This window comes from Vibrio sp. HS-50-1 (genome assembly GCF_024747315.1).
Lineage (GTDB): Bacteria > Pseudomonadota > Gammaproteobacteria > Enterobacterales > Vibrionaceae > Vibrio > Vibrio diabolicus.
Genome location: NZ_JAMPZF010000019.1, coordinates 1 through 55,850 on the forward strand (window position 1 = coordinate 1; position 55,850 = coordinate 55,850).

At 41.7% G+C, this 55,850-nt stretch carries 67 protein-coding genes; 52 read left to right on the forward strand and 15 right to left on the reverse strand.

Annotated features, from left to right (window positions below):
* Window positions 1-116 precede the first annotated feature (116 nt).
* The 7 genes from NDJ01_RS08530 to NDJ01_RS08560 all read left to right on the forward strand — a co-directional run bounded on the left by NDJ01_RS08530 (window position 117) and on the right by NDJ01_RS08560 (window position 7,011).
* On the forward strand, window positions 117-1,373 hold the full coding sequence (locus tag NDJ01_RS08530) for an O-antigen translocase (RefSeq protein ID WP_258586570.1): 1,257 nt from the start codon (window positions 117-119) through the stop codon (window positions 1,371-1,373).
* A gap of 15 nt (window positions 1,374-1,388) precedes the next feature.
* Complete coding sequence (locus NDJ01_RS08535; protein ID WP_164666549.1) at window positions 1,389-2,267, forward strand: glycosyltransferase; 879 nt, start codon at window positions 1,389-1,391, stop codon at window positions 2,265-2,267.
* Between the two features lie 146 nt (window positions 2,268-2,413).
* Entirely contained in the window at window positions 2,414-3,520 is a 1,107-nt protein-coding gene (locus NDJ01_RS08540; RefSeq protein WP_258586571.1) for an EpsG family protein, read from the forward strand.
* A 13-nt stretch (window positions 3,521-3,533) separates the two neighbouring features.
* On the forward strand, window positions 3,534-4,565 hold the full coding sequence (locus tag NDJ01_RS08545) for a polysaccharide pyruvyl transferase family protein (RefSeq protein WP_258586572.1): 1,032 nt from the start codon (window positions 3,534-3,536) through the stop codon (window positions 4,563-4,565).
* 15 nt (window positions 4,566-4,580) lie between these two features.
* On the forward strand, window positions 4,581-5,735 hold the full coding sequence (locus NDJ01_RS08550) for a glycosyltransferase family 4 protein (RefSeq protein WP_258586573.1): 1,155 nt from the start codon (window positions 4,581-4,583) through the stop codon (window positions 5,733-5,735).
* Window positions 5,736-5,744: 9 nt separating this feature from the next.
* The gene (locus NDJ01_RS08555; RefSeq protein WP_139059589.1) at window positions 5,745-6,254 is read left to right on the forward strand and encodes an acyltransferase; all 510 of its coding nucleotides are present in this window, start codon (window positions 5,745-5,747) and stop codon (window positions 6,252-6,254) included.
* 10 nt (window positions 6,255-6,264) lie between these two features.
* Complete coding sequence (locus NDJ01_RS08560) at window positions 6,265-7,011, forward strand: glycosyltransferase family 2 protein (RefSeq protein WP_258586618.1); 747 nt, start codon at window positions 6,265-6,267, stop codon at window positions 7,009-7,011.
* A 116-nt stretch (window positions 7,012-7,127) separates the two neighbouring features.
* On the opposite strand, the gene NDJ01_RS08565 is transcribed toward NDJ01_RS08560, so the two are convergent.
* Both NDJ01_RS08565 and NDJ01_RS08570 read right to left on the reverse strand, forming a co-directional pair.
* A complete protein-coding gene (locus NDJ01_RS08565; RefSeq protein ID WP_145533346.1) occupies window positions 7,128-8,135 on the reverse strand; it encodes a sugar transferase in 1,008 nt (335 codons plus the stop codon).
* Between the two features lie 239 nt (window positions 8,136-8,374).
* Complete coding sequence (locus tag NDJ01_RS08570) at window positions 8,375-9,691, reverse strand: MBL fold metallo-hydrolase (protein ID WP_258586574.1); 1,317 nt, start codon at window positions 9,689-9,691, stop codon at window positions 8,375-8,377.
* A gap of 1,146 nt (window positions 9,692-10,837) precedes the next feature.
* On the opposite strand from NDJ01_RS08570, the gene wecA reads away from it, so the two are divergent.
* From wecA to galU, 12 genes are all read left to right on the forward strand, one after another.
* Complete coding sequence (gene wecA / locus NDJ01_RS08575) at window positions 10,838-11,920, forward strand: UDP-N-acetylglucosamine--undecaprenyl-phosphate N-acetylglucosaminephosphotransferase (protein WP_258586575.1); 1,083 nt, start codon at window positions 10,838-10,840, stop codon at window positions 11,918-11,920.
* Between the two features lie 28 nt (window positions 11,921-11,948).
* A complete protein-coding gene (locus NDJ01_RS08580) occupies window positions 11,949-13,409 on the forward strand; it encodes an O-antigen polysaccharide polymerase Wzy family protein (protein WP_258586576.1) in 1,461 nt (486 codons plus the stop codon).
* Window positions 13,410-13,424: 15 nt separating this feature from the next.
* Window positions 13,425-13,958, forward strand: coding sequence for a DapH/DapD/GlmU-related protein (locus NDJ01_RS08585; RefSeq protein ID WP_258586577.1), 534 nt, complete (start codon window positions 13,425-13,427; stop codon window positions 13,956-13,958).
* Between the two features lies 1 nt (window position 13,959).
* Window positions 13,960-15,372 carry a lipopolysaccharide biosynthesis protein gene (locus NDJ01_RS08590; RefSeq protein WP_258586578.1) on the forward strand — a complete coding sequence of 471 codons (1,413 nt, stop codon included), beginning with the start codon at window positions 13,960-13,962 and terminating at the stop codon, window positions 15,370-15,372.
* Between the two features lie 45 nt (window positions 15,373-15,417).
* On the forward strand, window positions 15,418-16,509 hold the full coding sequence (locus NDJ01_RS08595) for a glycosyltransferase (protein ID WP_258586579.1): 1,092 nt from the start codon (window positions 15,418-15,420) through the stop codon (window positions 16,507-16,509).
* Between the two features lie 9 nt (window positions 16,510-16,518).
* A complete protein-coding gene (locus tag NDJ01_RS08600; RefSeq protein WP_258586580.1) occupies window positions 16,519-17,082 on the forward strand; it encodes an acyltransferase in 564 nt (187 codons plus the stop codon).
* 21 nt (window positions 17,083-17,103) lie between these two features.
* Window positions 17,104-18,228: a glycosyltransferase family 4 protein gene (locus NDJ01_RS08605; RefSeq protein ID WP_258586581.1), complete on the forward strand. Its 1,125-nt coding sequence runs from the start codon at window positions 17,104-17,106 to the stop codon at window positions 18,226-18,228.
* Between the two features lie 28 nt (window positions 18,229-18,256).
* Window positions 18,257-19,264 (forward strand): NAD-dependent epimerase, encoded by a 1,008-nt coding sequence (locus NDJ01_RS08610; RefSeq protein ID WP_005384851.1) that lies wholly within the window; start codon window positions 18,257-18,259, stop codon window positions 19,262-19,264.
* An 8-nt stretch (window positions 19,265-19,272) separates the two neighbouring features.
* Window positions 19,273-20,424, forward strand: a complete 1,152-nt coding sequence (locus NDJ01_RS08615; protein WP_258586582.1) for a glycosyltransferase family 4 protein — start codon at window positions 19,273-19,275, stop codon at window positions 20,422-20,424.
* A gap of 24 nt (window positions 20,425-20,448) precedes the next feature.
* Window positions 20,449-22,554: a YjbH domain-containing protein gene (locus NDJ01_RS08620; protein WP_258586583.1), complete on the forward strand. Its 2,106-nt coding sequence runs from the start codon at window positions 20,449-20,451 to the stop codon at window positions 22,552-22,554.
* A 97-nt stretch (window positions 22,555-22,651) separates the two neighbouring features.
* Entirely contained in the window at window positions 22,652-23,818 is a 1,167-nt protein-coding gene (locus NDJ01_RS08625) for a nucleotide sugar dehydrogenase (RefSeq protein WP_258586584.1), read from the forward strand.
* 68 nt (window positions 23,819-23,886) lie between these two features.
* A complete protein-coding gene (gene galU, locus NDJ01_RS08630; protein WP_005397961.1) occupies window positions 23,887-24,765 on the forward strand; it encodes a UTP--glucose-1-phosphate uridylyltransferase GalU in 879 nt (292 codons plus the stop codon).
* Between the two features lie 100 nt (window positions 24,766-24,865).
* Here the strand turns inward: galU and tpiA are convergent, their stop codons facing one another.
* On the reverse strand, window positions 24,866-25,636 hold the full coding sequence (gene tpiA, locus NDJ01_RS08635) for a triose-phosphate isomerase (RefSeq protein ID WP_031420070.1): 771 nt from the start codon (window positions 25,634-25,636) through the stop codon (window positions 24,866-24,868).
* Window positions 25,637-25,905: 269 nt separating this feature from the next.
* Here tpiA and NDJ01_RS08640 point away from each other — a divergent pair, with 269 nt between their 5' ends.
* The 3 genes from NDJ01_RS08640 to NDJ01_RS08650 all read left to right on the forward strand — a co-directional run bounded on the left by NDJ01_RS08640 (window position 25,906) and on the right by NDJ01_RS08650 (window position 27,727).
* Complete coding sequence (locus NDJ01_RS08640) at window positions 25,906-26,253, forward strand: 5-carboxymethyl-2-hydroxymuconate Delta-isomerase (protein WP_005397960.1); 348 nt, start codon at window positions 25,906-25,908, stop codon at window positions 26,251-26,253.
* Between the two features lie 216 nt (window positions 26,254-26,469).
* Window positions 26,470-26,892: a DUF805 domain-containing protein gene (locus NDJ01_RS08645; protein WP_258586585.1), complete on the forward strand. Its 423-nt coding sequence runs from the start codon at window positions 26,470-26,472 to the stop codon at window positions 26,890-26,892.
* Between the two features lie 568 nt (window positions 26,893-27,460).
* Window positions 27,461-27,727, forward strand: coding sequence for a GIY-YIG nuclease family protein (locus NDJ01_RS08650; protein WP_374044950.1), 267 nt, complete (start codon window positions 27,461-27,463; stop codon window positions 27,725-27,727).
* Here the strand turns inward: NDJ01_RS08650 and NDJ01_RS08655 are convergent.
* The 3 genes from NDJ01_RS08655 to glpX all read right to left on the reverse strand — a co-directional run bounded on the left by NDJ01_RS08655 (window position 27,721) and on the right by glpX (window position 30,246).
* Window positions 27,721-28,071 (reverse strand): DUF3135 domain-containing protein, encoded by a 351-nt coding sequence (locus NDJ01_RS08655; protein WP_048626578.1) that lies wholly within the window; start codon window positions 28,069-28,071, stop codon window positions 27,721-27,723. The two genes, NDJ01_RS08650 and NDJ01_RS08655, sit on opposite strands and share 7 nt — an antisense overlap.
* Before the next feature lie 160 nt (window positions 28,072-28,231).
* Window positions 28,232-28,852 carry a metalloregulator ArsR/SmtB family transcription factor gene (locus tag NDJ01_RS08660; protein ID WP_134647687.1) on the reverse strand — a complete coding sequence of 207 codons (621 nt, stop codon included), beginning with the start codon at window positions 28,850-28,852 and terminating at the stop codon, window positions 28,232-28,234.
* A gap of 386 nt (window positions 28,853-29,238) precedes the next feature.
* The gene (glpX, locus tag NDJ01_RS08665) at window positions 29,239-30,246 is read right to left on the reverse strand and encodes a class II fructose-bisphosphatase (RefSeq protein WP_005383180.1); all 1,008 of its coding nucleotides are present in this window, start codon (window positions 30,244-30,246) and stop codon (window positions 29,239-29,241) included.
* 347 nt (window positions 30,247-30,593) lie between these two features.
* Between glpX and zapB the strand changes: the two genes are divergently transcribed.
* Window positions 30,594-30,836 (forward strand): cell division protein ZapB, encoded by a 243-nt coding sequence (zapB, locus tag NDJ01_RS08670; protein WP_005379536.1) that lies wholly within the window; start codon window positions 30,594-30,596, stop codon window positions 30,834-30,836.
* Window positions 30,837-30,971: 135 nt separating this feature from the next.
* Here zapB and rraA read toward each other — a convergent pair whose 3' ends face one another.
* The 7 genes from rraA to priA form a co-directional block, all read right to left on the reverse strand.
* Window positions 30,972-31,478 carry a ribonuclease E activity regulator RraA gene (gene rraA, locus NDJ01_RS08675; RefSeq protein ID WP_258586586.1) on the reverse strand — a complete coding sequence of 169 codons (507 nt, stop codon included), beginning with the start codon at window positions 31,476-31,478 and terminating at the stop codon, window positions 30,972-30,974.
* A gap of 76 nt (window positions 31,479-31,554) precedes the next feature.
* On the reverse strand, window positions 31,555-32,472 hold the full coding sequence (locus NDJ01_RS08680; protein WP_005397953.1) for a 1,4-dihydroxy-2-naphthoate polyprenyltransferase: 918 nt from the start codon (window positions 32,470-32,472) through the stop codon (window positions 31,555-31,557).
* Window positions 32,473-33,275: 803 nt separating this feature from the next.
* Complete coding sequence (gene hslU / locus NDJ01_RS08685) at window positions 33,276-34,607, reverse strand: HslU--HslV peptidase ATPase subunit (RefSeq protein WP_006742475.1); 1,332 nt, start codon at window positions 34,605-34,607, stop codon at window positions 33,276-33,278.
* Between the two features lie 23 nt (window positions 34,608-34,630).
* Window positions 34,631-35,182, reverse strand: coding sequence for an ATP-dependent protease subunit HslV (gene hslV / locus NDJ01_RS08690; protein WP_033905999.1), 552 nt, complete (start codon window positions 35,180-35,182; stop codon window positions 34,631-34,633).
* Window positions 35,183-35,297: 115 nt separating this feature from the next.
* On the reverse strand, window positions 35,298-35,846 hold the full coding sequence (gene ftsN / locus NDJ01_RS08695) for a cell division protein FtsN (protein ID WP_258586587.1): 549 nt from the start codon (window positions 35,844-35,846) through the stop codon (window positions 35,298-35,300).
* Between the two features lie 224 nt (window positions 35,847-36,070).
* Complete coding sequence (gene cytR / locus NDJ01_RS08700) at window positions 36,071-37,099, reverse strand: DNA-binding transcriptional regulator CytR (RefSeq protein WP_254901949.1); 1,029 nt, start codon at window positions 37,097-37,099, stop codon at window positions 36,071-36,073.
* 304 nt (window positions 37,100-37,403) lie between these two features.
* Complete coding sequence (priA, locus tag NDJ01_RS08705) at window positions 37,404-39,605, reverse strand: primosomal protein N' (protein ID WP_258586588.1); 2,202 nt, start codon at window positions 39,603-39,605, stop codon at window positions 37,404-37,406.
* A 296-nt stretch (window positions 39,606-39,901) separates the two neighbouring features.
* On the opposite strand from priA, the gene rpmE reads away from it, so the two are divergent.
* From rpmE to rplQ, 29 genes are all read left to right on the forward strand, one after another.
* Window positions 39,902-40,123 carry a 50S ribosomal protein L31 gene (gene rpmE, locus NDJ01_RS08710; protein WP_005379546.1) on the forward strand — a complete coding sequence of 74 codons (222 nt, stop codon included), beginning with the start codon at window positions 39,902-39,904 and terminating at the stop codon, window positions 40,121-40,123.
* A gap of 455 nt (window positions 40,124-40,578) precedes the next feature.
* Entirely contained in the window at window positions 40,579-40,890 is a 312-nt protein-coding gene (rpsJ, locus tag NDJ01_RS08715) for a 30S ribosomal protein S10 (RefSeq protein ID WP_004410492.1), read from the forward strand.
* A 14-nt stretch (window positions 40,891-40,904) separates the two neighbouring features.
* Window positions 40,905-41,534 carry a 50S ribosomal protein L3 gene (gene rplC / locus NDJ01_RS08720; RefSeq protein ID WP_005379555.1) on the forward strand — a complete coding sequence of 210 codons (630 nt, stop codon included), beginning with the start codon at window positions 40,905-40,907 and terminating at the stop codon, window positions 41,532-41,534.
* A gap of 17 nt (window positions 41,535-41,551) precedes the next feature.
* Entirely contained in the window at window positions 41,552-42,154 is a 603-nt protein-coding gene (gene rplD / locus NDJ01_RS08725) for a 50S ribosomal protein L4 (RefSeq protein ID WP_005379556.1), read from the forward strand.
* A complete protein-coding gene (rplW, locus tag NDJ01_RS08730) occupies window positions 42,151-42,453 on the forward strand; it encodes a 50S ribosomal protein L23 (RefSeq protein WP_004398471.1) in 303 nt (100 codons plus the stop codon). Before rplD ends, rplW begins: the two co-directional genes overlap by 4 nt.
* 15 nt (window positions 42,454-42,468) lie before the next feature.
* Window positions 42,469-43,293 carry a 50S ribosomal protein L2 gene (gene rplB, locus NDJ01_RS08735; RefSeq protein WP_005383168.1) on the forward strand — a complete coding sequence of 275 codons (825 nt, stop codon included), beginning with the start codon at window positions 42,469-42,471 and terminating at the stop codon, window positions 43,291-43,293.
* 21 nt (window positions 43,294-43,314) lie between these two features.
* A complete protein-coding gene (gene rpsS / locus NDJ01_RS08740; protein WP_004394525.1) occupies window positions 43,315-43,593 on the forward strand; it encodes a 30S ribosomal protein S19 in 279 nt (92 codons plus the stop codon).
* A 10-nt stretch (window positions 43,594-43,603) separates the two neighbouring features.
* Window positions 43,604-43,936, forward strand: a complete 333-nt coding sequence (gene rplV / locus NDJ01_RS08745; protein ID WP_005383164.1) for a 50S ribosomal protein L22 — start codon at window positions 43,604-43,606, stop codon at window positions 43,934-43,936.
* A gap of 18 nt (window positions 43,937-43,954) precedes the next feature.
* Window positions 43,955-44,653, forward strand: a complete 699-nt coding sequence (rpsC, locus tag NDJ01_RS08750; protein ID WP_005383161.1) for a 30S ribosomal protein S3 — start codon at window positions 43,955-43,957, stop codon at window positions 44,651-44,653.
* A gap of 11 nt (window positions 44,654-44,664) precedes the next feature.
* Window positions 44,665-45,075, forward strand: a complete 411-nt coding sequence (rplP, locus tag NDJ01_RS08755; RefSeq protein WP_005379577.1) for a 50S ribosomal protein L16 — start codon at window positions 44,665-44,667, stop codon at window positions 45,073-45,075.
* Window positions 45,075-45,266: a 50S ribosomal protein L29 gene (gene rpmC / locus NDJ01_RS08760; protein WP_005379576.1), complete on the forward strand. Its 192-nt coding sequence runs from the start codon at window positions 45,075-45,077 to the stop codon at window positions 45,264-45,266. Before rplP ends, rpmC begins: the two co-directional genes overlap by 1 nt.
* Entirely contained in the window at window positions 45,266-45,520 is a 255-nt protein-coding gene (gene rpsQ / locus NDJ01_RS08765; RefSeq protein ID WP_005379575.1) for a 30S ribosomal protein S17, read from the forward strand. Before rpmC ends, rpsQ begins: the two co-directional genes overlap by 1 nt.
* A gap of 162 nt (window positions 45,521-45,682) precedes the next feature.
* A complete protein-coding gene (gene rplN, locus NDJ01_RS08770) occupies window positions 45,683-46,054 on the forward strand; it encodes a 50S ribosomal protein L14 (RefSeq protein ID WP_004410450.1) in 372 nt (123 codons plus the stop codon).
* A gap of 13 nt (window positions 46,055-46,067) precedes the next feature.
* Window positions 46,068-46,385: a 50S ribosomal protein L24 gene (rplX, locus tag NDJ01_RS08775; protein WP_005379574.1), complete on the forward strand. Its 318-nt coding sequence runs from the start codon at window positions 46,068-46,070 to the stop codon at window positions 46,383-46,385.
* 23 nt (window positions 46,386-46,408) lie between these two features.
* Window positions 46,409-46,948: a 50S ribosomal protein L5 gene (gene rplE / locus NDJ01_RS08780; protein ID WP_005379573.1), complete on the forward strand. Its 540-nt coding sequence runs from the start codon at window positions 46,409-46,411 to the stop codon at window positions 46,946-46,948.
* 17 nt (window positions 46,949-46,965) lie between these two features.
* On the forward strand, window positions 46,966-47,271 hold the full coding sequence (gene rpsN / locus NDJ01_RS08785; RefSeq protein WP_012841173.1) for a 30S ribosomal protein S14: 306 nt from the start codon (window positions 46,966-46,968) through the stop codon (window positions 47,269-47,271).
* Between the two features lie 29 nt (window positions 47,272-47,300).
* Window positions 47,301-47,693, forward strand: a complete 393-nt coding sequence (gene rpsH / locus NDJ01_RS08790) for a 30S ribosomal protein S8 (protein WP_005379572.1) — start codon at window positions 47,301-47,303, stop codon at window positions 47,691-47,693.
* 13 nt (window positions 47,694-47,706) lie between these two features.
* Window positions 47,707-48,240 (forward strand): 50S ribosomal protein L6, encoded by a 534-nt coding sequence (rplF, locus tag NDJ01_RS08795; protein ID WP_005392377.1) that lies wholly within the window; start codon window positions 47,707-47,709, stop codon window positions 48,238-48,240.
* A 9-nt stretch (window positions 48,241-48,249) separates the two neighbouring features.
* Entirely contained in the window at window positions 48,250-48,603 is a 354-nt protein-coding gene (gene rplR, locus NDJ01_RS08800; protein ID WP_005379568.1) for a 50S ribosomal protein L18, read from the forward strand.
* 14 nt (window positions 48,604-48,617) lie between these two features.
* Window positions 48,618-49,121, forward strand: coding sequence for a 30S ribosomal protein S5 (gene rpsE, locus NDJ01_RS08805; protein WP_004745894.1), 504 nt, complete (start codon window positions 48,618-48,620; stop codon window positions 49,119-49,121).
* 7 nt (window positions 49,122-49,128) lie between these two features.
* Window positions 49,129-49,305: a 50S ribosomal protein L30 gene (rpmD, locus tag NDJ01_RS08810; protein ID WP_005379565.1), complete on the forward strand. Its 177-nt coding sequence runs from the start codon at window positions 49,129-49,131 to the stop codon at window positions 49,303-49,305.
* A gap of 5 nt (window positions 49,306-49,310) precedes the next feature.
* On the forward strand, window positions 49,311-49,745 hold the full coding sequence (rplO, locus tag NDJ01_RS08815; protein WP_005383155.1) for a 50S ribosomal protein L15: 435 nt from the start codon (window positions 49,311-49,313) through the stop codon (window positions 49,743-49,745).
* A gap of 20 nt (window positions 49,746-49,765) precedes the next feature.
* A complete protein-coding gene (gene secY, locus NDJ01_RS08820) occupies window positions 49,766-51,100 on the forward strand; it encodes a preprotein translocase subunit SecY (RefSeq protein ID WP_005379562.1) in 1,335 nt (444 codons plus the stop codon).
* A 38-nt stretch (window positions 51,101-51,138) separates the two neighbouring features.
* Entirely contained in the window at window positions 51,139-51,252 is a 114-nt protein-coding gene (rpmJ, locus tag NDJ01_RS08825; RefSeq protein ID WP_000868186.1) for a 50S ribosomal protein L36, read from the forward strand.
* A 149-nt stretch (window positions 51,253-51,401) separates the two neighbouring features.
* Window positions 51,402-51,758, forward strand: coding sequence for a 30S ribosomal protein S13 (rpsM, locus tag NDJ01_RS08830; RefSeq protein ID WP_005383154.1), 357 nt, complete (start codon window positions 51,402-51,404; stop codon window positions 51,756-51,758).
* 18 nt (window positions 51,759-51,776) lie between these two features.
* Entirely contained in the window at window positions 51,777-52,166 is a 390-nt protein-coding gene (gene rpsK, locus NDJ01_RS08835; RefSeq protein ID WP_001118870.1) for a 30S ribosomal protein S11, read from the forward strand.
* A gap of 27 nt (window positions 52,167-52,193) precedes the next feature.
* Window positions 52,194-52,814, forward strand: coding sequence for a 30S ribosomal protein S4 (gene rpsD / locus NDJ01_RS08840; RefSeq protein ID WP_005383146.1), 621 nt, complete (start codon window positions 52,194-52,196; stop codon window positions 52,812-52,814).
* A gap of 24 nt (window positions 52,815-52,838) precedes the next feature.
* Window positions 52,839-53,831: a DNA-directed RNA polymerase subunit alpha gene (locus NDJ01_RS08845; protein WP_005383143.1), complete on the forward strand. Its 993-nt coding sequence runs from the start codon at window positions 52,839-52,841 to the stop codon at window positions 53,829-53,831.
* Window positions 53,832-53,857: 26 nt separating this feature from the next.
* The gene (gene rplQ / locus NDJ01_RS08850) at window positions 53,858-54,238 is read left to right on the forward strand and encodes a 50S ribosomal protein L17 (protein ID WP_005383141.1); all 381 of its coding nucleotides are present in this window, start codon (window positions 53,858-53,860) and stop codon (window positions 54,236-54,238) included.
* A gap of 135 nt (window positions 54,239-54,373) precedes the next feature.
* Here the strand turns inward: rplQ and NDJ01_RS08855 are convergent, their stop codons facing one another.
* Window positions 54,374-54,853: a DUF2780 domain-containing protein gene (locus NDJ01_RS08855; protein ID WP_012841172.1), complete on the reverse strand. Its 480-nt coding sequence runs from the start codon at window positions 54,851-54,853 to the stop codon at window positions 54,374-54,376.
* A gap of 153 nt (window positions 54,854-55,006) precedes the next feature.
* Entirely contained in the window at window positions 55,007-55,627 is a 621-nt protein-coding gene (locus NDJ01_RS08860) for an FKBP-type peptidyl-prolyl cis-trans isomerase (protein ID WP_005392370.1), read from the reverse strand.
* Window positions 55,628-55,850: the final 223 nt, after the last annotated feature.

Consider the following 55,850-nt stretch of genomic DNA (forward strand, 5'->3'; position numbering starts at 1 on the left):
CGGGCAGTCGTTGCCGCCATAAACTCTTTCTCTCTTTAAATTAATTATAAAACCAGGCCAACCTAGGGGGGGGGGCCTGGTTTTTGAGTTAAGAAAAACAAAAAATTAGGTTTTAAGTGAACTTACTCAAAACGTCTATGCTTAGCTTTCTTGCTACTGGCATAAAAATGCTCTCCGGCTTAGTTATCAACAAAGCTGTTTCTGTATTAATCGGGCCTTCCGGTCTGGCATTAATTGGCCAATTGCAGAATAGTCAAGGCTTGATCCGCGCTTTTGCGCAAGGGGGGATCAATTCAGGAGTAACTAAATATACTGCTGAATATGCAGACGATACAGACAATACAAAGGTGATTTGGAGCACTGCTCTTAAAATTACATTACTTTGTTCAATTATAACTAGCATACTAATGATGGCATTCTCTAGTGAAATGTCGAAGTATATTTTTGATACAGAAGAATATAGTTATGTTTTTTCTTTGTTTGCTATCACAATAACATTGTTTTCGCTAAATCAATTAGTACTATCCATACTAAATGGTTTGAAGGAAATTAGAACTTATATTTCCATAAATATTACACAAAGTATTGTTGGCTTAATTTTAACGCTAGTTCTGGTATATCTTTATGGATTGGATGGTGCTCTCATTGCATTGGTGACAAATCAATCTTTAGTAAGCTTTGTCTTATTAATTAAGTTAAGAAAGCACAAAAAAATTATAATAAAAAACTTCACGTCAAAGTTTGACAATAAAAGTAGTAGAAGGCTATTAAACTATACATTGATGACGCTTGCATCGACATTGGCAGTTCCAGTGTCTATGATATTCATTCGAAATTATGTAGGTGAAAATATATCTTGGGATGCCGCAGGCTATTGGCAAGCAATGAACTATATTTCTTCAACTTACTTATTAGTGATTACTACAGCCCTTGCTACTTATTATCTTCCAAGATTGTCTGAAATAAAATTAGAAAGTGAGTTGAAAAAAGAATTAAAGATAGGTTTCCTAGTAATATTCCCACTTGTTTCTATTATTTCAATTTTTGTTTATCTATTGAAAGACTTTATTATCTGGGCTCTTTTTACAAAAGACTTTTATCCTATGTTAGTGTTATTTAAGTGGCAGTTAATAGGTAACGTATTAAAAATGTCTTCATGGCTCATTTCATATTTGATGCTTTCTAAGTCAATGACGAAAGAGTTTGTTATCTCCGAAATAGTATTCTCTGCATCGTATACATTCTTGTGCTTTTATTTTGTGAACAATATGGGAATGGAGGGACTAAGCTTTGCTTACTTCCTAAACTACTTGATTTATTTCTTTATAATGATGTTTTGGATGAGTCGGATTGTCAGAACAAAATATAAATAGAACTAGGTATAAAATATGAAAAAGGTTTCTTTTGTTTTACTTGCTTACAACCAATCAGGTTTTATTGAGTCGGCTATAAGGTCTGCACTTGAACAAGATTATGAAAATATTGAATATATTTTTTCCGACGATTGTTCGAATGATGATACATTCGAAATTATTGAGAGAGTTTGTGCTCAATATCCACATAAAAACATCATTTTAAATAGAAATGAAAAAAATTCAGGCATTTCTCAACATGTAAATATTGCTTTGAGTAAGGCTACAGGAGAAATAATTGCTATCGCAGCGGGGGATGATTTGTCTTTACCATCAAGAGTCAGCCAAGCCGTAGAATGCTTTATTAGAAATGAACAAGTTTCGTTTTTATCTTTTAATGATGAGAAGATTGATGAGAGCGGAGAGAAGATTGGGCGCTTGAGCGATTTAGAGAGTGATCAGCGTTTTACGCTTGCAGACTACACTTCAGGCAAAAAAATCGTTACTAGTGGTGCATCAAGAGTGTTTAGACGAAGCATTATAGACTCATTTGATGCATTAGAGCCAACATGCCCTACGGAAGATACCCCCTTCTTGCTTAGAGGCTTATATTTGGGAGAGGGGATGATTATCAATCATCCTGGCATTTACTATCGAATTCATGATAGTTCATTATCGGCTCCCGCAAATTTAGTTAAAATGAAGCATGAAAGAATAAAAAAACAATATCTTCAAGATATGGAAAAAGCAATAAAGTTAGGCCTTATATCAGATACGGACACAAAGTTAGTGAATGAATGGATTGATTATATCAGTTTAGTAAAAGATAAAGCTGCAAGTAAAGGAATAGAAAAAATAGCCATATACTTTAAGCTGATAACGAATCGAGTTTTCTTAAACAAATTATTTCAGTGAAAATGACAGATAAGTTACTATTCCTATTCTATTGCTTACTACTAGTTGCAGTTTTTGCATTCTCGCCATTCTTTTCATTTTATTTGTCCGTTACTCTTCTTCTTATTCAGAGTTATAGCTTTAATGCTGAATTTAGGTCAATGCTAGTGAGTAGTGCGTTTGCGCTTCTAGGAATCATCGTAACAGCGATGAGTAATGAACACTTTGCTGTACGAGGCGATGACTTCACTACGTATTATAATAACTACTTGGAAATTTATAATGGTCATTACAGTGACGCAATATTTCAATTTTCAGGGGGGGGTGAGGTTGGTGTCCCATTATTGAACTTACTCATCTATAGTATTGTTGGAGAACCACTTCCCTATATATTTAAGTTGTTTCATATTGTTTTTATTCTTTCTTTATTAGTTGCGGTTTGCCTTAAAATTATCAACTATTATAATCTGAAGTCCAGAGATTTCTTCTTTATACTCGGTCTTTCCTTAATATTTTTCAAGCTTAACTATGTCTTTTTGATAATGAGGCAGGGGTATGCGAGTCTATTTATAGCATTAGCAATATTCTCTTTGGGGAAATTTAGGTATGTATTTCTGGTCATTGCATGTACATTTCATTTATCTAGTATAGCAATATTTCCATTGTCTATTTTTATAATTAAAAATAAAAGCTTCAATAAATTAAAATTGTTCATTCTTGCTAGTATATTTATGAGTGTTTTTATTTTGGTAAACGTAAAAATATTCACATCTATTAATTTTAATAATGTAATTTTGACAAAGCTTACATATGCTTTATCAGGGATGCTTGACTCTGGAATGATGTCTCAATCGATAATAACAAACATTAAAGGTCTTCTGTTCTTTTTGGTACCATTTGCAGTGTTGTTTGTTCGAAGAAAGCTAGATAAGACCTTCTACCCATTTTTAGCTATGACAGTCTTTGTTATGAGTACATCTTACCTACCAAGTCTATCTTTCCGTGTTACTATGCCTATCTATGCATTGTTAACTGGCTTTTTATACTTTAACTACTTGGGGCGAACTAAACTGTGTTTGGGGGTAGTTTTCCCTATACTCGTATTCAGTCTGTTCAACTCGACATATTTCTCCAAGTTAAACTATGAGAGATACGCAATGTTTGATACAAAGCCGTTTTACTTCATTCCGTCACTATTTGAAGACAGAGTTTTAAAGATAGATAGGTTCTCTTTACCTAAGATTTCAAATCAAGAAAATGAAAACAAATTATAAACAAGAGACAATAATGAAGAAAGTATTATTAGTTAACAGAGGTACTTGTAACAATTTGGGAGACCAAGCTATTAATGTTGCTTTTGAAAAATTTCTTAATAATGAAATTGGCTGTGATGTTGTGTGTGAAGACTATACTTCTAAGTCTCAAAATGTGAATACCATTAACGCTGGTCAAGATGTAAGTCCTTTAAAAGGATTTCTTAAAAAAATTCTTCCTCTCAACCTAATTTGGTTTTTTAGAAACTATAGTCGAATCAAGAAATGTATCGATAATAACTTACCTGACTTAATAGTCGTTGGCGGTGGACAGTTACTGCTTCATGGCAGATTCAGTGTTGCTGCTTTTACTTGGGTTTACCTTGCAAAGAAACTCAATAAGAAAATAGTTTTTTCTAATGTTGGCTATGGAGGGAATTATTCTTGGTTGGAAGGTAAGCTTATTAGTTGGGCTGTAAATCATGCAGATGGTATAAACTTCAGAGACAACAGGTCATCTAAGATGATAGATGATTTATATAGTGTTAAATCAGTGGTTTCTGGAGATGTCGTATTTACTGAAAAAACCTTAACATTTTGTCCTGAAAAACAGACTCTTATCGCCTTGGGTATTACAGCGCTCTCTGTATATAATATGTATAACTCCAAACTTGAACGGGATGAATATTACAATTTATGGTTGGAGTTTTTAAGGAAGAACAACATATCAATCTCCAATGTCGTGTTGACCTATACTACTCAAGAAGATAGCGTCGAATGTGAGCTTTTCAAAGAATATATAAAGAGAGTACATAATGTTGATCTTGATATTCTCTATAATAAAACTTTGGATGATTATAAGAGAAACTTAGAGTCGGTGTCTCTTGTTGTGTCTGGGCGTATGCATGGTTTGATTTTGGCTATAAATAGTGGCTGTAGAGTCATTACATTTCCTATTTCTAATAAACTTAAGTCTTTTGATGATATTATTATTTCCGAAGATCTTGTTGAATTTAGAGAACGAACTAAAAAAGAAACTAGAAAATTCATTAATAGTCATTTGTAATTATGTGAGGTTGATGTGAAATTAGGTATTTATGCCAACTGGAATATATTTCTCGCTGATGGTGGCTTTTATGTCGAAGGAATACATAAAAAGTATCTTGATCAGTTCGTTAAAAAAACAGAACAGGTTACATTGCTATGTTCCTCATCTAGGAATTCTGATATTCCAGAAAATTTTGAATTTGTTTCTACTCAGGACGTAAAACTAATACAGTTACCTGATTTTAATTCCTATTTAGGGGCCTTAAAAAAAAGCTATTCAATTTGGAATGGAATGAAAGAACTCCTTTCTGTTTCAGACTTTGTTTACTTAAGAACACCAGAACCATTTAGCTGGTTTGCAGCTGTACTGAAAAAAGATCAAGTTCTAAATTATCATTTTACTTCAAATCCTTTAGAGGTGCTTAGGGGTAGAATGAAAGATGATTTCATTAAAAATCTATTTAAAATATTAATTTTTTATCCAGAATATTTTCTTATTTCACTTAGTGCTTATTTTAATTTCTGCTCTGCTAATGGTAGCTCTGTACTAAAAAATGTTCCTTTTTTTATCAGAAAGAAAATTGATGTTTTGGTAGAAAGTAGTATTTTATCTACTGATGAATTCTCTTCACCTAACCTATTGCCCAATGAAAGCTTTAACTTTATTTGTGTTTCTCGTCTTCAAGAAGGTAAAGGTTTAGAGTTATTGATTGAGGCTTTCTCCGAATTAAAAAAGGAAAACGCAAGTAAGTCTTTTTCCTTGTCTATTGTTGGCAATGGTCCAACTTTAGAATCATTACTATGTTTGACTAAAAAATTGCATATTGAAGATGATGTTAAATTTCTAGGTTTTATTCCAAATGGTCCTAAACTTAACCAGGTGTATCAGGAGCATAACATTTTTGTAAATCCATCCATTTCCGAAACTGGACCTAGAACGTTAATTGAAGCCCTATATAACAATTTATATTGTATATCTACTGATGTTGGTTATGTCCGTGATGTGATCGATGGAAATGATTCGCTAGGGGTTTTAGTCGAGCCTAATTGTAAAAAAGCGCTGGAGGCTTCATTGAAGTCAGTGATTCAAAACTTCGACCTATCAGATATTAATAATACTAATAGACGAAACTTGATTGAAGGTTACACATTGGACTCATTTATTAGTAATGTTCTCAAGAAAGGCTAAGGGTTAAGTATGAAGAAAAGACTAAACTTTTTGTACAGTTGGTTTGTTTGGGGGGTGACTTTTTTCTTTCCTGATGCTCCTACTATAATGAGGTTCCGAGGGTGGTTATACTCTTTTTTCATGCCTAGTTGTGGTAAGAACTTTCAGGTTGCTTCTAGCGTCAGGATATTAGGCTTGGCGAATTTAAGTGTTGGAGAGAATGTCTTTCTAGCAACCGGCGTAGTTATAAATGCTCGCGAAAGAATAACTTTGCATGATGAAGTTCTAATAGGTATTAATACTTTGCTTGTTTCGTCAAACCATACTAAGAAGAACGGGTCTTACAGGTTCGGAAAACCGACAGGTTCCCCGATTATTATCGGCCAAGGAACTTGGATTGCTGGTAATGTTGTTATCGGTGCTGGAGCAACTATTCCCCATAGTAGCTTGATTGGAGCAAACTCATACGTTAACAAGAAGCTTACTGCAGTAGGTCTGTACGCAGGTAGTCCGGTTAGATTGATCAAAGAGGAACTCTAAATTGACTTTTATGGTTTCTATTATCATGCCAACTTACAACTCTGATCAAACAGTTGTAGAAAGCATTCAAAGTGTACTATCCCAAACATATAAAAACTGGGAGCTTATAATAGTAGATGACAGATCTACCGATAATACTTGGAAAGTCATTCAAACATACGCTGATAAGTACGACAATATTCATGCATATCAGAATAAAGAAAATCTAGGTGCAGGAGCGAGCCGAAATTTTGCGATAAAAAAAGCAAAAGGTCGCTTTATTGCATTTTTAGATTCTGATGACTTATGGATGGAAAACAAACTAGCAGAGCAGATCCCATTCATGCTTGAGAATAACTATCCACTCACATACACCCACTATAGCCGTTTTAATAATGAAGAAGAGCTAAGTGTTGTAACTGCACCCGAATATACAACGTATAAAAAACTTATCTACAGTAACGTTATCGGATGCCTAACTGCAGTTTATGACACACAGGCACTAGGTAAGCGCTATATGCCGCTTATTCGTAAACGTCAGGATATGGGATTGTGGTTAGATATACTGAAAGATACTCCCAAAGCTTACTGTCTACCTAAGCCATTAGCAAAGTATCGGATGGATAGTGGTATGACAGCTAACAAATTTAGCGTTTTGTCATATCAATGGAAGTTCTATAGAGACGTAGTAGGTTTGAGTTTGCCAAGAAGTCTATTTACATTTTCTGTCTATGCCGTTAAAGGTACGATGAAACACCGAACTAAGCGCAAGTCTTAGTCTCGCTAATCTTCGGTAGAACCTAGTAACACAAAATACGCATACAAAAAGAGCAGCTACCGTAAGGCGCTGCTCTTTTTTATACCTATGATCCGTTCGGTTGAATTCGCCGTTTTCTAGCGCCCCATCCCAAACAACACTGTTTTAATCGTAAGGAAAAGAATCTTCACTTCCATCATCCAGTTTTGGTGTTTGATGTAGTAGATATCGTATTTATGCTTCCAGATAGCGTCTTCTACCGATGCGCCATAAGGGTATTTTACTTGGGCTAGACCAGTTACCCCTGGTTTAACGGCGTGACGAAAGCGGTAGTAAGGAATGGCTTTTTCCAATTCAGAGATGAACACCTCGCGTTCTGGGCGTGGGCCAACCATCGACATCTCTCCCTTTAGTACATTGATTAACTGAGGGAGTTCATCTATGCGAGTTTTACGAATAAAACAGCCGACTTTCGTTACGCGAGCGTCGTTCTTGGTCGCCCATTGGGCACCGTTCTTTTCCGCATCGTTTCGCATCGAGCGAAACTTGATCACTTCAAACTCTTCATTATATTGGCCAGTACGACGCTGCTTAAAGAATACCGGACCTGGTGACTCAAGCTTAATGAGCAGTGCAGTAATAAGTCCTACTGGGATAGCAACCCACGACAGCATAAAAACAAACAAGAGATCGATGAAGCGCTTTTGCCAACTGTTCTTACGATTAGAGAGGATAGAAAAAGCTTTTTGGTGTAAGAAGTAACCGCTATGCAAGAGCTCAGTTTCAGTGTAGCCAAGTGAACGATCAAAGTAGCTCACTAAAGGCTCAACCCAAGCACCTAGTTCTGTCGCAGCTACAAGAAACGCTTGCTGCTCAGGGTTTAAATGTGAGCTTTTGAAGTGGCAAAGGGTTTTACTCTTGAAATCCCTAAGGGCATAGTTATTAACTTGTGCGTTAATCTCAGGATGTCTCTTAAGCACTTGAGCTATCTTTGCTTCGTCTTCTTTCGGACAGTAGATATAAAGGCAAGCGTCTGTTTCACTTGCGGATAACTCGTCCAATGCTGATGTTATGCTGATAGAATTATTTTTAGTTAATTCAGAAGCTTCTCGTTCTTGAAGCGTGTCGCTCATACTGTCTGTCATAGGAATGGAATAAGTTGTTTTCGACTAGCCAATTGCTTACAAGTCGGCGATTATAATTTAATTCGTATAGAAATTATATCCCTTAATCCAGAACATGCTTGTAACTTTGTTAATTTTCTTGAACCTGAGTCCTTACTTATGGCTTGTTTTTGAATCTTGACGTAACTATATCAATGAATTCGACAAACTATGTTTGCGATATATTATGTTGCCTCGAAATTAAATCATTATCTAATTCACTATATTACGCAGTTATATCCGAGGTTGATTAGTTTTTGATAAAGCGCTTTTTTCGAATCTTCCTCACCATGTATAAGGTGAACCTCTTTAGGAGGAGTAGGAATGGCAGTTACAAATTGTAGTAAGTCGTTCATATCGGCATGCGCAGAGTAGCCTGACATCGTATGAACTTGAGCTTTCACTTTCACGCGCTTACCTTCAATCAATAAACTTTCTTCTCCATCCTGGATACGCCGACCTAAAGTCCCTTCCGCTTGATAGCCAGCAAATAGAACATCATTTCTTTCATCAGACAGTAAAGCTTCCAAATAATTGACGACACGGCCACCTTCACACATTCCGGAGGCTGCAACCACGATAGCGGCTTCTGATGTACTTGCGAGACGGTTAACGAGCTGTAAATGGTCTGCGTGGCTTTCGATCGTAATGCATTGGTCAAACGCGAGCGGGTGTCGATGATGATCAAGTCGCTCTTTCGCTTCAGATCCCCAAAGTTTTTTAAAATGGCGATAGGTATTGGTCACCTTTTTAGCCAAAGGAGAGTCGAGAATAATAGGCAGTGAATCTTGCAAAGCGTGCTCATGTATAAGCTGCTCTATATCAAAGAGTAACTCTTGGGTTCTCCCGACACTAAAAGCTGGTATCACAATTACGCCACCATCCCTAAGTGCGTGCTCAATAATAGAAAGTAATCGCCTGCTGCGAGACTCTACATCCTCGTGAGTTTTATTGCCGTAAGTCGACTCGATAAACAGGTAGTCAGCTTTTTCCGGTGATAAGGGATCCGGTAGGAGAGGTGTGTTGCGAGGTCCCAAATCCCCGGAGAAAACAACAACCTCTTGGTTTGATAAATGAAATTCAACATATGCTGAGCCTAAAATGTGCCCAGCAGGTTGAAAGCGAAGAGAAGTACTCTCTTCTATTTCTACCCACACTGAGTAAGGACAAGGACGAATAAGCGCTCGAATAAAATCGAGCACTTTCTCTCTTTGATGACGCCGCATACCCAATTGGAGCTTTAAACCATCTTCTAACATAAGCGGCACGAGCTCAGCGGTGGCTTCCGTACAGTAGATAGGGCCCTTATAGCCAGCTGCTAATAGCCAAGGCAGCCTACCAATATGATCGATATGAGAATGGGTCAGCACTACCGCTTTGAGATGAGCGATAGAAAAATCGATATCCCAACTCTGCTGCTGAGCATGGTCTTGGCCTTGTAGCAAACCACAGTCGATCAGCACACTTCCATTTTGTAACACGAGCTCGTGACAAGAGCCAGTAACCGTATTTTTCCCACCGTGGTGCAGTACTTTCATAACAAAACGACGCTTTTACCTTTGCTAGCTTACGCTTGAGAGTATCTATTTTACACATAGCCAAACCTCCCTATTTGGCAGTGATTCGGTAAATCGCTCAGTAGGTATGGTAAGCAGGCAGATAGTGAATAAGTGAGCGTATTGTAGGCAAGCAAAATAGGAGAAAGAAAATGGCAAAACTGAAAGTTTAGAGAGACTTAGATATTCGTCATAAATTTGACTACGTTGCATTGCAACCGCTTGTGATGCAATTCATATTATTGCAACTATTTTCATTTAGGCTTTTGGAATCAGCGTCACTGGCTGTTTAGTGCTCGTTGGGTAAATGGGTGTCTGATAATTATATTTTTATAAAACACGCCACATTTATGACGGCATAAGTGTCAGAAAAAAGACATTTTTTTGTAAGCTTTTTACACGTTCTACTTTTAGTTGCAACGTGTTTACTATACAATTCGTCTCCTGTTTGGAAATGCAACCGTTCACATTACGTGCAAAAACTTGCTTCTAGGAGCCAGACCTAGGGGCGGTAGCGTGCCCAAATCACCGTTGAAGCCTCCTTCCTAATAAAAGAAAGAGGTCAAACTAAAGAATTTTCAATAATAATAAGCACCTAAGTGCATTTCTGGCAAGATTGATTTATAAAAAACGAGAACTATTACAAATTTATGTAATTCCCTTTTGTCAGAGGGATGCTCAAAGCTAACAAAGTGGCGAGCGAATGTTGGTTAGGCATAGGTTACAATTTAAATCTCCATTTCTCATACCTATCAAAACCAAGCACTAAGCGTGTAGAAGTAGTTAACTATCGACTCAAACCGTCAGTTAGCATATACAAGCTTTGTATTTGGCCTGCCTATAAAAAGCTGTGAACCCGTGACCGCCGTGAGCGAGTATCGGGGCGATTCAGTTACTTACATATTCAATATTAAAAATTAGCGTTTGCTGTGCGTTACAACCCATGTTGTCTAATGTGGTTTTGTCACGCCAAAAAATCACCTGCTTGTTCTTAGGTTCGGCTTATTCAGATATGAGCGAAAAAGAATCAGCAGTATCGGACCTGTGATGCAATGGAATCCGTAAAGGGAATCAGTCGGATGCGTTATAGATTTACTTCAAACTTATTTAATAACACAGTTGGCTATCATGAATAATGCATATTTATTTGTATTTATTTTGTCGTTCGTTCTACTTTTTGTTATGCGCAAGGTCGCTAAGCGCGTAGGTCTAGTAGATAAACCCAATGCAAGAAAGCTTCACCAAGGTGTGGTGCCACTTGTAGGAGGGATCTCCATTTTCTCTACCATACTGGTGGGGTTCCTTCTGTTCCTACCAATGAATGACAACCTATCACTCTACTTATCTTGTTCGGCTGTACTCATCGTGCTCGGCGCATTAGATGACTATTACGATGTAAGTTTCAAAATTCGCCTTATTATCCAAGCAGGAATATCCCTTGCGATGATTTACATCGGAGGCCACAGCTTACACGATTTAGGTTATCTAATGGGAAGCGAAACCATTGCCCTGAATGAAGTTACTGGCGCGGTGATCACCGTGATTGCGGTAATAGGCGCCATTAACGCATTTAATATGGTTGATGGTATAGACGGCTTGCTGGGCGGGTTAGCCTCGGTCACCTTTACAGCATTAGGTATTGTGTTTGCCTACAACGGAAACGAATACTTAGCCACGATCTGTTTAATGATCGTGACTGCGATGCTTCCTTACATCTTCCTGAACCTAGGTTTCCCACTAGGTCGTCGCTTTAAGATCTTCATGGGTGATGCAGGCAGTATGTTCATCGGCTTTACCGTGGTCTGGATGCTAATTCGTGGCACGCAAGAACCAGGAGCTGTAGCTTTCAAGCCAGTCACTGCTCTGTGGTTAATTGCCTTACCATTGATGGACATGGCAACCATTATGATTCGTCGCGTTCGTAAAGGTCAGTCACCATTCCAACCAGACAGAGAACATCTACACCATATTTGCCAACGTATTGGGCTTTCACCAGGTGCAACGTTAATTTTCATCTGTTCGATGGCATCGATTTGTGCTGCGGTAGGCTTATGGGCTGATTTTACTGATGTAAATGAGTCAACAATGTTCCTCTCTTTTCTTTTAACCTTTTTAATCTACTTTACTTGTATTAACTATATATGGAGAGTATCTGCTTTCTTTAAAAAAATCCTGAAGAAAAGTAAAGAACTCGTTGCTAGTGAAGTGTGACTTAATTTACTCAAGTATAAAATAAATTATGGTCGTAAAATTAAATAAAAGCATAAGTTTTAACTTGTTTTTTTCATATTTATTATGCGCTTTTAGTCTTATTCTTTTATGTTACAAACCGATAAGTCCAAGTATTAAATATCAGTTTGTATGTTTGGTGATAGTCATCCTGTCTGTATTAAACTATGCAGTTGCAAAATATAAACAAGGAATAGGTTGGTTCTCTTTCTCATCAATATTTATATTAGGATTTGTTATTGTCCATTTTCAGATAATATCTTTGCAAGTGTTTGGGTACCATTTGCCTCATTATTCTTATTACAAAGTTTGGGGAATGGACAGTATAGAAAATATATCGATAATATCATCACTTATTGCTATGCAGATGTTTATAATTGGAAGCTTTCATGGTTCAAAAATAAAAGTAATCAATAAAAACCTAATACGGACAGATTCAACGTTCTTCTTGCTTCTATTTACCTATGTGTTTTATGTTTTATTTTTTTTAACATCTGGTTCATATAAATATGGCGAGTATGCGGCAGGTGACTCACTGGCAGGATCTAATTATTTTTTAAAACTATTCAATATATTCTTAATTGCCTCTATTATATCAAACCTCTCCAAGATATCGAGATTAGAACGTCATGGGAGTCTCGTTGATTATTTAAACCTATTTAATAAACCATTACTTGCAATTCTATTTTGGCATTTGGCTTTTTCTCTTTTCGTAGGGGATAGAGGGGTAATAATAACATATGGAATATTAATTTTTTCTTTATATTTTTATAGATGGAAGAGATTAAAAATACATCAGGTTGTTATCTCTATTTTGGCTATATCTGTTTTCCTTTCTATTGTTGGGGAAGTTAGGCAATCAAGGTACTCGGGAGATAGTTATAGTGAAAGAATACAGCAATCCTTATTTGAGGAAAAAACACATAGCCGATGGTACGATCAAAATGTTCCTGGCGCATCATTTATTGAATTAGCGCAATCAGTTCGAACATTAAATCATGCAATATATAATGTACCAGACAACTATGATTACAAATATGGAATGTATCAATTAAAAAGGATTATAGCGGTAATTCCTGGTGCTTCTGGTATATTTAATCAAGTTATAAGTAATGGGGAATGGAAATATGATGATACCGCGAATTTTATTTCATTCTTAATTCAAGGAGAGAATCCTACATATGGTGATGGTACATCGATTACTGCAGATCTATATTTAGACTTTGGTTTTTTGGGGATGTATGTTGGGCTTCTTATTTTTGGTTTGATTATTGGTTGTAATGAGCCGAAGCTCATAAGTGGAAACCAAGACTACTTGAATTTAGGATGGATTGCTATCCTAGTTTTTTTGTCAAAGTCTCTTTACTTGTCAAGATCCTCTATATCATTGGAATACTCTACAATCATATTGGTTTGGTGTGCTCTATACATTAATTATCACATTTCGAATTCTTTTTCGAAAGTGAATTAAGATGGTAATGTTAATATGTTAAATAAGATTTTAAAAAAAATACACAATAGATTTATAAGTGATGAAGAATACGCAAGAAAAATAGGCGTTAAAATTGGAAAAAAATGTGTAATCTCTTCTAGGGGGTTTTCTTCTGAGCCATATTTAATAGAGATTGGAGATAATGTAAGAATTGCAAATGAAGTCAGATTTTTTACTCATGGGGGATTAATCCCATTCAGAACACCAGAAAGCGATTTGGATATCTTTGGAAAAATCAAAATAGGAAATAGTGTTCACATTGGTCATGGGGCATATATTATGCCGGGTGTAACCGTTGGTGATAGGTGTATTATCGGAGCTGGTTCTGTCGTTGCAAAGAGTGTTCCTTCTGGGGTTGTAGTTGCAGGAAATCCAGCCAAAATCGTATCAAAAGTCGATGATTTTTTACAGAGAGCTAAGGAAAGTGATTTTTCCAGTAAAAAGCTCAACTACGAACAGAAAAAGAAATTACTTCTCGAGTCTTGTGATGACGATAGATTTATAAAAAAACCATATATGAAGATATAAAATGAATTACTTTTGGGTCTCTATAGATAAATTTGGGAATGTAATACTAAAAACCATTGGTATTATTATTATCGCTAGAATATTAAGTCCTGAAAATTTTGGTGTTTTTTCAGTTGCATCTACTTTTATTGCTTTTGCAAATGTAATTGTTGACTCAGGATTAGGGGGGGCATTGATAAAAAAACAAGATGCTAATGAAAAGGATTTTTCGACAGTTTTTATTTTTAATTTAACATTGTCAATAGTTCTGTACATTTTCATATGTTTATTTTCTAAAAATATAAGTGAATATTTCAATATTGTCGAATTGAATTCAGTAATTCCTTTGATTAGTTTGTTGCTGATAATAAAGTCACTTTCTCTTATTCAAATCACCTATTTGACTAAAGAGTTGAAATTTAAAGTGCAAGCAAAAATTTCCTTTATATCTTACTTGATATCTTTTGTGTTTGGTTATTATTTTGCCTGTAATGGATTTGGCGTATTTAGTTTAGTTTATATGTCATTGATAGAAGCGATCATATTGTTAACTCTCTATACATATGTAGGAAAGGTATTTCCTAAGTTATATTTTAGCTTGAGCTCTTTCAAGGAAATGTATTCTTTTGGCTTTTTCTTAATGCTATCTTCTATTTTAAAAACTGCGTATGAAAATGCTCTTAGCTTAATTTTAACAAAAAATTTCGGAGCTGTACAATCTGGTTATTATTATCAGGCTAACCGAGTTAACCAAATATTTGTTAATACAGTAACTACGATAATAAATAAAGCTGCATTTCCTATAATTGTCAAAAGCATTAACGATAATAATAAGAGCTTTCTAGAAATGCAGAAGGTATGTAGATTCTCTTGCGCTGTATGTTTTTTTATTTTTGCCATAATATCTGTATATTCACAAACTATAATATCAATTCTATTTGGTGAAAAATGGATTAAGTCTGCACCTATGTTGTCTATAATCATACTGTCTGGCTACGGTATGATTGTAGAGTCATTAACTAGGAGTTACCTAAAATCTTATGGTAAAGCTAGTTTAATATTTAAATTAGAGGTTTTAAAAAGAAGTTTAGGTTTGTCACTTATTGTTTTTTGTCTTCAATATGATTTGAAAGTCATATTGTGGGCATATGTTATCTCAACAATAATGTCAGCCTTAATTAATATTTATACTACAACAAACAATGTTCCATATAAGACAAGAATATTACTTTATGATATTGGACTCCCGCTTTTTACTTCATTAGTGGTTCTGTTTTTAGGTAATTATATAGTTTCAAATTTTATATTCTTTTCCTCTTTAATTGGAATGTTTTTTTACACTACTGTATCTTTTATAACATCCTTTACTATTCTGTTTTTTGTTGGTTACTTTGGCTTTAGTAATAGTTTTATTCGCCATTTTAAAAGAAGTTAAACTATATTGCATGTTGATAGAAAATTAATTTAAAAGTTGAAGAAAATGATAAATTATAAAAACAAAAGTATCTTTATTTTTGTAGATTCTTTGTCTCTAGGTGGAGCTGAAAAAAACTGTGTTAGTTATGCAAATGTTATTGCTAGAAACGGCTATACTGTATCAGTAGTTATTTATAACTTGGGTAATCTAAGTCTTGTTAATGAATTGGATTCCTCAGTGAGAGTTGTTAACTTAAATAAAAGCAGCGGTCTAAAAGCTCTTCCAAAGCTAATAAAGGTAATATCTAACAATAAAATTGATCTTGCTTTTTGCTTTAACTCTCAGATTTCAATACTTGTATATCTTTCAAGGTTAATCTCTGGTAGTGATTTTAAGATTATTTCCAGGTGTGTTAATAACTTGAGTGCTCTGAACAAAATTCACTCAAAAAGAATAAAGCAAATAGTTCTGAATAAGTTAACCCCGATTCTGTATACGAAGATGGACCACTATATTGCTCAATGTGAAGCAATGAAAGTTGCTTTGAAATTAGAGTTGTCTATAAATGAAAACAGAGTCACTACTATATATAATATGGTTGAAGAGAAATTCTCTCCTGATGGTTGTAAATTAAAACTTTCTAATTACGAGAAGAAGGTGTTATATGTTGGAAGGTTTAAAAAGCAAAAAGGTATAGATTTTTTAGGTGACATAATAATTAAGTCGTTAAAGTCTGATAATAATTTGAGTTTTCATTTAATAGGGGATGGGGACGGTAAAGATGAACTTTTAAATTTTCTTAAAAGTAATGGAGTAGATGATAGAGTGTTTTTTTATGGAAAAGTTGACAACGTGGATGATTACTATCGCTCAGTAGATGTTACGATATTAACATCTCGTTTCGAGGGCTTTCCAAATGTGCTTTGTGAGTCGATTAGTTGTGGTACTCCAGTTGTCTCTTTTGATTGTCCTACCGGACCTTCAGAGATAGTTGTCAATGGGCAAAATGGTTTTATTGTTGATTGTTTTAACACGAATGACTTTGTCAACATGATACAAAGAGCCTTCCTTTTAAAATCAAATGGCAAGGTTTTAATGAAATTACATAATAATATAAGTGTTGATAATATATTGAATTTGATTGAAAGAGTTTAAAATATAAGCATGCAAGGAAGAAGAATTGTAAAGTTAATAAAACCAGTTGTCACGGTTTTATCCAAAGTTTTTAGTTTTTTTCCGCTATTATTTAAAGAAATGATATATAATCTTACTATGTTTATTCCAACCAAGCTAGGAGTATTGATTAGGTTGGTGGTTATTAAGGGGATTATTAAATGCGGTGATAATATATATATAGCAACAAATGTCAGAATAAAAAATTTCGAAGGTTTACTTATAGGTGATAACGTCTCATTTCATGAAAACTGTTATATAGATGCAATTGGTGGTATTGAAATTAAAGATGATGTATCTATAGCACATAACTGTTCAATAGTTTCATTTGAACATGATTGGAGTGATGATAAGGTGTCTATTAAATATAATGAATTAAAAAAAAAAGGCATATTTATAAATAGCGATGTTTGGGTAGGGTGTGGAAGTAGAATACTTGCCGGTGCTTATGTCGATTCCAGGGTTATAATAGCAGCAGGTTCAGTTGTTAAAGGTGACTTGAATTCTAATTGTATTTATGCAGGTGTGCCTGCTAAAGAAATAAAAAAAATATGATTTTTTAATTAAGGTTAGTTTATGAAGGCCGCTTTTTTTCATGACCATATTTTTCTTAAGTATAAAGGTCGATATTATTCAAAAGGAAAATTAACATATAGGCAACTGTCATATTATCTAGAGTATTGTCAGGAGTTGATCGTTGTCAGTCGATACCAAGAAGTCTATGAAGCCCCACCACCTGAGTTTTTATCTCTAGGAAAGAATGTAAGTATAAAGGGCTATCCAGGGGTATTGACTAGAAATTTTATGGTCAACAGAAAAAATTATCTCAATGAAATTGCAAATACTTTACTCGATGTTGATGTTGTTTTTTCTAGAATGCCTAGTGAATTTGGAATTTTAGCCACGAATATGGCTAAAAAACTTAATATCAACTGCATCGTTGAAATGGTGGCATCTCCTTTTGATTGTCTTTGGTATCGGGGAGATATTTTTGCCAAACTATATGCACCATTCTTACACTATAGAGTGAAAAAGGCATTGAAAAATGCAGAAAGTGTCATATACGTAACAAATTCTTACTTACAGCAAGCTTACCCGACTAGAGGCCGCTGTATAGCTGTTTCAGATGCAAGGGTTTGTATCCAGAGCGAAGGAAAAGAATTAGATAAAAATAAACTGATGCGTATAGGTATTATTGCTAACCCATCTCTAAAACTCAAAGGAGTAGAAAGCCTGTATCATGCAATGTCGTTATTACCTAAAAATAAATATGTATTGTCTATTGTAGGAGGTACCAACGTATCTGAAATAGAGTCAATAATGGCTAAAGATGATAACGTTGAATTAAAAGGTATTATTGCTGATAAAGAAGAGTTAGACAAATGGCTTTCAACTATAGACTTGTATATTCAACCGAGCTTTACAGAAGGTCTTCCAAGGTCTATTGTGGAAGCAATGTCTTTTTCTATTCCTGTCCTGGGCTCTAAAGTTGGTGGGATTCCTGAGCTTGTTCATTCAAATTACTTATTTAAAGCTGGAAATAGTAAAGATATCGCAAGCAAGATTTTATCAGTTAGTGAAGATAAGATTGAATATCTAAAGCTTTCAGAACACTCTAAGAAAATGGCAGAAAGATTCAATTCTAATTTAGATGATAGGAAGAGAGAGTTTATTATTAATGCAATAAGTGCTCATTCATAAAAATGAATATTTTATTTGGAGAATAACATTGAAATATTTAGTAACTGGCGCAGCGGGTTTTATTGGCGCTAAAACCATTGAAGTACTTTTGAGTAAAGGTGCGAGTGTTGTTGGTGTAGATAATATTAATGACTACTATGATGTTAATCTTAAAGAAGCTCGACTACTGACGATCAACAATAGTGAGCGATTCGAATTTGTAAAGATGGATCTCTCGGATAGACAAGCTGTAGCTGATTTCTTCGCTAACAACCAGTTTGATTGTGTTATCCACTTAGCAGCTCAAGCTGGTGTGAGATACTCTATAGAAAACCCGATGGCCTATGCGGATTCTAACTTAGTTGGTCACCTAAACATCCTAGAGGGTTGCCGACATTCAAAAGTTAAGCATTTAGTTTACGCATCGTCATCTTCTGTTTATGGCTTGAATCAAAAAACACCTTTTGAAACAAGTGATACGGTTGACCATCCAGTTTCTTTGTATGCAGCGACGAAGAAATCAAATGAGTTAATGGCACATTCATATTCTCATTTGTATGACTTACCGACGACTGGATTGCGGTTCTTCACCGTTTACGGTCCATGGGGTCGTCCTGACATGGCACCTTTTATTTTCACTAAGAAGATATTAGAGGGCGATACAATTGATATAAACAATAATGGCGATATGTGGCGAGACTTCACTTACATTGACGACATTGTTGAAGGTATTGTACGTATTTCTGAGGTTATCCCTCAAAGAAATGACGACTGGACCGTTGAATCCGGTACGCCTGCTTCTAGTTCAGCTCCATACTCTGTTTACAATATCGGTCACGGTAGTCCAGTTAACCTTATGGACTTCATCACGGAAATCGAATCTGCGCTTGGTATTGAAGCGAAAAAGAATTTCCGCGAGATGCAGCCTGGTGATGTGTATAAGACTTATGCTGATACTTCTGATTTATTCGAAGCGACTGGCTATAAACCTCAAGTTGGTCTTAAACAAGGCGTTCAAGCTTTAGTTGATTGGTATCGCGAGTTTTATAAGGTTTAGGTAGTTAGATGAAAACGGTTGCGATTTCAGCAAATACAAGTTGGTATTTATATAATTTCAGAAGAAACACGATTACGGCGTTGTTGGACGCAGGTTATCAGGTTGTAGCTATAGCCCCTAAAGATGATTATTCACCGAAGCTTGAATCACTTGGAGCAAGCTTTTGTCATATCAACATTGACCAAGGGGGTACAAACCCTGTTAAAGATATTGGTACGTTTTTCTCATTGATCAAAATCTTTAAGAGCGTCAAACCCGATGTGGTACTGAACTTTACTCCAAAGAATAATATCTACGGTACGTTAGCTGGGCATTTTGTTGGCTCTAAGTCGGTCAATAATATTGCCGGCTTAGGTATGGTCTTTATTAATGAAGGCCTTACGTCTAAGATTGCCAGATTGCTGTATAAAATGAGCCAATCTAAAGCAAGTAAGATCTTCTTTCAAAATGAAGACGATAAAACGTTGTTTTTGGAGAACCGGTTAGCGCCATCGTATCTTGTTGATCGTCTACCCGGTTCGGGAGCTGATCTCAACCGTTTTCAAGTTAGCCCTGCAAATGATGACGGTGTAATTCGCTTTTTATTGATTGCCAGAATGTTGTACGACAAAGGCATTGGTCACTACGTTGAAGCGGCCCGTGCATTGAAGTCTAAGCATGGTGATAAGGTTGAATTTCGATTACTAGGTTTTCTTGATGTTAATAACCCTTCAGCTGTCTCTAGTAGCGATATGCAAAAGTGGGTTGATGAAGGCATTGTAAGTTATCTTGGCACTTCTGATTGTGTAGAAGAGGAGATTGCGAAGGTAGATTGCATGGTGCTTCCTTCATTCTATCGAGAGGGAGTTCCTAAATCGTTACTTGAAGCTGCGGCAATGGGGAAACCCATAGTAACAACCGACAATGTTGGTTGTCGTGAAACGGTTGACGATGGAGTCAATGGTTATTTATGTGCTCCTCGCTCGACAGAGAGTTTGATTGAAAAACTGGATTTGGTGATCAACCTCACTCATCAAGAAAGGTTAACAATGGGACAATTCAGTCGTCAAAAAGTTGAACGAGAGTTTGATGAGCAGTTAGTCATACAAAAATACTTGGACGCAGTGGAAGATTGCTTTCAAAAAGAAAAAACTCAAGCAGAAGGCCTCAGTGCCAGTTAGCAAAACTAAATAAAATAAAGAGTTATGATCAAAAAGATTTCAGTGGATGAAGTAACGATAATTGCCCTATCGTTGGCTTTTAGTTGTGGCGTCGCGGCAAACGAATTGCAGACGCTAAATTCTAACCAAAGCTTTAGTGGACTGGTTTTTAACCCTAATGCTCAAGTGAAAGAGTATGGCGACTTTGGTGTATCTTTTGCCCAAGGGCGCCCTTGGCTTGACGAGGTGCAAGGTTTAGATTCTATCAAAGTATCTTTCGGCCTCATTGAAGGGTTAGAGGCTCACGGTAGTATCGTTACTTATGATTATAACTCTAACTGTTTTAAAACAGGCTGTGGCGGTATTCGAGATTTATCATTATCACTGAAGTATCAGGTTCCCAATTTTTGGGGGAATGAGAACTTAGATTTTGCTTTGGGTATGCAAGATGTCGGTGGGGCTGCAAATAAGCTCATGACTAATTTTGCCGTCGCTGATTATACGTTTAATGCACTTCCCTTAAGGGTTTCTGCTGGTTTCGGTCAGTCAGAAGAGCGTTTGATAGGTGTTCTGGATGGCCCTTTTGGTGGTTTTGAATACCAACCTTTTGACTTTATTCAACTAGTTGGCGAATATGATTCAGTAGAATTCAACTCTTCTGTAAAAGTGTTTACTCCCGATAATTTACTGCCTAATGATATAACCGCCTCATTAAGCTACCAGATTTATTCTGGTCATGAATCGGATGGTTCGAGCGTTTGGAGTGCTGCACTCTCGATGCCATTGATAACGGAATACTCTCGCTCTCGCGACTACGCGAAGAATAATATGACGTTAATGGATCGTTTAGTCGTTGAGCAAAACAAAGCGCAACAAGCGTCAATTTCCTCTTTGGTTAGTGCGTTAAAAAATGAAGGCTTCGTTAACGTTCAAGTCGGCTTGTCAAATCACAAAGTTGTGGTGGCTTTAGAGAACCGTCGCTACAACCATAATCAAGTTGACGGACTAGGTGTGGCTCTGGGTATTGTGTCGAGTCATTTAGGTCAAAATGCGGCGCAAGATATTGGCGCTGCATCGGATCAATTTGAACTTGTGATGCTTGCCAACCAAAAACCAGTGGTCAGCGTTTTGTCTGACGCTAACTGTTACCAAAGTTTTGTCAATGGTAGCGCAGCTTGTGATGACATTCAGTTTATCACGCGCGATTTACTGGAAAGATTAGACATGGTTGATTGGAAAACGGAGCGAGTTAATTCAGGCACTTTAGATTCGCAGATCGTGCTTTCTCCTATGGTAAGGCATGGTTTTGCAACCGAGTACGGTGTGTATGATTACTCTTTTGCTATGTCTAGCAACTTATACACCTACCTATGGTCTGGCGCGGCAATTGATGTTCGTCATATTTTACCTTTAGCAGAAAGTGACGATTTTGAAGAAGGTGGGTATTTCGAAGACAGCGCGTACGAGAACGAGATTGATCGTGCAATGGTGCATCAGTTCTTCCGTTTACCATATGTCGATATTGCTAACCAGGTCTCTCTAGGCTTGGTTAAGTCGGATTATATCGGTGCGCGCAGCGAATCAGCTTGGTTCTCTGAGTCAGGCAACCATGAGTTGGGACTAGAGATGAGCTACTTCCAACATCAAGACGAAAAAGACAAAAATGGTTATGCGAACCCAGACCGCCAAACCTTTTTAACTCGTTATACATTCTCTATGCCGGAGTGGGATTGGCAGTTTAATGCGACTGCTGGAGAGTTTTGGAAGGGGGATGTCGGCGCAAAATTCACGACCTCACATTGGTTTGAGGACATAGAAGTATCGGCAAGTTATCAGGTGACAAAGTTTAATGATACAGACGAAGAGCAGTTTGTCACTGTGTCAGTAAAGCTGCCATTAACGCCATGGCGTGATATGTCACCGGGAGTGATACAAGTTCGTGGTAACGAGGCTTATGATTTCAACGTTACGACACGAGTTGGCAACGATACAAACTATTTGGCAGCAGGCCAGGGTGATGAACTCGTGATGGATAATAGTATGCTTCGCCGCTACTTTAACCGAGGCCGTTATGGTCAAGAGTACTTTGAGCAGAACAAGCTTCGCATTCGCAATGCTTATTTGCGTTACTTGGGTACTCAATTGAATTAAGTTGTGTTGCTAGTTAGGCTTTTAGTTAATCGCCGCACTCTACCGAGAGTGTCGGTGTTTTGATATGCTAGCGTCAGTTAAATAATAGGAAATAAAAATGAAAATTGCTGTAGCAGGCACGGGCTACGTCGGTTTGTCCAATGCCATGTTATTGTCACAAAACCATGAGGTTGTGGCGGTTGATATTATCCAAGAAAAAGTGGACTTGTTGAATGACAAGAAATCTCCAATTGTTGATGCGGAAATCGAACATTTCCTTGCAAACAAAGAACTCAACTTTGTCGCGACGCTAGATAAAGAGCGAGCTTACAAAGACGCAGAGTTTGTTGTTATTGCCACACCAACGGATTATGACCCTCAAACGAACTACTTTAACACCTCTTCAGTTGAAGCAGTGATTAAAGATGTGATGGCAATTAATCCAGATGCGGTTATGGTGATTAAGTCGACTGTACCTGTGGGTTATACTGCGCGTATTAAAGAGGAGCTCGGTTGTCAGAATGTTATGTTCTCTCCAGAGTTTCTTCGTGAAGGTAAAGCACTTTACGATAACCTCCACCCGTCTCGCATAATCGTTGGTGAACGCAGCGAACGTGCAGAGAAGTTCGCTAACCTTTTGGTTGAAGGCGCGGTAAAAGAAGACATCTCGGTTCTGTTTACTGACTCTACAGAAGCCGAAGCGGTTAAGTTGTTCTCAAACACATATCTTGCGATGCGCGTAGCCTATTTTAATGAGCTAGATTCGTATGCTGAAGCACACAATCTTGATGCTCGCCAAATTATTGAAGGTGTTGGCTTAGACCCTCGTATTGGCAATCACTACAACAATCCGTCATTCGGTTATGGTGGTTACTGCTTACCAAAAGATACAAAGCAATTGTTAGCAAACTACCAAGAAGTTCCTAATAACATTATTGGTGCAATCGTTGATGCGAACCGCACTCGTAAAGATTTTGTCGCAGAGTCTATTCTCAAGCGAGAACCAAAAGTCGTGGGTATTTACCGCTTAATTATGAAAGCTGGTTCAGATAACTTCCGCGCTTCGTCTATTCAAGGCATTATGAAGCGCATTAAGGCAAAAGGCATCGAAGTCGTGGTGTATGAGCCAGTACTTAAGGAAGATGAGTTCTTCCACTCTGCTGTTATCCGCGATATTGAAGAATTCAAACAAATGTCAGATGTCATTGTTTCTAACCGCATGGTGGAAGAACTAGCTGATGTGGCTAATAAAGTTTACACCCGCGACCTGTTCGGTAGTGATTAATTAGTCTTTATATTCAAATAATATAATAGGCTCCCTTAAGGGAGCCTTTCTTTTAGTTGGTAATGGTTATGATTAAAAAATGTTTATTCCCTGCTGCGGGTTACGGTACACGTTTCCTTCCTGCAACTAAGTCGATGCCGAAAGAAATGATGCCAGTGGTGAACAAGCCATTGATTGAATACGGTGTTGAAGAAGCGATTGAAGCCGGTATGGACGGTATGTGCATCGTCACTGGTCGTGGTAAGCACTCGTTAATGGATCACTTTGATAAAAACTACGAGCTAGAGCATCAAATTAGCGGTACAAGTAAAGAAGCGCTGCTTGATGATATTCGTTCTTTGATTGATTCTGCGAGTTACACTTACATCCGTCAGCGTGAAATGAAAGGCTTAGGTCACGCTATTCTTACGGGACGTGAATTGGTCGGTGATGAACCGTTTGCTGTAGTGCTTGCGGATGACCTTTGTGTGAATGAGGACAAAGGCGTTCTAGCGCAAATGGTTGAGCTGTACAAACAGTTCCGCTGTTCAATCGTTGCGGTACAAGAAGTGCCGGAATCAGAAACGCATAAATACGGTGTGATTGCTGGCGAGATGATCAAAGATGATATCTTCCGCATTGATAACATGGTTGAAAAGCCAGAGCCAGGTACTGCACCTAGCAATCTAGCGATTATTGGTCGCTACATTCTGACCCCTGATATCTTTGAGCTGATTGAAAATACAGAGCCGGGTAAAGGTGGTGAGATTCAAATCACCGATGCGTTGATGCAACAAGCTCAATCTGGTTGTGTTTTGGCATACAAATTTAAAGGTCAGCGCTTTGATTGCGGTAGCGTAGAAGGCTACATTGAAGCAACAAATTACTGCTATGAGAACCTTTATAAGAAGGATTCCAGTGCGGAGCTCGCGAAAAAACCAACCGTGAAAATTGCCGAGCCAGCATAATTCAGAACTTCCTATCGGTGTATTCCAAGTGGATAACACGCAAACAAAAAGGGATGCATGATGCATCCCTTTGTTATTTCTACTCTCAGTAAAAACGAGATTAAGCTTTTGCTTTCGCCGCTGCTTTTGCGATTGCTGCGAAGCTTTTCGCGTCCAGTGAGGCACCGCCAACTAGAGCGCCGTCGATGTCTGGTTGTGAGAAGTAAGCTTCAGCGTTTTCTGGCTTAACAGAACCACCGTATTGGATGATTACTTGTGCTGCAACTGCTTCGTCTTTCGCTGCGATTAGTGCACGGATAGAAGCGTGGATGCGTTGTGCATCTTCAGCTGTTGCTGCTTTACCAGTACCGATAGCCCAGATTGGTTCGTAAGCGATGATTGCGCCGTTTAGAGCTTCAACACCGTAAGTGTCGATCACTGCGTTGATTTGACGTGCACATACAGCTTCAGTTTCGCCCGCTTCGTTTTGCGCTTCAGATTCACCGATACAGAAAACAGGTGTTAGGCCGTTTTCTTTTAGGAAGTTGAATTTCTTAGCGATAAACTCGTCAGATTCGTTGTGGTATTCACGACGCTCTGAGTGACCGATGATGATGTGAGTAGCACCGAAATCTTTCAGCATTTCTGGAGACATATCGCCAGTGAACGCACCGCTGTTGTTTAGGTCAGTGTTTTGAGCACCTAGGATGATCTTGTTACCGCCTTCAGCGATTACGCGCTCTGCTAGGTCGATGTAAAGTGCTGGTGGAGCGACTGCTACGTCAACACCTTCAAGGCCTTCAAGCTCAGCGTTAAGACCAGTTAGCAGCTCAGTTACCATTGCTTTGCTGCCGTTTAGTTTCCAGTTACCCATCACTACAGGACGACGCATAGGAATATCTCCCTTATCTTTAATGTAAATAGTCAATTAATGTAAAAAATCTACGTAGGAATATAACAGAATAATGTGAACAGATCATGATTGGCGTCATGTCTTGTCCGGCTTTCTTTACTGATTCGACCAAGCATCGATCCTGTTATTTTTGTCAAAAGCAATCGATTGGTGATCACGTAGACAGAATGATAGTTCATTCCTCGGAAATTGCTGCTGAGATTGGTATTACTACGCGCTGGAATTAATAGTTGTAGAAAGGAATCAAAATGCCAAATCTCGTTTTAGAGTATTCAAACTCGGTGGAAGAACGTGTCAATGTTCAGGGGTTGCTGGAGGATTTACATAAAACGGCGTTAGAGAGTGGCCTTTTTGAACTCGCGTCAGTGAAATCTAGAACGCTCAGGTGCCACAATTGGTTAATTGGGGAAGAGGGCGATAGCCTCGACTTTATCCATATCAACTTTGATTTGCTATCTGGCCGCTCCCAAGAACAAAAGCGAGAGCTGTCACGAGCCTTGATGGCGACACTTCAAGAGCAAGCCAGTCACGTGCACAGCTTAACGGTCAATATCCGAGACATGGACGTAGACAGCTTCCAGAAGGTAGTGAATTAGGTTGAACCGAGTTTCTTGAGAGCAGTGAGCAGGGTTAAGTATCGTTAGATGCAGGGTACTGAAAGCTAATAGGCCTTATCGAGCGTTTATCGTTGCTTGAGCTTAGTCTCGCTCTGCTTGTTATAACGGCACTATTGGCGCTTACACTGCAGGTGTACTTTCCAAACCATATCGACTCGGCTAATCTATAACCTTTCTATTTTGGGGTAAAATTTGATGTCGACTAAAGAGTTACTGTTTTCTTTTCAAGGACGTATAAACCGTAAAACCTACTGGATTTGGAACGTCATTTACTATGCCTCTATTCTAGGTTTTGGTGCTGGAATCAGTAAGCTATTTCCTACTTTCTCCTATTTACTTCTCCCTATTTTCTTGGTGATTTTGTTAATCCCTGATTTGGCGATCACCACCAAGCGTTGGCATGACCGCAACAAATCAATCTATTGGCTAGCACTGAATATTCCGCTGATTATCGGACGAATCGCTACGCCAATGACTAGCCCTGTTGCACAAGAGCCGTCGACACCGCAAATGTTCGTTGCATCCATTTCTCTGATTTGTGGTTTATGGATTCTAATTGAATGTGGCTTATTAAAAGGAACATCAGGACCAAACCAATATGGCCCTGAGCCGGAGTAATCGCTTTAAGTAACGTGCTCGCTGAAAGTAGATTCTTAGTCTCGCTGAGGCTCGCTAGAATGACGAACTTCTATACTCTAGAGCTTGTTAAAGCCACCGTCATTCTGAACAGTGGGGGGACGAGCATGATTCAGAATCTATCGTCCGCTTGAGCAGTGGCTAAGGTGAGAGGGAAAGAATAGGAGTTTGCTGTTACTTGATTCTTAGTCTCGCTGGATCTCGCTAGAATGACGAGCTTTTTTGATCTAGAGCTTGCTATTTTAACCGTAATTCTGAACAGTGAGGGACGAGCATGATTCAGAATCTATCGTCCGCTTGAGCAGTGGCTAAGGTGAGTGGGAAAGAACAGGAGTTTGTTGCTACTCGATTCTTAGTCTCGCTTGAGCTCGCTAGAATGGCGACTTTCTCTTATTAAATAGAACCGTCATTCTGAACAGCGAGGGACGAGTGTGATTCAGAATCTACGCACAGAGCGCTCCGAGTTTGAACTGAGCGATTGAATTACAATGGAAAAGTAACAGCGAATCATAAAGGAGAATGAATCATCAATAGGATACCTTGCGTTTATATCCTAACGTCAAACAACAACGCCGTTCTTTACATTGGTGTTACCAGTCAGCTGCCTCAAAGAATATGGCAGCATAAAAACGGAGTAGTTGAGGGATTTACCAAGAAATACAACGTTCATAAGCTCGTTTACTTTGAGTTATTCGAAGATATGGCAACTGCCATAACCCGAGAGAAGCAGCTCACGCAGTGGAAGCGTGAGTGGAAGTTAGACCTGGTAAGAGAAACGAACCCTAACTTTCTCGATCTATCTACTGAGTATCAGTAAAAATCATCCCTACCTTTAAATGCCTCTAAACTAACCACATCCGCTTTTTGAGTCGGTGCCGTCTCCCCTTGTAGTGCCGCTCTGAACTTCACGACCTGTTTTTGTAATTCGTTCATCAATACCACATTGGTGTGATGAGGGTTTTTACACGTGCTGATGACTCTATCGATGTGGCTTTGCTGAGCCCACAGTCTTTCTTGCATGTTTTCTGATGCACTTTCGATCATCTCTTTTGCCATTTCATGACGAAATTGCTCAAAAGCTTCTGGGTCTCGCTCAGCCATTCGAACCATTTCATCGAATGGCGGAAGCGTTTGAGAAGGGTAGTGACGTAGAGTAGACATCGATGCTCTCCAAATCCTTATGGAAATTGCCTTTAGTTACTAAAAGCCTATACCACTAGAAAGAGGTGAGAGGATGAATTCTTCAGCCGTCTCACTTATAAGAGAAGCTTTCAAGCTTGAGATTGAATAAGTGCGGCATGTCGATGTTTGTTTGTGGTGGTTACTGCAGTTGTTGGATGCGGTAAACGCAGCGTCTTTGGCCGCTAATGATGTGTTCGGTACGCTCTACTTTGGTGTCACGTCCAAGTAAAGACTGAAAGACACTTAATTCTGATTGGCACAAGCTTGGGCAGCGAGTTGCGGCTTTACAAATCGGGCAGTGATTTTCGATCAAGATAAATCCGTTCTCATCTTGCTCAAGCTCGGCCATATAACCTTCTTGTTCTCTTAGTGTCACAAGAGTTTCTAGTTTGCTTTGCAGAGAGTTACATTGCTCAAGATGCTGACGATAACTTTGTAATGTGAGTTTTTCCCTTTCTGATGTGACTTTTTCCAGTCCATCTTTGCCAAAGATATGTTCGACAGCTTCTATAAACTGAATGGTCAACTCACCGTGACGGTCAGCAAATTGCTCATGACCTTTTTGAGTGAGAGACCAATGACGAGCGGGGCGACCCACTTTGACTTTTACGTCATGAATAGACAGGATGCCATCATCTTCTAAACTCTGAAGGTGCTGACGTGCCCCCATGGTTGTCATACCCAGCTCAGAAGAGAGTTGTTTTGCAGTGACGGAACCATCACGCTTAACGATTTGCAATATCCTATCTACGGTCTTCATATACCCACCATTTATACGTCAGTACATATTATGCGCGATAGGGTTAGTAAAGAAAAGTGTTGACTTAGTTTGAGTGGGGATTTGTAGGGGCTATGTTCATATGAGCCAATATACGTCGTCATTCTGAACAGCGAGGAACGAGGTGATTCAGAATCTATCGTCCGGCTGTGTAGGGGTTAAGGTGAGAGGGAAATAATAGGAGTTTGCTGTTACTGGATTTTTTAGTCTCGCTGGAGCTTGCTAGAATGACGAGCTCTTTTGATTTTGAGCTTGCTATGGTAGCCGTCATTCTGAATAACGAGGAACGAGTGTGATTCAGAATCTATTGCTTGGTTGTGCGGAAAGAAAGGCTCACACTCAGATTGAGCGAGAGCCTCGAGAAATGCTTAAAGAATAATATCACGCACTTCTGGATCTTTACGATCTAGGTAGTGAGTCGACTTAATACGACGAATAGTACGGCATCGACCACGCACGAGAAGCGTTTCTGTGGTTGCGATATTGCCTTGGCGAGAGATGCCTTCTAGCAAGTCACCTTTAGTAATGCCTGTTGCTGAGAATACCACATTGTCGCTACGGGCCATGTCTTCCATTTTGAGGACAACATTCGCTTTTACGCCCATTTCATCGCAGCGTTTTAGTTCGTCTGCGCCGTAAATGCGGTTTTCTTCAGTATCGCCTTTTACTTCATGACGAGGAAGTAGACGACCGTGCATGTCACCGTCTAGCGCTCGAATTACCGCTGCTGATACTACCCCTTCTGGCGCGCCGCCAATACAGTACATCATGTCCACTTCACTGTCTGGCATACAAGTCAGAATAGAGGCAGCCACGTCACCATCAGGCACCGCAAAGACACGTACGCCCATTGCTTGCATTTCTGCAATAACGTCATCGTGGCGAGGTTTCGCAAGGGTAATAACGACTAAGGTATCAAGTGGTTTGTTCAGGGCTTTTGCTACGTTCTCTAGGTTCTCTTTTAACGGCTTTTCTAAATCAATTACGCCTTTTGCACCAGGGCCAACAACCAGTTTTTCCATGTACATATCTGGCGCTTTAAGAAAGCTGCCTTTCTCACCTGCGGCAAGTACGGCTAGTGCGTTAGATTGCCCCATTGCCGTCATGCGAGTCCCTTCAATCGGGTCGACAGCAATATCTACTTCATCACCACCAATACCCACTTGCTCACCAATGTATAGCATTGGCGCATCATCGATTTCACCCTCACCAATGACAATTTCACCACTGATATCTGTTTTGTTCAGTAGGGTGCGCATAACTTCAACAGCTGCGCCATCGGCTGCATTTTTATCGCCACGGCCAAGCCATTTGTAACCAGCCAAAGCTGCACCTTCAGTCACACGGGAAAATGCCATTGCTAAATCACGTTTCATGATGTCTCCAAGTAAGCAAGAGGGAAGAAGAATTTGCGCGGCGATTCTATCACAACGTAGGGTAAACGTTTGCCTTTTGCGGAGCTTTTACTTTATCTAACTTGAATTTGATCAATACTTAGGTCGATTTTCAGCGTGGCGGGAGGCAAAATCCTTGCTCAAAAATGCTTCGGCGATAAGAAAAGTCAGCGTTTAGTGAGATTGCGCCGATTTTTTGACCGAATGATGCGAAATATCGAATATAGTGAGTGTTTCTCATCGCGACGCTGAGTAGAATGAACCTTATATAGGTTAGGTGTGCATCAATCTCGCACATCGTCCCAACGGAATAACATAGGTAGGCCAAGATGTCTTTTGAAGTACTAGAACAACTAGAATCTAAAATTCAAACTGCAGTTGACACAATCACTCTTCTTCAGATGGAAGTCGAAGAGCTGAAAGAAGATAAAGCAAAACTTGCGGAAGAAGCGAACGAGCTTCGCTCTCAACGTGAAGAGCTAGAGCAAAAAGCACAGCAAGCACAACAAGAGCACGCGCAATGGCAAGAGCGCATTCGTGCACTACTTGGCAAAATGGACGAAGTGGAATAATTCGGCTTCTTCATTCCAAATTAAAAACACCCGCGTTAAGCGGGTGTTTGTGTTTTGGGCAAGTTGAAAATCGTTAGGACAAGCTCGATTCTGATAGCCAAGAGAAGGTCCTATAACTTAGGTACCTAAGACTCGTTATTCTTCTTCATCCAACTCTAAATCAATATTCAATGGCTCAGGCGACAGGATAATTCCGGTGCTATCGGCATAAATATAATCTTCAGGTAGAAAGCTGACGCCGCCAAAGTTGACTGGTACATCTAATTCGCCGATACCCTGGCTGGTCGCTCCAACAGGAATAGAGGCGAGGGCTTGAATGCCTAAGTTCATATCTTCAAGTTCATCTACTTCACGAACACAGCCGTAAACGACAATGCCTTCCCACTCGTTTTCTTCCGCAATGGTTGCGATTTCTGCATCGATAAGGGCTTTACGTAGGGAACCGCCACCGTCAATTAACACAACGCGACCAAGTCCATCTTGCTCTAATGTCTCGCGGATCAACGAATTATCTTCAAAACACTTGATGGTGGTGATTTGCCCGGCAAATGAAGCGCGACCGCCAAAATTACTGAACATTGGTTCAACCACATCTACCTGATCGAGGTAGATATCACAGAGTGCTGAGGTATTGTATTCCATAGCGTACCTTTCTAAACAGAAATTGGTTGTCTTTGAGTATATCTAGGCATTAAGTCAATGCAATGACAATCCTTTTTTAACTTACTAGAGTTTGAGCTACCACAATTGTTGCAAACAAAACGTTGGTGACTAAAGAGCATTTCACGATGACTGGCATCATTGGTGCTATCTGAGCGGGCTTTTGTGTATGCCAAACCGCTTTGCCATGATCGGCCACGAAATAAATACTAAGTAAAAATGGCAAGCTAATCCAAACGGGTTTGTCTTGAATTAACAAGTAAGCCGCAAAGGCAAGAATAGCACCGCCAAGTAAAACAAAGTGGTACTGCTTGGCTTTGCGTTGACCCAAACGCACTGCGACCGTGCGTTTACCACACTCTCGGTCGTTCTCGATATCACGCATATTGTTGATGTTGAGTACTGCAACGGCGAGTAAACCGCAGCCTAGAGCAGGTAAGAATAGCGTGGTATCTACGTGACCAGTATGCAAGAAATAGGTACCGGATACGCCGAGTAAACCAAAAAACAAGAAAACTGAAATATCGCCAAGCCCCACGTAACCGTATGGTTTGCTACCCATGGTGTAAGCAATCGCCGCGAGGATGGCTAAAATTCCCAGCCCGATAAACGTCACAATGCTTTCCAGTGAGCTTAGTGAATAGAAAACTAACACTAAGCCAGAAATAGCGGTCAGAACGATGTTAAAGATAATTGCCTGTTTCATCTGTTTCGCACTTACTGCGCCAGACTGCATCGCTCGTAATGGGCCAAGGCGTTTGTCGTTATCTGTACCTTGAACGGCATCACCATAGTCGTTCGCCAGGTTGGATAGAATTTGCAGCAACGTCGCGGTTACGAAAGCCATGATGGCAATTGTCAGTGAAAAATGACCCGCCGAGTAGGCGAGTACGCTACCCGTTAAGATAGAGACTAACGCCAGAGGTAGTGTTTTTGGGCGAGCGGCTTCAAGCCAGATCTGTAAAGATTGTTTCATGGAAATTTCGTGCTAGTAACCAATGTGCCCAGTATAAGCACAAAGAGGCAGATACGCTATTGACCTAAAACAACTCAACTAAAAGTCAAAGGGTGAAGGAGAAGGAAAGCAGTTTCGATATTTGAGGCGATAAAATAGCACTCTTTTTGGAAAGTGAAGGTGCGGAGAACGCTGCTATTAGATTCTTAGTCTCGCTGGAGCTCGCTAGAATGACGAGATCTTTTGATTTAGCTGTTGTCAAAGTAACCGCCATTCTGAACAACGAGGAACGAGTGTGATTCAGAATCAATCGTCCGATTGTGCGGTGGTTAAGGTGAGCTGGAAAGAATAGGGTGTGCTGCTACTAGATTCTTAGTCTCGCTTGAGCTCGCTAGAATGACGAGTTCTTTCGATTTAGAGTTTATTAAAGTCACCGTCATTCTGAACAGCGAGGAACGAGTGTGAGTCAGAATCTATCGTCCGGTTGTGTGGTGGTTAAGGTTAGTGGGAAAGAATAGGGTGTGCTGTTACTAGATTCTTAGTCTCGATGAGAACCCTTAGAATGACGAGATCTTTTGATTTAGATGTTGTCAAAGTAACCGTCATTCTGAACAACGAGGAACGAGTGTGATTCAGAATCTATCATCCGATTGTGGTGGTTAAGGTTAGTGGGAAAGAATAGGGTGTGCTGTTACCAGATTCTTAGCCTCGCCTGAGCTCGCTAGAATGGCCAGACCTATTGATTTAGGTGTTGTCACAGTAATCGTCATTCTAAACAAAAAGCCCAGAAACAAGGTTCTGGGCTTTGGTGGAATAGATTGCGCTTAAAGAATAAAGCGGCTTAGATCTTCATCTTCAATCGTGTCGCCTAGGCGCTCTTTCACATAAGCGGCATCGATAACAAACTTCGCGCCAGATTGCTCCGCTGCGTCGTAAGAGATTTCATCCATTAAGCGTTCCATAACGGTGTGTAAGCGACGAGCACCGATGTTTTCTGTGCTTTCGTTGACCGTCCATGCCGCTTCCGCGATTTGCGTGATGCCATCTTCTGTGAACTCGATGTCCACATCTTCCGTTTTCATCAACGCAACGTACTGCTCTGTTAGAGAGGCTTTTGGCTCTGTCAGAATGCGTTTGAAGTCGTTGCTGCTTAGTGCTTCTAGCTCAACGCGAATTGGTAGACGACCTTGCAATTCTGGGATCAAGTCAGATGGTTTTGCCACTTGGAATGCACCAGATGCAACAAACAGAATGTGGTCTGTTTTTACCATGCCGTGCTTGGTTGATACCGTGCTGCCTTCAATCAATGGAAGCAGGTCGCGCTGAACACCTTCGCGTGAAACGTCTGGGCCTGAGCTCTCGCCGCGTTTACAGATCTTGTCGATCTCATCGATAAATACGATGCCGTTGTTTTCAACGTTGAAAATCGCTGCTTCTTTTAGCTCTTCTTGGTTAACCAGTTTCGCTGCTTCTTCTTCCGCTAACGCTTTCATTGCGTCTTTGATTTTCAGCTTACGTTTTTTCTTAGTGTCGCCAGCCAGGTTTTGGAACATGCCTTGCAGCTGGTTAGTCATCTCTTCCATACCTGGGGGCGCCATGATCTCTACGCCCATTTGTGGTGCGGCTACGTCGATTTCAATTTCTTTATCGTCTAGTTGGCCTTCACGCAATTTTTTACGGAAAATCTGGCGAGTGTGAGAAGACTCTTCCGTTTGCTCTGCTTGACCCCAGCTATCACGTGCTGGTGGCAGTAGCGCATCAAGAATGCGTTCTTCCGCTTGCTCTTCAGCGCGGAATTTTACTTTTTCCATCGCTTGTTGATGCGTCATTTTTACCGCGACATCAGTCAGGTCACGGATGATGGTTTCAACTTCTTTACCAACGTAACCCACTTCTGTGAATTTTGTTGCTTCAACTTTGATGAATGGTGCATTTGCCAGTTTTGCTAGGCGGCGTGCGATTTCAGTCTTACCAACACCAGTAGGACCAATCATCAAAATGTTTTTTGGCGTCACTTCGGCACGCAAGCTTTCTTCAAGCTGCATACGGCGCCAGCGGTTACGAAGTGCAATCGCAACCGAACGCTTGGCTTTTTCTTGACCGATAATGTGGCGGTTCAATTCATGAACGATTTCGCGAGGCGTCATTTCAGACATATTCTTTCCTTACTTCGTTACGATTACGCGGTTGGTTTTTCAGGCTCTATTGTTGAGTCTAGCTCTTCTACCGTGTGGTGATGGTTAGTGAAGACACAAATATCACCCGCGATATTGAGGGCTTTTTCCGCGATCTCACGAGCATCTAGATCTGTGTTTTCTAGTAGGGCGGTTGCTGCAGCTTGTGCGTAAGCACCACCAGAGCCAATCGCAATCAGGTCGTGTTCTGGCTGTACGACATCACCATTACCGGTAATGATTAACGATGCGGTTTCGTCGGCAACGGCAAGCAAGGCTTCGAGCTTGCGCAGAGCACGATCGCTACGCCAGTCTTTGGCTAGCTCAACCGCAGCCTTAGTTAGGTGGCCTTGGTGCATTTGCAGCTTGCTTTCGAAGCGCTCAAAAAGGGTGAAGGCATCCGCAGTACCGCCGGCAAAGCCCGCTAGTACTTGGTTGTTGTATAGGCGGCGAACTTTGCGCGCATTACCTTTCATTACAGTATTGCCTAGAGATACTTGGCCATCACCCGCGATGACGACTTTATTATTTCGACGTACAGATACAATGGTAGTCACAGTCGACCTCTTGATTATTTCTCTTTGGATTTAATTCAGTATATGGGGGAGGGGAAATGGGGATTCAAGGGGGCAAAAAGAAAGGCCCTAGGATCTTAGCTCCTAGGGCCTGAGTTTAAAGATTTTCTTTCCAAATCGCACATGGCTCGATTTTCGCGCGTTGCAGTTTATGACGGTCACGTTCTGCATCACGTTTGAACTTATACGGACCTAGCACCACGCGATACCATGAACTGCCTTCTTTCTTACGAATCTTGCTCGACATCCCTTGGAACGCGATTGCAATCTTGCGCTCTTCTGCTTGCGCCTGGGTTTTATAAGCGCCACATTGCATAATGTAAGGAATCTTAGAAACTTCAATTTCTTTGGCCACAACTTCAACTTCACGTTTCGGTAGTGACTCGACATATTCCCACTTTTCTTCTGGTGGTGGCGGCAAATCTTTTTTCGGCTTTGGTTTGCTCACAGTGGTTGTTGGCTGTTTCACGACAGGTGGTTTTGGTTCTGGGTCGCTACTCAAAAGGTAAAGGCCATAGCCAAAACCGCCCACAAGCAAGATAGCGAGCAGGCCACTACGCCAAGGTTTTTTTCTTCTCGGCGGTTGTTTTTTTGTCGACTTTTTTGGGGCACCTCGCCCCCGTCTTACATAATCTCTATTTGCCACGGTTATTTCTGGTCATCAAGGATTCTTGCAAATATGTTAATCCAGAACGAGTTGAGAAAACACCCTATTGATAGAATCTTGATAGCTAAAGCGCGACAACGCCCGAGTGTAGGAGTGTGTTTCCGTTCTCGCTTATATTTATTCGGGGATACACAAAAAGCAGGAGGGGTAAATAAAAAGCGGCGCCTTAGCACCGCTTTGGGTATGGATACTTAATTTTTAGGTTAAGGGCGCTGTGGTGGCGCTGCACTTCCGCGAATGACGAGATTAGTTTCAAGCAAACGCGAGCCTGAATGCACGTCGTGGCCTTTTAACATCTCGAGCATCATTAGCATTGCTTGTCGACCAATCTCATAGCGAGGCTGAGAGATGGTGGTCAACGGTGGATCGCAGTACTGAGCGAAGTTAATGTCATCAAAGCCCACAACAGAGAGATCTTGCGGTACTCGTAAGCCAAGCTTTTTCGCTTCTTGAATTGCGCCGATGGCCATTGTGTCACAGTGACAGAAAATAGCCGTTGGTGGCTCAGGCAATTCGAGCAGTTTGCGAACGGCTTTTGCTCCGCCATCAAAAGAGAACTCAGTAATGACACTATATTGTGGATCTTTATTGATGCCGGCACGGCGCAGGGCTTGTTGGTAGCCTTGCTGGCGGAACTGACACAATATTGCCGTATCTGGCCCCGAGATTTGCGCGATGCGTTTATGACCTAGTTGGGTTAGGTAATTCACCGCTTCAAATGCTGAGGTCAGGTTGTCAATATGTACTGTCGGAAGTTCTAACTCTGGCGCAAATTCACACGCCATTACCATCGGAGGTAAGTTCTTTTGTTCTGGCTTACTGACATCGAACGGTAGATCTGTGCCAAGCAGTAGCATTCCATCCGCCTGCTTAGTAAATACGAGGTTAACGAAAGAACTTTCGCGTTTCTTCTGTTGTCCGCTATCGCCCAGCAGGACTAGATAGCCATGTTCCATGGCAGCATCTTCAATACCGCGAATAATTTCAGAAAAATAAGGATCACAGATGTCGGGAACGATAGTGACAATGGTTTTTGATTCGTTTCTACGTAAGTTACGCGCTAATGAGTTTGGAGAATAACCCGCTTCAAGTACGGCATCTTCTACTCTTTTTCTCGTTGAAGAAGAGACCTTCTCTGGGTTCATTAATGCTCGAGATACCGTAGCCGTAGACACTCCCGCAAGCTGGGCAACATCCTTCATTGTCGCCATAGTTTTTAACCTCTCGTTTATTTTTTTGCCAAGATGACGTTATTCCGGTTTGAAATCATAATAATCACGCTGAGTTAGAGCAGCGTTTGCTCTTCGCTCAGTTCGTGTTAACAAGTGGAAAAATGGATTCTTCACTGCGACATCAATTTGTGGGAATAGTCATTGTTTTAATCTAAGCCTGTGCGAACAAGTCACTTTAGACTTTTCTAATTTGGATAGTCTATTCATTTCTAAAGTGAAAGTTACGGTCTGTTTAACAAAAATTGCAATCCCGTCGTGATTCTCGTCACATTAAATGGTAATTCATTACATAGTTAAACGTTTGCTAGCTGAGATCTTGTGGCTCTATGTCTAAATTCCAGCGAACTTTCTTGGCATTTGGCAACAACTCAATAGCAGGTTTGGCACTGGTTAATAACTTTTGCATCAATGAACGATGCTGGGTTTGAAGTAACAGCTGCCAGCGGTATTTACCAGCCCGCTTGGCCAAAGGTGAAGGAGTGGGGCCTAACACCATGCAGGAATCATCGAACAGAGGGTGTGATTCTAACGTAAAGCGAACCTGACGCAGGAAGTCTTCAACTACCTCACTTTGGTTTGCTTCTGCTTTAAACAGAGTCAAGAAACTATAAGGCGGAAGCTGAGCCAGTTTGCGTTCTTCCAGAGCTGTCATAGCAAAGTGACGATAGTCTTTTTGAAGTAGGGCTTGCAGCAAGCTGTGCTCAGGATGGTGAGTTTGCAGGATCACTTCGCCAGGTTTACTTGCTCGGCCAGCACGACCTGCGACCTGAATAAACAGCTGAGCTAATCGCTCCGAAGCGCGAAAATCACTACTATACAAAGAGCCATCAACATCCAAAAGAGCTACGAGCGTTACATTTGGAAAGTGGTGCCCCTTAGCCAGCATTTGAGTGCCTATCAGTATTTGGTATTCACCTTTACGAATCGATTCAAGGGCACCTTCCAAACTACCTTTGCGACGTGTACTGTCTCTGTCGATGCGAATGGCTTTGTATTCTGGAAACAACTGAGCCAATTGTTGTTCGAGCTGCTCCGTTCCTACGCCGACGGTAACCAGTTGAGTTGAACCACATCCCTGACACTGATGAATGACAGGTTGTTGTGAGCCGCAGTGATGGCAGCGTATTTCGTTGCTGTAATGGTGGAACGTATAGTACGCATCACAGCGTTTACATTCAGCAATCCAACCACATTCATGGCACATCAAAGCGGGCGAGAAACCTCGGCGGTTAAGAAACAACATAACCTGATTGCCCACTTTTAAGTGTTTGCGCATTTCGGCAATCAGTTGGGCGGATAAGCCACTTTCTAAATACTGACCTTTTACATCTAACACTTTATTGGTGGTGGGCACGGCAGAGCCAGCTCGTTGGGTAAGTGTTAAATGGTGATATTTACCAGACAGGGCATTATGCAAGGTTTCTAACGCTGGCGTCGCTGAGCCGAGGATAATCGGTACTTGCTCTTTATGGGCGCGCATGACAGCAACATCACGAGCGTGGTAACGCAAGCTGTCTTGTTGCTTATAAGAGGAGTCATGCTCTTCATCAACGATAATAATCCCCAAATCAGCAAAAGGTGTCAGTAGGGCTGAGCGCGTACCAATGATGATCCCCGCGGCTTTATCGCGAGCCGATAACCAGGCGTTCAAACGCTCTGTTTCATTCAAACCGGAATGAATCACATCTACTGGGACATTAAATCGATGTTTAAAGCGGTTGATGGTTTGGGGGGTTAGACCTATCTCAGGTACTAAAACTAGTGCCTGTTTCCCTTGCTCTAGAACTGGCTTGATAAGGTTTAAGTAAACTTCGGTTTTACCAGAGCCAGTTACCCCTTCTAATAAATAGCAAGCAAAGCCCGTTTGGCTATTTACGCTGGCAATCGCGAGTGCTTGTTCATGGTTAAGCTTTGGTTTCTCTACCGCACACTCTACATTTTGACTCCATTTCGTAATGGTCGGCTTTTTCTCGATGCGCTCGACCCAACCTTTTTCTTCGAGGTTTTTTAAGATGGTTGAGTTTACTTCTTGATCCAAGAGTTCTTGATGCGGGATCGGTCCGTTGACCATCATTTGGAGTGCACGCTGTTGTTTTATTGCACGTCCAAGCCCTTGCATTAGCTTATTTCTTCCTGCTTCTGTCAGTTGCCATTCTTGTAGTGTTGCAAAGTCAGCCGGTTTGCCTTTCCTCAGCGCGGCAGGCATTGCATTGTGTAGAGTGTCACCTAGAGGGTACTGATAGAACTGGCTGCACCAAGTCAGCAACGAATAAAGCTTTTCAGACCATATCGGCTGAGAATCAAGAACTGCTTTGATTGGCTTGAGTTGATCTTTGGGAAAGTCGGAGTGGTTCACCATTGCGGTGACGATGCCGACTAAGGTTTGGCGTCCAAAAGGTACGGAAACGCGTCCACCAATGATCGGAAACAGGTGCCCCGGAATGGCGTAATCAAATTGTTTGTCGAGCGGTACGGGTAATGCCACTCTAGCAATGGTTGGACGCATAAATTCTTAGCTATTAAAAAAGAGGGAAAGGAAATGAGAGTCTATTAAAATCGGTATGGAAATTCGAGTAAAGCAATGTGATTCAGCGTGAATCGTGCCTCTATGATTAGTCTGGCTAAAAAAGTGGCGAAAAAGTTGCCAAATGTGTTGATCCGAGCAATGTGATTCTTTACTATATCGCGCCTTGAGATATGGCTTCGGCAATTAGTTGATGCGGTATCCCATTTTATTATTAATTGCGTGTGGTGTGCGGCTTAGATTCGTATAGCGACACGGCCTACTATTGAGGTTATCCCATGAAAGCTGGTATCCACCCAGAATACAAAGCAGTAAAAGCGACTTGTTCTTGCGGCAACTCTTTTGAGTTCAACTCTACTCTAGGTAAAGAGTCTATCCACCTAGATGTATGTGACAAGTGTCACCCATTCTACACTGGTAAGCAACGTATCGTTGATACAGGCGGCCGTGTTGATCGCTTCAACAAGCGTTTCGGTGCACTATCAAGCGGTAAGAAATAATAGCAGCCGCTATTACGATTACAGTTTAGAAAAGGACGCTTCGGCGTCCTTTTTGTTTAATGGCTACCAAGCGAAGAGGGATGTATAGGGTTTGGAATATTCCCGATTATTTTTCACTCAGCGCTTGCAACCTAAAGTGTGATCTGTATAATGCAGCGCACTGGTTAAGCCAGTTGTGAACCAATGAGCAGTGAGGAGCGAGCAAATCTAAGGATTTGCGAGGTAATGTATACTCAGCTTATGTTCGCGGTTAATACAATTAGCTATCTTTTCTTCGGAAAAACTATCCTCAAAGGTGACTTTGGCATATAGGGATAGTTAATCGAAAATTAACTGACAATGCGTCCTAATCTTGGATGCTACGGTTTCACATAAATCAATCGGCATTCTCTCGTCTTGACGAGTTTGAGTGGCGATATTGTTTGTGTAATTTATTAAATTTGGAGCTCTGTCTCATGCAGAACCAACGTATCCGTATCCGCCTAAAAGCTTTCGATTACAAACTAATCGATGCTTCTACAGCGGAAATCGTTGAAACAGCTAAGCGCACTGGCGCACAGGTTCGTGGTCCAATCCCACTGCCAACTCGTAAAGAGCGTTTCACAGTTCTTATCTCTCCACACGTTAACAAGAAAGCACGTGACCAGTACGAAATCCGTACTCACAAGCGTCTAATCGACATCGTTGAGCCAACAGACAAGACTGTTGATGCTCTAATGCGTCTAGACCTTGCTGCGGGCGTTGACGTTCAAATTAGCCTAGGTTAAGGGAGATTAGAAGTATGATTGGTCTAATCGGTCGTAAAGTGGGCATGACCCGCGTATTTACTGAAGAAGGCGTTTCTATCCCAGTAACTGTTGTTGAGGTTGAAGCTAACCGTGTTTCTCAAGTGAAAACTCTTGAAACTGACGGCTACGCAGCAATCCAGGTTACAGCTGGTTCTAAGAAAGCTAACCGCGTAAACAAAGCTGAAGCAGGTCACTTTGCTAAAGCTGGCGTTGAAGCTGGTCGCGGTCTTTGGGAATTCCGTTTAGAAAACGGCGAAGAGTTCGAAGTTGGTTCAGAACTAACTGTTGAACTATTCAACGAAACTAAGAAAGTAGACGTTACTGGTACATCTAAGGGTAAAGGTTTCCAAGGCGCTGTTAAGCGTTGGAACTTCCGTACTCAAGATATGACTCACGGTAACTCATTGTCTCACCGTGCTCCTGGTTCTATCGGTCAATGTCAGACTCCAGGTCGCGTATTTAAAGGCAAGAAAATGGCAGGTCACATGGGTGCTGAGCGTGTAACGACTCAAAACCTAGAGATCGTACGTGTTGACGCTGAGCGCAACCTGCTTCTTATTAAAGGTGCAGTCCCAGGCGCAACTGGCGGCAACGTGATCGTTAAACCAGCTGTTAAAGCATAACGTCTCAGGAGTAAGTAATGGAACTAATGGTTAAAGGTGCCGATGCACTAACTGTTTCCGAAACTACTTTCGGACGTGAGTTTAACGAAGCTCTTGTACACCAAGTAGTTGTTGCGTACGCAGCAGGTGCTCGTCAAGGTACTCGTGCTCAAAAAACACGTTCAGAAGTTTCTGGCGGTGGCGCTAAGCCATGGCGTCAAAAAGGTACTGGCCGTGCGCGTGCTGGTACAATCCGTAGCCCAATCTGGCGTACAGGTGGTGTTACTTTTGCTGCGAAACCACAAGATCACAGCCAAAAAGTAAACAAAAAAATGTACCGTGGTGCTATGAAGAGCATTCTTTCTGAGCTTGTTCGTCAAGAGCGTCTAATCGTTGTTGATAACTTCTCAGTTGAAGCACCAAAGACTAAAGAGCTAGTTGCTAAGCTTAAAGAGCTTGAGCTAACTGACGCTCTAATCGTGACTAGCGAAGTAGATGAGAATCTATTCCTAGCTGCTCGTAACCTATACAAAGTTGACGCACGTGATGTTGCTGGTATCGATCCAGTATCTCTAATCGCGTTTGACAAAGTTGTAATGACTGCAGAAGCAGTTAAGCAAGTAGAGGAAATGCTAGCATGATCACTGAAGAGCGTATCCTAAAAGTTCTACGTGCACCGCACATCTCTGAAAAAGCAACTATGGCAGCTGAGAAAGCGAACACTATCGTTTTCAAAGTAGCTAAAGATGCGACTAAAAAAGAGATCAAAGCAGCTGTAGAAAAGCTATTTGAAGTTGAAGTTAAGTCTGTAAATACTCTTATCACTAAGGGTAAGACCAAACGTCAAGGTCTACGCCAAGGTCGCCGCAGCGACGTTAAGAAAGCGTACGTTACTTTGAAAGAAGGTCAAGATCTTGACTTCGTTGGCGGCGCGGAATAACAGGAGTAGTTAAAAATGGCTATTGTTAAATGTAAGCCGACTTCCCCTGGTCGTCGTCACGTTGTTAAAGTTGTTAACGCTGACCTACACAAGGGCAAGCCATACGCACCTCTTCTAGAGAAAAACTCTAAGAACGGTGGTCGTAACAACAAGGGTCGTATCACAGTACGTCACATCGGCGGTGGTCACAAGCATCACTACCGTGTAGTTGACTTCAAACGTACTAAAGATGGTATTCCAGCGACAGTTGAGCGTCTTGAATACGATCCAAACCGTAGCGCAAACATTGCTCTAGTTCTTTACAAAGACGGTGAGCGTCGCTACATCCTAGCACCTAAAGGTGTTGTAGCTGGTGATGTTATTCAGTCTGGTGTTGATGCACCAATCAAAGCTGGTAACACTCTACCAATGCGTAATATCCCAGTAGGTTCAACAGTACATAACGTTGAACTTAAGCCTGGTAAAGGTGGTCAGCTAGCTCGTTCGGCTGGTGCTTACGCTCAAATCGTTGCTCGCGACGGTGCGTACGTAACTATCCGTCTACGTTCTGGCGAGATGCGCAAAGTTCTTTCTGAAGGCCGTGCAACAATCGGTGAAGTTGGTAACTCTGAGCACATGCTACGTGAACTTGGTAAAGCAGGTGCATCACGTCATCGCGGTATCCGTCCAACGGTTCGTGGTGTTGTAATGAACCCGATTGACCACCCACACGGTGGTGGTGAAGGCCGTACTTCTGGTGGTCGTCACCCAGTATCTCCTTGGGGTATGCCTACTAAAGGCTTCAAGACTCGTAAGAACAAACGCACTGACAAGTACATCGTACGTCGTCGTAACAAGTAATCTATATAAAGAGGAATCGCCATGCCACGTTCTCTCAAGAAAGGTCCTTTTATTGACCTACACTTGCTGAAGAAGGTAGAGAAAGCGGTGGAAAGCGGAGACAAAAAGCCTATTAAGACTTGGTCCCGTCGTTCAATGATCATCCCTACGATGATCGGTTTGACCATCGCTGTCCATAATGGTCGTCAGCACGTACCAGTATTTGTAACTGATGAAATGATCGGTCACAAACTGGGTGAATTCGCACCAACACGTACTTACCGCGGTCACGCTGCGGATAAGAAAGCTAAGAAGCGCTAAGGAGTAAATAATGGAAGCAATTGCTAAACATAACTTTGCTCGCATTTCGCCTCAGAAAGCTCGCTTAGTTGCGGATCTAATCCGTGGTAAATCTGTTGACCAAGCTCTAGAAATCCTAACGTTCAGCAACAAAAAAGCTGCTGCACTAGTTAAGAAAGTTCTAGAGTCTGCTATCGCTAACGCGGAGCACAACGAAGGTGCAGATATTGACGATCTGAATGTCGCAAAAATCTTTGTAGATGAAGGCCCAACCATGAAGCGTATTATGCCTCGTGCTAAAGGTCGTGCGGATCGTATCTTGAAGCGTTCAAGCCACATCACTGTTGTTGTAGCAGATCGCTAGAGACTAGGAGAGTAAGCAATGGGTCAAAAAGTACATCCAAATGGTATTCGTCTAGGCATCGTTAAGCCTTGGAATGCTACATGGTTTGCTAACACCAAAGATTTCGCTGACAACCTAGACGGCGACTTCAAGGTACGTCAGTTCCTTACAAGTGAACTGAAAAAAGCGTCTCTATCACGTATCGTTATCGAGCGTCCTGCTAAGAGCATCCGTGTGACTATTCACACTGCTCGTCCAGGCGTTGTTATCGGTAAGAAAGGTGAAGACGTTGAGAAGCTACGCGCAGCTGTAGCTAAAATTGCAGGTGTACCAGCGCAAATTAACATCGCTGAAGTACGTAAGCCTGAACTAGATGCGCAACTTGTTGGTGACAGCATCGCGTCTCAGCTAGAGCGTCGTGTTATGTTCCGTCGTGCTATGAAGCGCGCAGTACAAAACGCTATGCGCCTAGGCGCTAAAGGTATCAAAGTGGAAGTAAGCGGTCGTCTAGGCGGCGCTGAAATCGCACGTTCAGAGTGGTACCGTGAAGGCCGTGTGCCTCTACACACTCTACGTGCTGACATTGATTACGCAACTTCTTCGGCTCACACTCAATACGGTGTGATCGGCATTAAAACTTGGATCTTCAAAGGTGAAATCCTAGGTGGTATGCCAGCAGCTAACGCTGTAGAGCCTAAAGGCGACAAGCCTAAGAAGCAGCGTAAAGGCCGTAAGTAAGGAGTCGACAGATGCTACAACCTAAACGTACTAAGTTCCGTAAGGTTCAGACTGGTCGTAACCGTGGTCTAGCTAAAGGTACTGATGTAAGCTTCGGCGAATTCGGTCTTAAAGCTGTTGGCCGTGGTCGTCTAACTGCTCGTCAAATCGAAGCGGCACGTCGTGCAATGACACGTCACGTTAAGCGTCAAGGTAAAATCTGGATCCGTGTGTTCCCAGACAAACCAATCACAGAAAAACCACTTGAAGTTCGTCAAGGTAAGGGTAAAGGTAACGTTGAGTACTGGGTAGCCCAAATCCAACCTGGTAAGGTTATGTACGAAATGGGTGGTGTACCTGAAGAATTGGCACGTGAAGCGTTCCGTCTTGCGGCACGTAAACTGCCTTTCAAAACTACATTTGTAACTAAGCAGGTGATGTGATGAAAGCACAAGATCTACGCGAGAAAAGCGTTGAAGAGCTTAACGCTGAGCTAATGAATTTGCTACGTGAACAGTTCAACTTGCGCATGCAAGCTGCGACTGGTCAACTACAGCAAACTCATACTCTGAAAGCTGTACGCCGTGATATCGCACGTGTGAAAACTGTTTTGACTGAGAAGGCAGGCGCATAATGAGCGAAGTAAAACGTACTCAACAAGGTCGTGTTGTTAGCGATAAGATGGACAAGTCTATCACTGTTGCTATCGAGCGTTTCGTAAAACACCCAATCTACGGTAAATACGTAAAACGTACGACTAAAGTACACGCACATGACGAGAACAACGAGTGTGGCCTAGGCGACACAGTTGAAATCGCAGAGTGTCGTCCACTGTCTAAGACTAAGTCTTGGACTTTGGTAAAAGTTCTAGAAAAGGCGAAGATTTAATCTCGTTAATTCTATGAAACTAAAGCGGCTCCAAAATATTTTTGGAGCCGTTTATTTTTTGACTACCCAATCACAAAAAAGGGTGGTACAATTCGCGTCCCTTTTAAAGAGGCAGCCCGACCCGTGATGGGTCTAGTTATTAATATTTAGCGGAGCACTAACATGATCCAAATGCAAAGTATGCTGGACGCAGCTGATAACTCAGGCGCACGCAGCGTAATGTGTATTAAGGTTCTGGGTGGCTCTCACCGCCGTTATGCACATATCGGTGACGTCATCAAAGTTACTGTGAAGGAAGCAATCCCTCGCGGTAAAGTTAAAAAAGGTGATGTTCTGAAGGCGGTGGTAGTGCGCACCCGTAAAGGCGTACGTCGTCCTGACGGTTCTGTCATTCGCTTCGACCGAAATGCTTGCGTATTGCTAAACGACAATACTGAGCAACCAATCGGTACACGTATCTTTGGTCCTGTGACACGCGAACTTCGTGGCGATAAGTTCATGAAGATCGTTTCACTGGCTCCAGAAGTTCTGTAAGGAGCACGTAGAAATGGCAGCTAAAATCCGTCGTAATGACGAAGTAATCGTTCTTGCTGGTAAAGACAAAGGCAAGAAAGGTAAAGTAACTAAGGTTCTAGCAACTGGTAAAGTTATCGTTGAAGGTATCAACCTAGTTAAGAAGCATCAGAAACCTGTTCCAGCTATGGGTATCCAAGGCGGTATCGTAGAGCAAGAAGCAGCAATCGACGTTTCTAACGTGGCGATTTTCAACGCAGCTACTGGTAAAGCTGACCGTATCGGTTTCCGTTTTGAAGACGGCAAAAAAGTTCGTTTCTTCAAGTCTAACGGCGAAACCGTTTCTAACTAATAGAAGTAATTTGGAGTTCTACTATGGCGAAACTGCATGATTACTACAAGTCGTCTGTAGTCGCTGAACTGACCAAACAGTTCGGTTACACAAGCGTCATGCAAGTCCCTAGAATCGAGAAAATCACCCTAAACATGGGTGTTGGTGAAGCAATCAACGATAAGAAACTGCTAGAAAATGCAGCGTCTGATATGGCAACGATCTCTGGTCAAAAGCCACTTATCACAAAAGCGCGCAAATCTGTTGCAGGTTTCAAAATCCGTGAAGGCTACCCTATCGGTTGTAAAGTAACCTTGCGTGGCGAACGTATGTGGGATTTTCTTGAGCGTTTAATTAACATCGCTCTTCCACGTGTACGTGACTTCCGTGGTGTTAGCGCTAAGTCTTTTGACGGTCGCGGTAACTACAGCATGGGCGTTCGCGAGCAAATCATCTTCCCGGAAATCGACTTTGATAAAGTTGATCGTGTACGCGGTTTAGACATCACTATTACGACGTCTGCTGGTACTGATGAGGAAGGCCGTGCTCTGCTGGCTGCCTTTAACTTCCCATTCCGTAAGTAAGGTGAAGGGTTACTGTTATGGCTAAACAATCAATGAAAGCACGTGAAGCTAAACGTGCACAGCTAGTAGCTAAGTTCGCTGAAAAGCGTGCAGCGCTAAAAGCTATCATCAGCGATGTAAACGCATCTGAAGAAGATCGTTGGAACGCGGTTCTTACACTGCAATCTCTTCCACGTGATTCAAGTGCATCACGTCAGCGCAACCGTTGCAACCAAACTGGTCGTCCACACGGTTACCTACGTAAGTTCGGTCTAAGCCGTATTAAGGTTCGTGAAGCTTGCATGAAAGGCGAGATTCCGGGTCTTCGTAAGGCTAGCTGGTAATTGCCACTTAATCATTTGGAGTAAATCATATGAGCATGCAAGATCCGATTTCGGATATGCTGACCCGCGTTCGTAACGGTCAGGCAGCAAACAAAGTTGCTGTAAAAATGCCTTCTTCAAAGCTTAAAGTTGCAATTGCTGCACTACTAAAAGCTGAAGGTTACATCGTTGACTTCGCTGTTGAAGGCGAAGCAAAACCTGAGCTAGAAGTTACACTTAAGTACTTCCAAGCTAAACCAGTAATCGAGCAACTTAAACGTGTTTCTCGTCCAGGTCTACGTGTTTACAAGAAGAAAGATGAACTTCCTTCTGTAATGGGTGGTCTTGGTATTGCTATCGTTTCAACTTCCAAGGGTCTTATGTCAGACCGCGCTGCACGTAAAGCAGGTCTTGGTGGTGAAATCATCGCTTACGTAGCTTAATAAGGAGTAGACTATGTCTCGTGTTGCAAAAGCACCTGTCGCTATTCCAGCTGGCGTAGAGGTGAAACTAAACGGCCAAGAAATCACTGTAAAAGGTGCGAAAGGCGAACTAACTCGCGTTCTTAACGATGCAGTTGTAATCGCTCAGGAAGAAAATAACCTGACTTTCGGTCCTAAAGAAGGTGTTGCTAACGCATGGGCTCAAGCAGGTACTGCTCGCGCTCTAGTTAACAACATGGTTGTTGGTGTTACTGAAGGCTTTACTAAGAAGCTAACTCTTAAAGGTGTAGGTTACCGTGCTGCTATCAAAGGCAACGCTGTAGGTCTAACACTAGGCTTCTCACACCCAGTTGAGCACGAGTTGCCAGCGGGTATTAAAGCTGAATGTCCAAGCCAAACTGAAATCGTGATCACTGGTGCTGACAAGCAACTAGTTGGTCAAGTTGCGGCTGACATTCGTTCTTACCGTGAGCCTGAGCCATACAAAGGCAAAGGTGTTCGTTACGCAGATGAAAATGTGCGTACTAAAGAAGCTAAGAAGAAGTAAGGTAACACTATGGATAAGAAAGCATCTCGCATCCGTCGTGCTACACGTGCACGTCGTAAGATTGCAGAACTGGGTGCGACTCGCCTAGTTGTACACCGTACTCCTCGTCACGTGTACGCACAGGTTATCGCGGCTAACGGCTCTGAGGTTATCGCAGCAGCTTCTACTGTAGAAAAAGCGATCCGTGAGCAAGTGAAATACACTGGTAACGTGGATGCAGCTAAAGCAGTGGGTAAAGCTATTGCTGAGCGCGCTCTTGAGAAGGGCGTAACTGCAGTTGCATTTGATCGTTCTGGTTTCCAATACCACGGTCGAGTAGCGGCGCTAGCAGAATCTGCTCGCGAAGCTGGTCTGAAATTCTAAGGTAGGGTTGGAAGATGGCTAAAGAACAACAAGTTCAAGCGAATGATTTGCAAGAAAAGCTAATCGCAGTTAACCGCGTATCTAAGACGGTTAAAGGCGGTCGAATCATGAGCTTCACTGCACTAACAGTAGTTGGTGACGGTAATGGTCGTGTAGGTTTCGGTTACGGCAAAGCTCGTGAAGTACCTGCAGCGATTCAAAAAGCAATGGAAAAAGCGCGTCGTAACATGACTACGATCGCTCTAAACGAAGGCACTCTTCACCACCCAGTGAAAGGTCGCCATTCGGGCTCTAAAGTTTACATGCAGCCTGCTGCAGAAGGTACTGGTGTTATCGCAGGTGGTGCGATGCGTGCAGTACTAGAAGTTGCTGGTGTACACAACGTACTATCTAAAGCGTACGGTTCTACGAACCCTATCAACATCGTTCGTGCAACGATCGATGCACTAGGTAGCATGAAGTCACCAGAAATGGTTGCTGCTAAACGTGGTCTAACTGTTGAATCTATTTCGGAGTAAGAACACCATGGCAACTATTAAAGTAACTCAAACTAAAAGCTCAATTGGTCGTCTGCCAAAGCACAAAGCTACTTTGCGCGGTCTAGGTCTTCGTAAAATCAACCACACAGTAGAACTTGAAGATACTCCGTGTATTCGCGGTATGATCAACAAGGTTTACTACATGGTTAAAGTTGAGGAGTAATCAGAATGCGTTTGAATACTCTAGCACCGGCTGCTGGCGCGAAAACTTCTGCGAAGCGAGTAGGTCGTGGTATCGGTTCAGGCCTAGGTAAAACTGGTGGCCGTGGTCACAAAGGTCAAAAATCACGTTCTGGCGGCAGTGTTCGTCCAGGTTTCGAAGGCGGTCAGATGCCTCTGAAACAACGTCTACCAAAATTCGGTTTCACTTCTCGTAAGAGCCTAGTGTCTGCTGAAGTTCGTCTAGCTGAGCTAGCGAAAGTTTCTGGTGACGTAGTTGATCTAAACAGTCTTAAAGCTGCTAACATCATCACTAAGAACATCGAATTTGTAAAAGTTGTTCTTTCTGGTGAAATCAACAAAGCAGTGACTGTGAAAGGTCTACGTGTGACTAAAGGCGCTAAAGCTGCAATCGAAGCTGCAGGCGGTAAAATCGAGGAATAATCTCGAGGAACGAGGTACAGATGGCTAAGAAACCAGGACAAGATTTTCGTAGTGCTCAGAGCGGCTTAAGTGAACTAAAGTCGCGCTTGTTATTCGTAATTGGTGCACTTTTAGTATTCCGAGCCGGCTCCTTTGTGCCGATTCCTGGTATTGACGCTGCTGTACTTGCCGATTTGTTCGAACAGCAAAAAGGTACCATCGTTGAAATGTTTAACATGTTCTCCGGTGGTGCTCTTGAGCGTGCATCTATATTAGCATTGGGCATCATGCCGTATATTTCGGCATCTATTGTTGTCCAATTGCTAACTGTAGTTCATCCAGCGTTAGCTGAACTCAAAAAAGAGGGTGAAGCAGGCCGTCGTAAGATCAGCCAATACACACGCTACGGCACGCTTGTACTTGCAACCTTCCAAGCTATAGGTATTGCAACTGGCCTACCAAACATGGTCGACAATCTGGTTGTTATCAACCAAACCATGTTTACGCTAATTGCTACCGTAAGTTTAGTAACCGGTACCATGTTCTTAATGTGGTTAGGTGAACAAATTACAGAGCGAGGAATTGGTAACGGTATTTCGATACTGATTTTTGCAGGTATTGTTGCTGGATTGCCTTCTGCAATCGGTCAAACAATCGAGCAAGCGCGTCAAGGTGAATTGCATGTACTTCTTCTGTTGCTAATCGCGGTATTAGCTTTTGCAGTCATTTACTTCGTTGTTTTCATGGAACGTGGTCAACGCCGAATCGTCGTTAACTACGCGAAGCGTCAACAAGGTCGTAAAGTATTTGCTGCACAAAGCTCGCATCTGCCTCTTAAAATTAACATGGCAGGTGTAATTCCAGCGATTTTTGCATCAAGCATTATCTTGTTCCCAGGAACATTGGCTCAGTGGTTTGGTCAAAACGGCGAGAGCAGCGCGTTCGGTTGGTTAACTGACGTGTCTTTGGCTCTTAGCCCAGGTCAACCGTTGTATGTAATGCTTTATGCAGCAGCAATTATCTTCTTCTGTTTTTTCTACACGGCGTTGGTTTTCAACCCGCGTGAAACAGCAGATAACTTGAAGAAGTCTGGTGCATTCGTACCCGGTATCCGCCCAGGTGAGCAGACAGCGAAGTACATTGATAAAGTAATGACACGTTTAACCCTTGCTGGTGCACTGTACATTACCTTTATCTGTCTGATTCCCGAGTTCATGATGGTCGCGTGGAACGTACGTTTCTACTTCGGCGGTACATCGCTACTAATCGTAGTTGTTGTAATTATGGACTTTATGGCACAGGTACAGACTCATCTGATGTCTCAACAGTATGATTCTGTGTTGAAGAAAGCGAATCTGAAAGGCTACGGCCGTTAATCCGGCGGTAGACTCAGTTTCATTTACGGAGTTTAGCAATGAAAGTTCGTGCTTCCGTTAAAAAAATCTGCCGTAACTGTAAAGTAATCAAGCGTAACGGTGTCGTTCGCGTGATTTGCAGTGAGCCAAAGCACAAACAGCGCCAAGGCTAATTAGCAGAAATTTTTACTTGAAAATGAAGGTTGGGTCGAGTATATTCCTCGGCCTACCTTTTGCGTGCAAAAGAAGTAGTATTCCGCAGCGTATCCATAACGGGCTTTGCTGCGGCTAATTCTTTTATAGAAACACTTAGGAGTGAATAATGGCCCGTATAGCAGGCATTAACATTCCTGATCAGAAACATGCAGTAATCGCTCTAACAGCGATCTACGGCATCGGTAAAACTCGCTCTCAAGCTATCCTAGCTGAAGTGGGTATTGCTGAAAATGTTAAGATCAGTGAACTAACTGAAGAGCAGATCGATCAACTGCGTGATGGTGTAGCTAAGTACACTGTAGAAGGTGATCTACGTCGTGAAGTATCTATGAACATCAAGCGTCTTATGGACCTTGGCTGTTACCGTGGTCTTCGTCATCGTCGCAGTCTACCACTACGTGGACAGCGTACTAAAACCAACGCTCGCACCCGTAAGGGTCCGCGTAAGCCGATCAAGAAATAATCGGGAAGGTAGAGTACAATGGCTAAACAACCAACTCGCGCTCGTAAGCGCGTACGCAAGCAAGTTGCAGATGGCGTTGCGCACATCCATGCTTCTTTCAATAACACAATCGTAACCATTACTGACCGTCAAGGTAACGCTCTTGCATGGGCTACTGCAGGTGGTTCTGGTTTCCGTGGTTCTCGTAAGTCTACTCCGTTCGCTGCACAGGTTGCTGCTGAGCGTTGTGCTGAAATGGCTAAAGAATACGGCCTAAAGAACTTGGAAGTTATGGTTAAGGGTCCTGGTCCAGGTCGCGAATCTACTGTTCGTGCACTAAACGCCGCTGGTTTCCGCATCACAAACATCGTTGATGCTACACCAATCCCTCATAACGGTTGTCGTCCACCTAAGAAACGTCGCGTATAACGTTTCTAGGACAATTGGAGAAGAATCATGGCAAGATATTTGGGTCCTAAGCTGAAGCTTAGCCGTCGTGAAGGCACTGACTTATTCCTTAAGTCTGGTGTTCGCGCGATCGATACCAAGTGTAAAATTGATAACGCACCAGGTGTACACGGCGCTCGTCGCGGTCGTCTATCTGAGTATGGCGTTCAGCTTCGTGAGAAGCAAAAAGTACGTCGTATGTACGGCGTTCTAGAAAAACAATTCCGTAACTACTACAAAGAAGCTGCTCGCCTAAAAGGCAACACTGGTGAAAACCTACTTCAGCTTCTTGAAGGTCGTCTTGATAACGTAGTTTACCGCATGGGCTTTGGTGCAACTCGCGCAGAAGCACGTCAGCTAGTTAGCCACAAAGCTATCCTAGTAAACGGTAAAGTTGTAAACGTTCCTTCTTTCAAAGTAGCGGCTAATGACGTTGTTTCTATTCGCGAGAAAGCTAAACAGCAAGCTCGTATTAAAGCGGCTCTAGAAGTTGCTGAACAACGTGAAAAACCAACTTGGATTGAAGTAGATGGTGGCAAGATGGAAGGTACATTCAAGCGTATGCCTGAGCGTTCTGATCTATCAGCTGACATCAACGAACAATTGATCGTCGAGCTTTACTCTAAGTAAGGTTTAAACTAAAGAGAGGACACAATGCAGGGTTCTGTAACAGAATTTCTTAAGCCACGTCTAGTTGACATCGAACAAATCAGCTCGACTCACGCAAAAGTAACTCTTGAGCCATTAGAGCGTGGCTTTGGTCATACTCTGGGTAATGCACTTCGCCGCATTCTTCTATCTTCTATGCCTGGTTGTGCAGTGACAGAAGTAGAAATTGAAGGCGTACTTCACGAGTACAGCACTAAAGAAGGTGTACAAGAAGATATTCTTGAAATCCTTCTAAACCTTAAAGGTTTGGCAGTGCGTGTTGCTGAAGGCAAAGATGAAGTGTTCATTACTTTGAACAAATCAGGCTCGGGCCCTGTGGTTGCAGGTGACATCACCCATGATGGTGATGTAGAGATCGCTAACCCTGAACACGTTATTTGTCACCTAACGGATGACAACGCTGAAATCGCAATGCGTATTAAAGTAGAACGTGGTCGTGGTTATGTTCCAGCTTCTGCGCGTATCCATAACGAAGAAGACGAGCGTCCAATCGGTCGCCTACTAGTAGATGCTACTTACAGCCCAGTAGACAAAATTGCCTACGCTGTAGAAGCAGCTCGTGTAGAACAGCGCACTGATCTAGACAAGCTTGTTATCGATATGGAAACAAACGGTACTCTAGAACCTGAGGAAGCAATCCGTCGTGCAGCTACAATCCTAGCTGAACAATTGGATGCATTCGTAGATCTTCGTGATGTACGAGTTCCTGAGGAGAAAGAAGAGAAGCCAGAATTCGATCCGATCCTACTGCGTCCTGTAGACGATCTTGAACTAACAGTTCGCTCTGCTAACTGTCTGAAAGCAGAAGCGATTCACTACATCGGTGATCTAGTACAACGTACTGAGGTTGAGCTACTTAAAACGCCTAACCTTGGTAAAAAGTCTCTTACTGAGATTAAAGACGTACTTGCGTCACGTGGTCTGTCTCTGGGCATGCGCCTAGAAAACTGGCCACCTGCATCAATCGCTGAAGATTAATCGATACTAGTTAGAAGGATTAGGTCATGCGCCATCGTAAGAGTGGTCGTCAACTCAACCGCAACAGCTCACATCGCAAAGCGATGTTCAGCAACATGGCTAGCTCTCTAGTACGTCATGAAGTTATCAAGACTACTTTGCCAAAAGCAAAAGAGCTACGTCGCGTAGTTGAGCCTTTGATTACACTAGCTAAGACTGACAGTGTTGCTAACCGTCGTCTAGCATTTGCACGTACTCGTGACAACGAAGTAGTTGCAAAACTATTTAACGAACTAGGTCCACGTTTTGCTGCTCGTCAGGGCGGTTACACTCGTATCCTAAAAGCTGGCTTCCGTGCTGGTGATAAAGCTCCAATGGCTTACATTGAGCTTGTAGATCGCCCAGCTGCTGAAGAAGCTGCTGAGTAATCAGTTCGTAAGAACGAGAAAGCCGAGCGTTAGCTCGGCTTTTTTGTATCTGCGATTCAGTAAATCTTTATATCCAGCCTGCATTTATTTTACTCCATGCAGACTGGCAATTTAAAAAGTGATTATCACTTGTGCTTATTTACTAGTATTCCACAACCCGCCTAACGAACTTAGAAGTCCCTCGCTAGCGCCTTGCTTGTTCAAGTAATCCAAGATTACTGGAGCAAACTGACTGATCATAGAGGGATCTAAACCCAACGTATCGAATGCACTTTTTACTGCACTGATATTCTCAATATTCCCCAGTAAGCTTTGTGCTCCTTGCAAGTTTGAAAGCCCAGGAATCAAAGACTGTAATTCACTGCTATTTTCTTGTGAAAGCTGGCTTTGAGCCAAAGCGAGTAGTGCGCCACTACCTCCAGCCGCTTGTTCTGTAGATACAGGTAATTGGCTAGTTAGCATGTCTGTTAATGGAGATGATTCAGTGTTCAGGCTACTACCTACCATATCCATTAGGCCACTTTCTTTACTTTTTTGCGTGACGGAATCTAAGAATGCGTGTGCACTACCAATGTTCATTGATAAGAGTGCCAGAGTCAGGAGTGTTTTACGCATAGTACCTCCGAAGGTTGAGCGTTTTTAACGTGATTTTATTGTTTTAAAGGCTATCAGAATGAAAGGTTTAGAGGTGAGAAAGTCTATTCAGTTTAGACAAAAAAACGGCGCTAATGCGCCGTTTTATTAAATCATAATTGAAAATGGTTTCAATTAAAGAATATCTAGTAGTTCTACTTCGAAAACTAGTGCTGCAAATGGAGGGATAGCTGCACCAGCGCCACGCTCACCGTACGCAAGGTCTTGTGGTACGTATAGTTTCCACTTAGAACCAACAGGCATTAGTTGTAGTGCTTCTACCCAGCCTTTGATTACGCCTGTAACAGGGAATTCAGCTGGTTGACCGCGAGATACAGAGCTATCGAATACAGTACCGTCAGTTAGCTCACCGTGGTAGTGAACGCGAACTGAGCTTTCTGCTGTTGGAACTGCACCAGTACCTTCAGAAATGATTTCGTACTGAAGGCCAGAGTCTAGAACGTTAACTTCAGGGCGTAGTGCGTTGTCTTTTAGGAACGCTTCGCCTTCTGCTGCTGCAATTTTCGCTGCTTCTTGGCGAGCGGTTTCTGCACGAGTGTGAAGCTCTTGTAGTGCTTTGTTGATTTCATCAATTTCGATTGATGGCATGTCACCAGTTAGTGCTGTTGCAATACCCGCTGCGATAGCATCAACGCTAAGACCTTCAAGACCAGAACCTGCAAGTTGCTGACCCATTTGCAGACCAATGCCGTAGCTTGCTTTTTGTTCTGCAGTTTCAAATTTAATTTCAGACATGAATGTCGCTCTTGTTAGGAGTGATAAAGGCAACAGGATATCAGTTTCGAGCTTAGGTTTAAATGATTGCGACTGAATGCTTAATTGAGGCGGCCAGGGTGTGACTTATCTCTTACTCCAAGTGAAATTTCTGCTAATTTAATCCAAATTCCATTTTAGTTTAGTGAAAAACATATACTCTCCGCGTCGGTATTTTTATACTGGCAGTAGAAGTATTAAGGGA

Bases quoted from the DNA above. Each gene is read 5' to 3' on its own strand.
- NDJ01_RS08535 (WP_164666549.1), top strand. From the start codon at position 1,389: ATGAAAAAGGTTTCTTTTGTTTTACTTGCTTACAACCAATCAGGTTTT.
- NDJ01_RS08545 (WP_258586572.1), top strand. From the start codon at position 3,534: ATGAAGAAAGTATTATTAGTTAACAGAGGTACTTGTAACAATTTGGGA.
- NDJ01_RS08555 (WP_139059589.1), top strand. From the start codon at position 5,745: ATGAAGAAAAGACTAAACTTTTTGTACAGTTGGTTTGTTTGGGGGGTG.
- NDJ01_RS08560 (WP_258586618.1), top strand. From the start codon at position 6,265: ATGGTTTCTATTATCATGCCAACTTACAACTCTGATCAAACAGTTGTA.
- NDJ01_RS08565 (WP_145533346.1), bottom strand. From the start codon at position 8,135: ATGACAGACAGTATGAGCGACACGCTTCAAGAACGAGAAGCTTCTGAA.
- NDJ01_RS08570 (WP_258586574.1), bottom strand. From the start codon at position 9,691: ATGAAAGTACTGCACCACGGTGGGAAAAATACGGTTACTGGCTCTTGT.
- wecA (WP_258586575.1), top strand. From the start codon at position 10,838: ATGAATAATGCATATTTATTTGTATTTATTTTGTCGTTCGTTCTACTT.
- NDJ01_RS08580 (WP_258586576.1), top strand. From the start codon at position 11,949: ATGGTCGTAAAATTAAATAAAAGCATAAGTTTTAACTTGTTTTTTTCA.
- NDJ01_RS08585 (WP_258586577.1), top strand. From the start codon at position 13,425: ATGTTAAATAAGATTTTAAAAAAAATACACAATAGATTTATAAGTGAT.
- NDJ01_RS08590 (WP_258586578.1), top strand. From the start codon at position 13,960: ATGAATTACTTTTGGGTCTCTATAGATAAATTTGGGAATGTAATACTA.
- NDJ01_RS08595 (WP_258586579.1), top strand. From the start codon at position 15,418: ATGATAAATTATAAAAACAAAAGTATCTTTATTTTTGTAGATTCTTTG.
- NDJ01_RS08600 (WP_258586580.1), top strand. From the start codon at position 16,519: ATGCAAGGAAGAAGAATTGTAAAGTTAATAAAACCAGTTGTCACGGTT.
- NDJ01_RS08605 (WP_258586581.1), top strand. From the start codon at position 17,104: ATGAAGGCCGCTTTTTTTCATGACCATATTTTTCTTAAGTATAAAGGT.
- NDJ01_RS08615 (WP_258586582.1), top strand. From the start codon at position 19,273: ATGAAAACGGTTGCGATTTCAGCAAATACAAGTTGGTATTTATATAAT.
- NDJ01_RS08620 (WP_258586583.1), top strand. From the start codon at position 20,449: ATGATCAAAAAGATTTCAGTGGATGAAGTAACGATAATTGCCCTATCG.
- NDJ01_RS08625 (WP_258586584.1), top strand. From the start codon at position 22,652: ATGAAAATTGCTGTAGCAGGCACGGGCTACGTCGGTTTGTCCAATGCC.
- galU (WP_005397961.1), top strand. From the start codon at position 23,887: ATGATTAAAAAATGTTTATTCCCTGCTGCGGGTTACGGTACACGTTTC.
- tpiA (WP_031420070.1), bottom strand. From the start codon at position 25,636: ATGCGTCGTCCTGTAGTGATGGGTAACTGGAAACTAAACGGCAGCAAA.
- NDJ01_RS08640 (WP_005397960.1), top strand. From the start codon at position 25,906: ATGCCAAATCTCGTTTTAGAGTATTCAAACTCGGTGGAAGAACGTGTC.
- NDJ01_RS08645 (WP_258586585.1), top strand. From the start codon at position 26,470: ATGTCGACTAAAGAGTTACTGTTTTCTTTTCAAGGACGTATAAACCGT.
- NDJ01_RS08655 (WP_048626578.1), bottom strand. From the start codon at position 28,071: ATGTCTACTCTACGTCACTACCCTTCTCAAACGCTTCCGCCATTCGAT.
- NDJ01_RS08660 (WP_134647687.1), bottom strand. From the start codon at position 28,852: ATGAAGACCGTAGATAGGATATTGCAAATCGTTAAGCGTGATGGTTCC.
- glpX (WP_005383180.1), bottom strand. From the start codon at position 30,246: ATGAAACGTGATTTAGCAATGGCATTTTCCCGTGTGACTGAAGGTGCA.
- zapB (WP_005379536.1), top strand. From the start codon at position 30,594: ATGTCTTTTGAAGTACTAGAACAACTAGAATCTAAAATTCAAACTGCA.
- rraA (WP_258586586.1), bottom strand. From the start codon at position 31,478: ATGGAATACAATACCTCAGCACTCTGTGATATCTACCTCGATCAGGTA.
- NDJ01_RS08680 (WP_005397953.1), bottom strand. From the start codon at position 32,472: ATGAAACAATCTTTACAGATCTGGCTTGAAGCCGCTCGCCCAAAAACA.
- hslU (WP_006742475.1), bottom strand. From the start codon at position 34,607: ATGTCTGAAATGACGCCTCGCGAAATCGTTCATGAATTGAACCGCCAC.
- priA (WP_258586588.1), bottom strand. From the start codon at position 39,605: ATGCGTCCAACCATTGCTAGAGTGGCATTACCCGTACCGCTCGACAAA.
- rpmE (WP_005379546.1), top strand. From the start codon at position 39,902: ATGAAAGCTGGTATCCACCCAGAATACAAAGCAGTAAAAGCGACTTGT.
- rpsJ (WP_004410492.1), top strand. From the start codon at position 40,579: ATGCAGAACCAACGTATCCGTATCCGCCTAAAAGCTTTCGATTACAAA.
- rplC (WP_005379555.1), top strand. From the start codon at position 40,905: ATGATTGGTCTAATCGGTCGTAAAGTGGGCATGACCCGCGTATTTACT.
- rplD (WP_005379556.1), top strand. From the start codon at position 41,552: ATGGAACTAATGGTTAAAGGTGCCGATGCACTAACTGTTTCCGAAACT.
- rplW (WP_004398471.1), top strand. From the start codon at position 42,151: ATGATCACTGAAGAGCGTATCCTAAAAGTTCTACGTGCACCGCACATC.
- rplB (WP_005383168.1), top strand. From the start codon at position 42,469: ATGGCTATTGTTAAATGTAAGCCGACTTCCCCTGGTCGTCGTCACGTT.
- rpsS (WP_004394525.1), top strand. From the start codon at position 43,315: ATGCCACGTTCTCTCAAGAAAGGTCCTTTTATTGACCTACACTTGCTG.
- rplV (WP_005383164.1), top strand. From the start codon at position 43,604: ATGGAAGCAATTGCTAAACATAACTTTGCTCGCATTTCGCCTCAGAAA.
- rpsC (WP_005383161.1), top strand. From the start codon at position 43,955: ATGGGTCAAAAAGTACATCCAAATGGTATTCGTCTAGGCATCGTTAAG.
- rplP (WP_005379577.1), top strand. From the start codon at position 44,665: ATGCTACAACCTAAACGTACTAAGTTCCGTAAGGTTCAGACTGGTCGT.
- rpmC (WP_005379576.1), top strand. From the start codon at position 45,075: ATGAAAGCACAAGATCTACGCGAGAAAAGCGTTGAAGAGCTTAACGCT.
- rpsQ (WP_005379575.1), top strand. From the start codon at position 45,266: ATGAGCGAAGTAAAACGTACTCAACAAGGTCGTGTTGTTAGCGATAAG.
- rplN (WP_004410450.1), top strand. From the start codon at position 45,683: ATGATCCAAATGCAAAGTATGCTGGACGCAGCTGATAACTCAGGCGCA.
- rplX (WP_005379574.1), top strand. From the start codon at position 46,068: ATGGCAGCTAAAATCCGTCGTAATGACGAAGTAATCGTTCTTGCTGGT.
- rplE (WP_005379573.1), top strand. From the start codon at position 46,409: ATGGCGAAACTGCATGATTACTACAAGTCGTCTGTAGTCGCTGAACTG.
- rpsN (WP_012841173.1), top strand. From the start codon at position 46,966: ATGGCTAAACAATCAATGAAAGCACGTGAAGCTAAACGTGCACAGCTA.
- rpsH (WP_005379572.1), top strand. From the start codon at position 47,301: ATGAGCATGCAAGATCCGATTTCGGATATGCTGACCCGCGTTCGTAAC.
- rplF (WP_005392377.1), top strand. From the start codon at position 47,707: ATGTCTCGTGTTGCAAAAGCACCTGTCGCTATTCCAGCTGGCGTAGAG.
- rplR (WP_005379568.1), top strand. From the start codon at position 48,250: ATGGATAAGAAAGCATCTCGCATCCGTCGTGCTACACGTGCACGTCGT.
- rpsE (WP_004745894.1), top strand. From the start codon at position 48,618: ATGGCTAAAGAACAACAAGTTCAAGCGAATGATTTGCAAGAAAAGCTA.
- rpmD (WP_005379565.1), top strand. From the start codon at position 49,129: ATGGCAACTATTAAAGTAACTCAAACTAAAAGCTCAATTGGTCGTCTG.
- rplO (WP_005383155.1), top strand. From the start codon at position 49,311: ATGCGTTTGAATACTCTAGCACCGGCTGCTGGCGCGAAAACTTCTGCG.
- secY (WP_005379562.1), top strand. From the start codon at position 49,766: ATGGCTAAGAAACCAGGACAAGATTTTCGTAGTGCTCAGAGCGGCTTA.
- rpmJ (WP_000868186.1), top strand. From the start codon at position 51,139: ATGAAAGTTCGTGCTTCCGTTAAAAAAATCTGCCGTAACTGTAAAGTA.
- rpsM (WP_005383154.1), top strand. From the start codon at position 51,402: ATGGCCCGTATAGCAGGCATTAACATTCCTGATCAGAAACATGCAGTA.
- rpsK (WP_001118870.1), top strand. From the start codon at position 51,777: ATGGCTAAACAACCAACTCGCGCTCGTAAGCGCGTACGCAAGCAAGTT.
- rpsD (WP_005383146.1), top strand. From the start codon at position 52,194: ATGGCAAGATATTTGGGTCCTAAGCTGAAGCTTAGCCGTCGTGAAGGC.
- NDJ01_RS08845 (WP_005383143.1), top strand. From the start codon at position 52,839: ATGCAGGGTTCTGTAACAGAATTTCTTAAGCCACGTCTAGTTGACATC.
- rplQ (WP_005383141.1), top strand. From the start codon at position 53,858: ATGCGCCATCGTAAGAGTGGTCGTCAACTCAACCGCAACAGCTCACAT.
- NDJ01_RS08855 (WP_012841172.1), bottom strand. From the start codon at position 54,853: ATGCGTAAAACACTCCTGACTCTGGCACTCTTATCAATGAACATTGGT.
- NDJ01_RS08860 (WP_005392370.1), bottom strand. From the start codon at position 55,627: ATGTCTGAAATTAAATTTGAAACTGCAGAACAAAAAGCAAGCTACGGC.